Below are 57,671 nucleotides of genomic sequence, written 5' to 3' on the forward strand. Positions count from 1 at the left end.
GACGAACGGAAGATCACCGACGTCCTCGGCTACTGGAACGCGACGACCGCCCCGTCGCGGGTCCTGACGCTGGTCGACGTCACCTCGTCGATGAACCGCCCGATCGTCAAGGGCGGCCCGGCCCGCCTGGAGGTGCTGCGCAAGACGGCCACCGACGGCCTCGGGCTGTTCACCGACGACAGCGAGCTGGGGCTGTGGGCGTACGCCTCGGGGCTGCCGGGCGGCAAGGACTATCAGCAGGTCGTCCCGGTGTCCCAGCTCAACAAGGGCCAGCGGGCGCGGCTGACGTCGGCCGTGGCGGCCGCGAAGGCCGCGCCGACCGACGTCTGCGGGCTCTACGACACGGTGCTCGCGGCGTACCAGTCGCTCAAGGAGGGCTACAAGGAGGGGCGCTCGAACACCGTCGTGGTCTTCACCGACGGGTCGAACTCCAAGTCCGGGATGAGCCTGGAGACGCTGCAGCTGGAGCTGGAGCGGGCCACCGACCCGACCCGCCCGGTCCGCGTGGTGCTGCTCGGCATCGGCCCCGACGTGCACAAGGAGGAGCTCGACGCGATCGCGGCGACGACGGGCGGGCGGGCCTTCGTGGTTCAGGACCCGGAGCAGATCGGCAACATCTTCCTCCAGGCCCTGATCCGTTCGAGCTAGTCGCGCACCCGGTGGCTGCCGCGGCGGTCCGCCGGCGGGACGGCCGGGATGATCTCCGTCGGGGCGTTGGCCGGATCGTGGGCGGCGCCACCACGGCGGCGCTCACGCCAGCCGCGGAAGATCTCGATGAAGATCGGCAGCGCCGAGATCAGCACGATCAGGAGCACGGCCGGCAGCAGGTACGTGTCGATCTTCTCCGGCGGGATCAGGTCGCTGATCTGCTTGGCCAGCGCCCAGCCGGCGAGGATGATGCCGTCGGTCCACAGGATGCCGCCGACGACGTTCCACAGGAAGAACTGCCGGGCCGGCATGCCGACGACGCCGGCGACCGGGTTGAGGAAGGTGCGCACCACCGGGATGAACCGGGCGAGCACCACGGCCTTGGCCGGGCCGAACTTCGCGAAGTAGTGCTCGGCCTTCTCGACGTACTCCTTCTTGAAGATCCGCGAGTTGGGCCGGTCGAACATCCGCCGCCCGTAGCGGGCGCCCAGGAAGTGCCCGAGCTGGGCGCCGGCGATCGCGCAGATCGGAGCGCCGATGAGCAGCAGCGGCAGGCTCATCTTCGTGTCGAGCAGCTCGCTGGCGGCCGGCGACGAGGCGACGCCGGCCAGGAACAGCAGCGAGTCGCCCGGGAAGAAGAAGCCGACGAGCAGCCCCGTCTCGACGAACATGATCAGCCAGACGCCGATCACGCCGAACGTGCTCAGCAGCCCCTTCGCATCGAGAGGGTTGAGGGCGAGCAGGTCGCCCACGGCGCGCGTCTTTTCTTCCACGGGTCACCAGGGTACGTGAGGGTTTCTGAGAGTCTCCTTACAACCTAGGGTCAACCGGCTCCGATTCGCAGGCCAAGATCGCGAAGACGTGCTGGTGTACGCGCCACGCGGGCGCGCCGGCCGCCAGCAGGTCGAGCGCGGCCAGGCCCAGGCCGTGCTCGCGAAGGGCCAGCCCGCGCTTGCGGCCGAGCCGGCGCTCGCGCAGCGCGGCGAGGCGCGCCGGCTCGGTGTAGTCCGGACCGTAGATGATCCGCAGGTACTCCCGCCCGCGGCACTTGATCGCCGGCTGCACCCGCGGACCCGCGTCCTCGGCGGGCTTGACGACCATGCCCTCGCCGCCACCGCCGGTCAGCTCCAGCCACCATCGCGTCGCCGCCGCGACGCCGTCCGGGTCGGCCGGGTCGACGACGAGCCGGCGGGTCGGCGCGAAGAGGTCCGGGTCGGCCGCCACCAGGCGGTCCACCAGCGCCAGGTGCCACTCGTGGCCGCGGCGGGCGTGGTTCGCGCCCGCGGTGGCCAGCACGTGGAAGGGCGCCACCCGCAGGCCCGCCAGGCCGTCGGTCGGCCAGCAGTACCGCCGGTACACCGCCGCGAACGCGCCGATCGCCGACTCCCGCGCGGTGAAGCGCTCGGCCAGGTCGCCGACGTCGATACCGCGCGCGGCGGCGGCGTCCAGCGCGGCGCGGGCCGCGGGCAGGGCGGCGCCGGCCGCGGCGGCCACGCTCGCGTACTGGTCGCGGATCAGCGGCTCGGCCTTCGCCGACCAGGGCAGCACCTCGGCGTCGAGCAGCAGCCGGTCGGTGGCGAGCTCGTCCCACAGGCCGGCCCGGCCGATCGCCGCGACGACCCGCTCGAGCAGCGGCGCGGAGTTGGCGAAGAAGGGGCGGCCGGTCCGCGTGTACACCACACCCGCGCCGTCGCGGCGCACGTGGAACACCGCCCGCGAGCCCATGTGCTTCTCCTCGCACACGACCCGGGGCACGCCGGCCCGGGCGTAGTCGGCGAGCGCCTCGACCGGATGCTCGAGGTACCCCTCCTGGGCAGAGGTCGACGCGGGCGCCATCGTGGGCGGGAGCCACACCAGCCACGCCGGGTCGACCGCGAACCGGCTCATGACCTCCAGGGCCGCGGCGGCGTTCTCGGCCGCGACGGTGACCCGACCGGCCGGCGTCTCCAGGCTGCGCCGGCCGATGACGTCGGCGATGTCCATGGCCTCGTCGTCGCTCGTGGCGCCGCCGGCGGGGGCGAGCGGCCGGACCGGCGCGTAGTACTCGCGCTCGGCGGGCACGGAGACGAGCTCCCGCTCCGGGTACCGCAGCGCCGTCAGCGAGCCGCCGAAGACGCACCCGGTGTCGATGCAGATGGTGTTGTTGATCCACTCGGGGTCGGTGGTCGGCGTGTGGCCGTAGACGACCATGGCCCGGCCGCGGTACTCGGTCGCCCACGGGTAGCGCACCGGCAGCCCGTACTCGTCGGTCTCGCCGGTGGTGTCGCCGTACAGCGCGAACGAGCGCACCCGGCCCGAGGCCCGGCCGTGGTAGGCCTCCTTGAGCCCGGCGTGCGCGACGACCAGCCTTCCCTCGTCGAGCACGTAGTGGCTGATGAGGCTGTCCAGGAACTTCGCGACATCGGCCGAAACGTCCGGGTCATCGCCCAACTGCGCCATCGTCTCGGCCAGGCCGTGCGAGAGCGAGACGTTGGCGCCACGCAGCTTGCGGAGCAGCTTCGCCTCGTGGTTGCCGGAGACGCACAGGGCGCTGCCGGCGGCGACCATGCTCATGACCAGGCGCAGCACGCCCGGCGAGTCCGGCCCGCGATCCACGAGGTCGCCGACGAAGACCGCGGTCCGGCCCTGCGGATGTGCGGCGCCGCCCGCCGGATAGCCGAGTCGTACGAGGAGGGTCTCGAGCTCGGCCAGGCAGCCGTGCACGTCGCCGATGATGTCGAACGGGCCGGTGAGGTCGCGGCGGTTGTTGTACAGCGGCTCGTAGGAGATCGACGCCGCGGCGATCTCGTCCGTGCCGCTCAGCACGTGCACCTGCCGGAAGCCCTCGCGGGCGAGGCCGCGCAGCGAGCGGCGCAGGTCGCGGTGCTGCCGGGCGACCACGGGCCGGCCGAAGTCGCGGTCCGGGCGGGTCTGGGTGCGCGCCCAGCACTCCGCCTCCGGCACGTCGAGCACGATGGCGACCGGCAGCACGTCGTGCTCGCGGGCAACAGCGACCAGCGCCTCCCGGGCGTGCCGCTGCACGTTGGTGGCGTCCACGACGGTGAGCCGGCCGGCCCGCAGCCGCTTGCCGGCCACGTAGTGCAGCGCGTCGAACGCGTCGGCGGAGGCCGACTGGTCGTTCTCGTCGTCGGCGACCATGGCCCGGAACGCGTCGGAGGACAGCACCTGCGACGGCGCGAAGTGGCGGCGGGCGAACGTCGACTTGCCCGAGCCGGTCACGCCGACGAGGGTCACGAGGCAGAGCTCGGGGAGCTTCACTTGCGAAACACCGCCATCTGGGTGGGGGAGCCGGCGGCCGGGTCCTCGGTGCCGATGCCGGAGCGGGTGACCGTGTAGCCGTAGCGGGCCGCGACGTCGTCGCACCAGGCGGCGAACTGCGCGCGGTCCCACTCGAAGCGATGGTCGGCGTGGCGCATGCCGCCGTGGGGCAGGCCCGGGTACAGGGCGTTGTACTCGACGTTCGGCGTCGTCACCACCACGGTCGCGGGCGCCGCGTGGCCGAACACGCTCGCCGCGAGTGCGGGCAGCCGCGGCGGGTCGACGTGCTCGACGACCTCCATGAGGACGGCGGCGTCGTAGCCCTTGAGCCGGTCGTCGCGATAGGTCAGCGCGCTCTGCAGCAGGCGGATGCGGGCGCGCTGGCGCTCGGGCAGCCGGTCGAGGTGCAGGCGGCGGGCGGCCATCTCGAGGGCGGCGGAGCTGACGTCGCAGCCGACGATTTCGGTGTACCGCCGGTCGCGGGCCAGCTCGCCCAGGAGCGCGCCGGTCCCGCAGCCCAGGTCGAGCACGCGGCTCGCCCCCGACCTCTGCAGCGCCTCCAGCACTGCGGCCCGGCGGTGGAGGTTGAGGGACTCGGGCTTCCGCTCCGAAATGCCCGACATCTCCGAGAAATCCGACAGGCGGGCGAGCGCGGCCGAGGTGAGCGCCGAACGGTGCGCGAGGTAGCGCTTGGCGATGAGCGCCTTGTGCGGGTGCCCCGCGAGCCAGCCGGTGCCGGCGCGCAGCAGCTTCTCCACCTCGTCCGGGGAGACCCAGTAGTGCTTGGCGTCGTCGAGGACCGGCAGCAGCACGTACACCTGGTTCAGCGCGTCGGCGAGCCGTACGGTGCCGGTGAGGCGCAGGTCGACGTACCGGCTGGGGCCCCACTCCGGCCGCTCGGCGTCCAGCGGGATCGGTGTCGCCTCCACGGTCCAGCCCAGCGGCGCGAACAGCTCTTCCGCGCCGCCCTTGGCCCGCAGCGCCGGGATGCGCAGCTCCAGCGGGATCGCGGTCGCGGCGAGGTCGGGCCGGTCGCGCGAGTCGCCGCGCATGGCCGTGCGCCAGACCCGGCCCAGCGCCGCGGCGAGCAGGCTCGAGGCCGCGTACGGCCGGTCGTTGACGTGCTGGTGCAGCGTGAACGTCTCGTCGCCGCCACGGCCCCGAAGGCGCGCCGGTTCGACCTCCAGCAGCAGCGCGGCGGTGCAGCGCTCCTCGGTGGCCTCCGGATAGAACACGTGCGCCCGGCCGGAGGAGACCTCGAACGTCTGCATGCGATCCGGATGCTTCACCAGCAGGTACCCGAGGTCGGTTGCGGGACGGTGCGTGGTCGTGACGGTCAGCAGCACCCGGTAAGCATGGCGGCGAAAAATGCAACGGCCGACCGAATTATGGCGGACTAGGCTCGACGGTATGGCGGTGGTGGCGACCGCACACTGGCACCGGCTCGAGGACGGGCGGGTGCAGTGCGACGTGTGCCCCCGCAACTGCCGGCTCCACGAGGGGCAGCGCGGTTTCTGCTTCGTCCGGCAGCGCGAGGGCGATGAGATCGTGCTGACCACCTACGGGCGCTCGTCGGGCTTTTGCGTCGACCCGATCGAGAAGAAGCCGCTCAACCACTTTCTGCCCGGCACGCCCGTGCTGTCCTTCGGCACCGCCGGGTGCAACCTCGGCTGCCGGTTCTGCCAGAACTGGGACATCTCCAAGAGCCGCGAGATCGACACGCTGGGCGCGTCCGCGAGCCCGGAGCAGCTCGCCGTCGCGGCCGAGCGAATGGGGTGTCGCTCGATCGCGTTCACCTACAACGACCCGGTGATCTTCATGGAGTACGCCATGGACATCGCCGACGCCTGCCGAGCGCGCGGCATCAAGGCGGTCGCGGTCTCCGCCGGCTACATGAACCCCGCGCCCCGCGAGGAGTTCTACCGGCACATCGACGCGGCCAACATCGACCTCAAGGCGTTCAGCGAGCAGTTCTACCAGAAGATCACGTTCGCCAAGCTCGACAAGGTGCTGGACACGCTTTCGTACCTGCGCGGCACCGACGTCTGGTTCGAGGTCACCACGCTGTTGATCCCCGGACACAACGACGGCGACGACGAGCTGCGCCGGCAGTGCGACTGGCTGATGGAGCACCTCGGCCCCGACGTGCCGCTGCACTTCTCGGCGTTCCACCCCGACTTCAAGATGCGCGACGTGCCGCCCACCCCGCCGGCGACGCTGAGTCGTGCGCGGCGGATCGCGCTCGACGCCGGCCTGCGCTTCGTCTACACCGGCAACGTGCACGACCCCGGCGGCCAGACCACCACCTGCCCGGGCTGCGGCGCGGCGGCGGTCGTGCGCGACTGGTACGACCTGGTGTCGTATGCGATCACCGACGACGGCCGCTGCGAGTCGTGCGGCCATGCGATCCCGGGCGTCTACGACGGCCCGGCCGGGGCCTGGGGAAGGCGGCGGCTGCCGGTGACCATTGCGTGAGGCCACCCGCGGTGGCGGGCAGCTTCTACCCGGCGGACCCGGGCGAGCTGCGCCGATCCGTGCAAATGCTGCTGGATTCGGTACCGCGGGAGGCCGACGGCGCATTCGCATACATCGTTCCGCATGCGGGGTACCAGTGGTCGGGCCCGACGGCCGCGCACGTCTACTCCCGGCTGGCCGGCCGCGAGGTCGAGCGGGTGGTGATCCTCGGCCCCGCGCACCGGGTGCCGCTGCGCGGCGCGGCGGTGCCGACGGTCGCGCGCTGGTCGACGCCGCTCGGCGAGGTCGAGATCGACGTCGAGGGCGCGCGGGACCTGGTGGCGGGCGGCCTGGCCGTCGCCGACGACACGCCGCACGCGCTCGAGCACTCACTCGAGGTACAACTCCCGTTTCTGCAGGTCCTCGGCTTCTCCCGGGTGCTGCCGGTGTGCGTCGGGGTGGCCGGCGCCGACGCCGTCGCGGCGCTGCTGTCGGTCGTCGCGGTGCCCGGCTCGCTCGTGCTGTGCAGCACCGATCTTTCGCACTATCTGACACAGGAGCAGGCGCAGCGGGCCGACGCGGTTACCGCCGACGCGATCGTGCGGCTCGAGCCGGACCGGATCGGCGAGCGCGACGCCTGCGGGCGATACCCGCTGCGCGGGCTGCTCGAGTGGGCGAGCAACCTGCGCCCGACCGCCCGCCTGCTGCACCTGGCGACCTCGGCGGACGAGGGCGGGCCCGCCGACCGGGTGGTCGGATACGCCGCCGTCTCCCTCGCGGTGTGACGCTGAGTAGTCGTTAGCGTCACACCGACGTCATGAACGTCGATTCGGTTGCACACCGTTCGGCTATGAGATAAAGGCTGAAAGGACGACCTCTGTCGAGGCATCCCAAATACGTCTGTCCCAAGGAGGCGCCTGCGGTAGGCGCCGGAACTGGAGACGGGGCATGTCTGCGACGACGACTGCCGGGGCGGCAACTGGCACCGGGTGGGTGCCGATGACGGACGAGCAGCGCGAGCAGTTCGACACGGACGGTTACCTTGTGCTCAAGGGTGTTCTCAGCCCGGACGAGGTGCGCCACTACGCGTCGGTGCTCGACGTCGCGCACGCCACGCACCCGAAGGCCGCGGACGGCTCGCTGCACCTGCTCAGCGCCGTCACCAGCTGCCCGGAGCTGGCCGACCTGATCGACCACCCGGCGACCCTCCCGTTCGTCTGGTCGATGCTCGGCTGGAACGTGCACATCTACCACTCGCACCTCGACGTGCACCCGACGATCCCGGCGGCGAAGCCCGACTGGTGGCACTGGCACCAGGACGGCGGCCGCCAGAACCGCGAGATCGAGACGGACCCGCGCCCGCGGCTGTCGGTCAAGCTCGCCTACTGGCTTTCCGACGTGTCGGAGGAGGGCCGGGGCAACCTGACGCTCATCCCCGGCAGCCACAAGACCAACTGGCTGCCCGGTCCGCCGAAGCGCGACGTGCCGTGGCCGGCGCCGGACGGCGCGAAGCAGGTCAAGGTGGAGGCCGGCGACGTGGTCTTCTTCGACCGCCGCATCTGGCACGCCCGCTCGGACAACTACTCCGAGATCACCCGCCGCTGCGTCTTCCTCGGGTACACGTACCGCTGGATCGCCATCCGCGACGAGGTGGCGGCCTTGCCGTCCAAGCCGTGGTGGCCGAAGCTCAACCAGGTCCAGCAGCAACTGCTCGGCGGCATCGGCGTCGGCGACGGTGACCACCACTGGGGCCACTACCCCGAGTCGACCCCGCTCTACGTCGCCCTGCGCGACCGCGGCCTGCTCGACCCGAGCTACCCGCCCCTGATCCCCTGATTCACCGCTATCCCCTGATCTCTGCAATGCCCGCCCGGTTCCGACCCGTCTAAGGGTCAGGGCCGGGCGGGTTCGGTTTTGGGGGTCGATTGACGTTCGAGGAGTTCGTCGAGGCGCGGCTGCAGGCGCTGCTGCGCTACGCGGTCATGCTCGCCGGCGATCCGCACACGGCGCAGGACCTCGTCCAGGAGACGATGATCCGGGCGCAGCTCAAGTGGCGCCAGATCGCCGCCGCCGACATGCCCGAGCGCTACGTCAAGCGCATGCTCACCAATGTCTACTTCGACCTGCACCGCGGCTCCTGGCTGCGCCGGGTCGTGCTGCGCGGCGTGGACCTCGAGGCCACCATGGAGCCGCGCGCGGTCGGTGACCACGCCGACGGGCTGGCCGAACGCGACCAGGTGTGGGTCTGGCTGGGCCGGCTGCCCCGCCAGCAGCGCGCCGCGCTGGTGCTGCGCTACTACGAGGGCCTCACCGACGGCGAGATCGCCGAGGTCCTCGGGCGCCCGGTCGGCACCGTCCGCTCCTGGATCTCCCGCGCCCTGGCCACCCTGCGGGCGCAGGTAGGGCCGGCCCTGACGAAGGGCGCGGCGCCGTGATGGACCAACTGCTGCGCGACACCTTTGCCCGGCACGAGAACCTCGTCCCGATCGCTCCGCCCGGGCTGCACGCCGCGATCCTCACCGGCGCCCGGCGCCGGCGGGCCCGCCGCCGCTGGGCCTGGACGGGCCTGTTCACCGGCGTGATCGTCGCGGTCGCGCTGCTCGCCGTGCCGGTAGCGGCCCGCCCGGACGGCACGCGCCCGCAGGCCGCCACCTCGAGCGCACCGATACACCTGCTTCTGGTCGGCATCGACCGGGCCGGCGACGAGCCGCCCGCGCAGGTGCGCGCCGACAGCCTGGTGCTTGTGCACATCGACCCGGGCGCGCGCGCCGCCTATGCGATCGTCGTGCCGCCCGACTTCCCGCTCGACCTGCCGGGCCTGGGCCCGCAGCGAGCCGACGGCGCCTACCTCGTCGGGGGTTACAAGCCCGCCGCCGAGGCGATCAGCCGGCTGGCCGGGGTGCGTCTCGACGGCGGCGCGGTCGTCGACCTCGCCGCGATGGAGTCGATCACCGACGCGGCCGGCGGCCTCGACCTCTGCGTCGAGCGGCGTGTCCAGTCGCGCCACCTCGCCTACGACGACAACGGCAACCTCGGCGAGCCCGGCCCCGGCCGCGCGCCCGTGGTCTACGAGCCCGGCTGCCACCATTTCGACTCCCGCGAGGCCGTCGACTACCTGCGCATCGCCGCCGGCAGCGGCGACCAGCGGGCCGTGCGCGCCTACCTGGCCGCCCTCGCCGCCGCGGCGTCCGATCCGGCCCGGCTGCCGGCGCTGCTCACCGCGGCCGGGCAGGGGCTCGAGCTGCACCTGGGCGCGGGCGCGCTCGGGTCGCTCACGGGCCTCGCCCACGCACTGCGCGCCGTCGACCCGCAGCGGGTGACGGCGATCAGGCTGCCGACCGGCGTACCGCCGGGCGACGGGCTCTACGCCGCCCTGCAAACCGGCAGGGTCGGGGAGTGGCTGGCCGCGCACCCCCAGTACGAGGTCTGAGGGTTAGTACTCGTCGTCGAGGTCGACCTCGCGGTCCTGCTCGATCGCGTCGTACTCGGTGGCCTCCCAGGGCCGGGCGTGGGGTGCGTGCGGACGATCCAGCGGGTTCGCCGGCTGCGCCTGCTCGGCCGCGTCCTCCGGCGAGGCCTCCGGGTCGCGGACGTCGGGGTCGAGGCGGTCGTCGAGGGTCAGCAGTTCCTCGTCTGGCTGGGTCATCGCGAGGGCTCCCTGTTCGCTCGTGGTCTCCCGTGGGTCTTCTTCGCGGTACGGGCTCCGATCGGGCCGTGTTCAACCGTACGACTGTTCCGGGCAGTTCGCCTCCGCGCCGCGGCAATTCCAGCCCCGCAGTCCTCCCGGGCACACGCAGGTCACCCGCCGTCGAGGGACACACGCCGCTGCGAGATAATCCGTATCAGGGACAGCGCGGTCCGCGTGGAGTCCGCGACTGTCGGCTCCAAAAAAAACCGCACGATCCAATAGTCAAGGAGCGCCGTCATGCCCATCGCCTCGTCCGATGTCTACGCCGAGATGCTCGACCGCGCCAAGGCCGGCGCGTTCGCCTACCCGGCGATCAACGTCTCGTCGTCGCAGACGCTCAACGCGGCGATCCGCGGTTTCGCCGAGGCCGAGAGCGACGGCATCATCCAGGTCTCGACGGGCGGCGCGGAGTACCTCTCCGGCCCGACCGTCAAGGACATGATCACGGGCTCGGTCGCGCTGGCCGCCTTCGCGCACGAGGTCGCGAAGAAGTACTCGGTCAACATCGCGCTGCACACCGACCACTGCCCGAAGGACAAGCTCGACAAGTTCGTCCGCCCGCTGCTGGCCATCTCGGCCGAGCGCGTCGCCAAGGGCGAGGAGCCGCTGTTCCAGTCGCACATGTGGGACGGCTCGGCGGTGCCGCTGGGCGAGAACCTGCAGATCGCCGAGGACCTGCTGGCGGCGACCGCCGCGGCCAAGGTGGTCCTGGAGATCGAGGTCGGTGTCGTGGGCGGCGAGGAGGACGGCGTCGTCGGCGCGATCGACGAGAAGCTGTACACCACCGTCGAGGACGGCCTGGCGATGGTCGAGGCGCTCGGCCTCGGCGAGAAGGGCCGCTACATGGCCGCCCTGACCTTCGGCAACGTCCACGGTGTGTACAAGCCGGGCAACGTCAAGCTCCGCCCCGAGATCCTCAAGCAGATCCAGGACGCGGTCGGCGCCAAGTACGGCAAGGACAAGCCGCTGTCGCTGGTCTTCCACGGCGGCTCGGGCTCGCTGCTCTCCGAGATCCGCGAGGCGCTCGACTACGGCGTGGTGAAGATGAACATCGACACCGACACGCAGTACGCGTTCACGCGCCCGGTCGCCGCCCACATGTTCAGCAACTACGACGGCGTGCTGAAGGTCGACGGCGAGGTCGGCAACAAGAAGGCGTACGACCCGCGCGCCTGGGGCAAGGCCGCCGAGGCCGGCCTCGCCGGCCGCGTGGTCGAGGCCTGCGAGCACCTTCGCTCGACGGGCACCACGCTGGCCAAGTAACTGTTCCGAACATCCACAACGGCCCGGCATCCCGCCGGGCCGTTGTGCTGTTCGGGCGGGCTTACGCGGTCAGGATCTCGGCCGCCTCCGCGACGTCGTCGGTGAGGTGCACGAGGTCACGCAGGTCGCCGACCGGCGAGGCGGCGAAGAGCGGCTCCAGCAGGCCGCGGACCGGCAGCCGCTCGGTCCAGTGCTCGACGTCGAGGAAGACGAACGGGCCGCTGACGCCGTCGGTGGCGTAGAACGTCTTGGTCGCCGCCTGGAACACCTCCTGGACCGTGCCGGCCATACCGGGCGCGAACACGATGCCGCCGCGGGACAGGCGCAGGATGGTGTCCTCGCGGATGGCGTTGGAGAAGTACTTCGCGATCTTCGCCGCGAACAGGTTGGCCGGCTCGTGGCCGTAGAGCCAGGTCGGGATGGCCAGGCCGCCGCGCCTGGCCCACGTGACCGGGTCGACCTCCGGCTGCTCGGGGTGGTCGGCGAGCACCGCCGAGTCCGGCGCCGGCGGCACCGGGCGGCCGTACCGGTCGCGCACGGCGAGCGCCACCGACGTGTAGGGGTCGTGGTCGTGGAAGTCGGGTGCGGCGGCGAGGGCGTCGATCGCCTCGCGCAGCGTCTCGATCGGGTGCTCGGCCAGGAAGGCGCCGAGGTTGGCCGCCTCCATCACGCCCGGCCCGCCGCCGGTCACGACCAGGCGGTCGGCGCGGGACAGGCGCCAGGCGAGCTCGGCGGCCTTGCGGTACTCCACCGCGCCCCGCTTCGCCGCGTGCCCGCCCATGATGCCGACGGCCGCGGCCGGCCCGCGCGCGGCGATCCAGCCCGCGGTCACGTTGGCCAGGGCGTTGTCGATCCCGGAGTCGTGCATGCGCTGCGCGACCGCCTCGCGGATCTCCGGCGTGGCGCCGCCCGTGGCCCGGAAGTGCCGGTACACGACCGTGTCGAACATGCCCTCGAACCCGTCGGAGGCGAAGCCGGCGGCGAGGTCCTCCGGGCTGTACAGCTGCGAAGGATGCGTCGGGTAGGGGATCCCGGCGAACTCGGGCACCACGACCGCGCGCCGCAGCATCAGGTCGACGACGTGCTCCAGCGTCGCGAAGTGGCAGCCGATGAAGAGCGAGTCGGCGACGTCGATCACCGACAGGTCCACGGCGGTGAGGTCGAGGCCCTGCACGATCTTGCCGGCGAGGGTGCCCTGACTGAGGTGGAAGCGCAGTTCCTCGGCGGACTCGATCTCGTCCGGCGAGTGGTCGTGCAGCGCTACGACGTCCGGAGGTGGGGGTGTTGGCACGGGGTCATCCTGCCAAACCCCCACAAAGGGCGATGGCCCGATCCGGAGGACCGAGCCATCGCTAACCGGGTCCTGGGGAGGCTCCGGACTTTCATTTGTAGTACGCCTGCTGGTCGCGCATAACCCCCGTGCGCGGGACGCGGGCTCAACCGTTCAGTCAGGCCGTGTTCGGGGCATATTCGACTCTGCGGCAATATTCCACTCTGGTGTAATTGCGGCATGCCGAACCTGCTGCCCGAGCCCGCGCCCACCCAGCTGCCCGCCGACCCGCACGCCGCCGAGCTGCTGGCCAAGGCCGACACCGAGGAGGCGGTCAAGGCCGTCGCCGCGGCGTTCCCGGCGTACAGCGCCGCCTGGGCCCGCCTCGCCGAGCTCGCGCTGGCCGACGGCGAGCCGGTCACCGCCTACGCGTACGCCCGCACCGGCTACCACCGCGGCCTCGACCAGCTGCGCCGCAGCGGCTGGCGCGGCGCCGGCCCGATCCCGTGGGCGCACGAGCCCAACCAGGGCTTCCTGCGGGCGCTGCACGCGCTCGGGACCGCGGCCGCGGCGATCGGCGAGTCCGACGAGGCCGAGCGCTGCGCCACCTTCCTCAACGACAGCGACCCGGCCGCCACCAAGGCCCTCGGCTAGCGCTGTATCGAGGGCTGAGCCGGCGCGGCCCAGCCGCTACAGCCCTTCGGACACGGCCGCGGCGACCTTGAGCCAGGCGTCGCGGCTCGCGGCGGACAGCCCCGGGTAGCGGATCGGCTCGCCCGAGTCGATGAACCGCTCGTAGGGCACGATCAGCACGGTTCGCGTGCGGGCGGCGAAGTGCCGGGTGATCGCCGGTACGTCCACGTGCCGCCGGCTGGGCGGCATCGACACGACGGTCACGGCCTGGCGCACCAGCCGCTGCCGCCCGTGCTGCTCGAGATGGTCGAGCATGCGCGAGGCGGTCTCCGCCGAGTCGTTGCGCGCCGACATCGTGACGACGAGCTGGTCGGTCGCGTCGATCGCGGCCTGCCAGTTCTCGGCGCGCACGTTGTTGCCCGTGTCGACCACGATCAGCTTGTAGAACCGGCTGACGACGTCGCGGATCTCCCCGAACGCGTCCGCGGTCAGCATCTCGCCGGCGGTCGCCGACTCGTCCGACGCGAGCACGTCGAACATGCCTTCGCCCTGCGCCCGCACGTACTGCGACAGGTCGCCGACCCGCCCCTGCGCCCCTTGGAAGTTCTCCAGGTCGTGCAGCAGGTCGCGCACGGTGCGCGTGTGGAAGTCCTGCTGCGCCCGCATGCCGAGCGTGCCCTGGGTCTCGTTGTTGTCCCAGGCCAGCACGTACCCGCCGCGCTTCTGCCCGAAGGTCATCGCCAGCAGCAGCACGGCGACGGTCTTGCCGGCCCCACCCTTGGGGTTGACGACGGTGACCTGCCGCAGCCCGCCGAAGTTCCGGCGGACCATCTCGACTTCCTGCCGGAACTCCATCTCCCGCCGCCCCGGCGGCAGCGCGACGAGCCCCATGGTCGACTTGGACAGCGCCCCGCGCACGCCACGGGAGGCGACGGGATCGACCGGCTTGGCCTGCCGCCGCCGCGCGAACTCCTCGGCGGTCGGCGTGACCCCGTCGTGCCAGTGGTCCTGCGGCATCGGCGGCAGCGGCGGAATGACAACCCCCGGCGCACCTTGCCCATTGGCCGGGTACACGGGCAGCCCATCCGGCGTGTACCCCACCGGCGGCCCATAGGGCGGCTGCCCAGGTTGCCCCGGATACCCCGGTTGTCCGGGCGGCGGCATGTACCCCGGCTGCGGAGGCTGCCCAGCGTCAGCCGGGAACGGCACCTGCCCCGGCGGCGGCATCGGAGGCATCCCAGGAGGCGGCCCCACAGGCGGTGCACCAGGCGGCGGCCCCATCGGCGGCGGCCCGACGATCGGCGCACCCGGCGGCGGCCCCACTGGCGGCGCTCCTGGAGGCGGTCCCATTTGTGGCGCGTCAGGTGGCGGCCCTACTGGCGGCATAGGTCCACCGGACGGATAAAACGGCATTTGTCCGGCATTCGGTCCGGATGGCTGGAACGGCATCACGGGCGCCGGCGCACCAGACATGGGGGCGCCGGGCATCGGCGGACCTGGGACGGGGCCGTGCATAGGGCCAGGCGGCGGCCCGGGAACCGGCGGCACAGGAGAACCGGGCGCCGGCAGGGTGGGCAGCGGCGGCACCGGCGTAGGCCCGTGTACCGAGTCCTCATGCAACGGCGAAAGCGGATCCGGCCCAGGTAGCCCAGAGGCCGGCGGCGCGGAGAACGGACTCGGCGGTCCCGAGATCGGCCCGGGCGGTCCCGAAACGGGCGGCCCGGCGAACGGGCTCGGCGGTCCGGACGCCGGCGGCGCCGAGAAAGGGCTGGGCGGTCCCGAAGCCGGCGGCGCGGAGAAGGGGCTCGGCGGTCCCGAAGCCGGCGCCCCAGGCATCGGCGGTCCGGAGTAAGGCGCGCCAGGCAGCGGCGGGGCGGACGAAGGAGCTCCGGGGAGTGGCGCGCCGAAGGAAGGCGGTCCCGAGACCGGAGTGCGCGGGGACGGCACCGCGGGAGGCTCGCCATAAGGGCCGCCGATCGGGATCCCGCCCTGGACCGGAATGCCGCCACCGCCCGAAACCGGGATCGCGCCCGCGCCTTGGACCGGGACGCCGGCCGGGCCGGGCACCGGCTCGCCGCCCGCCGGGGCGTGCGGGACCGGGCGGCCGTGCTGTGGCCCCGAAGGGTCGGCGGGCACGGGCGGCCATGCCGTCGGCGGCGTCGGTGGCTCCACGCTGCCCGGCGGCTGCGACCACGGCGAACCGACATGCTGATCGGGGCCGTCGCCGGGCGCTGCCGGGCGATCACCCCGGCGGTCGACGTTCTCGTCCGGCGGCCAGACCATGTCGTTCACGCTGGATTCCCTCCCCGCGGTGCCCTACCACCGTAAGCGACGAGGCCAGCCGCGGCGAGCCGGTGTTCCGAGGGCCCTATGGCACGTAGACGGCCCAGGCGGCGCGTTCCATCCACCAGGATCGCTTGTGGGTCAGGGTGCCCTCCACGCCGTCGTCGACGAAGGGGACCTCGGCCCGCGGGGAGATGGCCACGGCGCGGCCGTGTGCGCGGCGGACCTGGATCTCCACCCGCGGGCGGCGGAAGAGGCCACGCGAGGCGACCGGGAGCGCCACGGCCACGTCCAGCACGCCGTCGTCCATCGCGGGGTTGGTCACCAGCGGCAGGCCGTCCACGGTGGCGTACCGCGAGGCGTTCGCCACCACCGACATGAGGACCGGCTCGGTGCCGTCGGCGAGGACGGCGTCGTCGACCTCGACGCGGGCCAGGTAGGTGGCGGTGGTGCCGGCCGCGTCCACGCCGCCGAGCAGGGCGCCGTCCAGCGTGACCGAGCCGCCGTCGTTGCGCAGCAGGTCGAGGCGGCGGACCTTGCCGCCCAGCACGGCCGCGGCGACCTCGGCGGGCACGCGCGGCAGGCCCAGCCGGGTGGCGAGGTCGGTCGCGTCGGGGCCGAGCGGCAGGATGCCGATGGGGGGCAGGTCGGGGATGGTGCGGTCGCCGGCGAGGTCGTCGGGGCGCTTGCTCGCCGCCGGGGCGTACATCCGCACCAGCCGGCGCATCACGGCCCGCAGCTGGGCGTCGGCGGCCGTCGCGACGATCACGCGGGACTCGGGCAGCGCGCGCAGTGCCTCGTCGATCTCCTTGTCGTCGTGGGCGACGACGGTCCGGACATCGGCACTTGAGGTGCGCAATGCGTCGCGGCAGGCGAGAATGGGGGTGCGCGTGCCGCACGCGCCGCCGTCGCAGCCGCATTGCGAGTCCTCGCCGAGCGTGAGCAGCACGATGTCGACCACCGTCGTCAGCCTGCCTTTCCGAAGGTTGTTAGCCTGGCACCCTGGGCGAACGCGGGTCGCCCGACCTTGGAGGGCGAGCAGACATGCCAGCGATCGTGCTCATCGGCGCACAGTGGGGCGACGAGGGCAAGGGCAAGGTTACCGACATGATTGGCGGCGACGTCGACTACGTCGTGCGCTACTCCGGCGGCAATAACGCGGGTCACACCGTGGTGACGCCGGACGGGCAGAAGTTCGCACTGCATCTCATGCCGTCCGGGGCTCTGTGGCCCAACGCGGCGATCGTGATCGGCAATGGCGTCGTCGTCGACCCCAAGGTGCTGCTGACCGAGATCGACGGTCTGGCCGAGCGGGGCGTCGATGTGTCCCGCCTGATGATATCGAGTGACGCGCACCTCATCATGCCGCACCACCGGGCGCTGGACCGGGTGGTCGAGCGCTACCTCGGCTCGTCGCGCATCGGCACGACCGGGCGCGGCATCGGGCCGGCCTATGGCGACAAGGTCGCGCGCATGGGCATCCGCGTGCAGGACCTGCTCGACCCGGGCATCCTGCGCAAGAAGCTCGAGATCGTGCTGCGCGAGCGCAACCAGGTGTTGTTCAAGGTGTACAACCGCAAGGAGATCGACGTCGACGCGGTGGTGGAGGAGTACCTCACCTACGCCGAGCGCATCCGGCCGTACATCACCGACACCCGCCAGGAGCTGTGGAAGGGCCTGGAGCAGGGCCGCACGGTGCTGCTCGAGGGCGCCCAGGCCACGATGCTCGACATGGACCACGGCACCTACCCGTTCGTGACGTCCTCCAACCCGACCGCGGGCGGTGCCTGCGTCGGCGCCGGCATCCCGCCGACCGCGATCACGCAGGTCATCGGCGTGACCAAGGCCTACACCACGCGGGTCGGCTCGGGGCCGTTCCCGACCGAGCTGTTCGACGAGAACGGCGTGCACCTGCGCAAGATCGGCCGGGAGTACGGCACGACGACCGGGCGCGAGCGGCGCACCGGTTGGTACGACGCGGTCGTCGCCAAGTACGCCACCCGGCTCAACGGCATCACCGACCTGGTGGTGACCAAGCTCGACGTGCTCTCCGGCCTGGAGAAGGTGCCGATCTGCGTCGCCTACGAGGTCGACGGCAAGCGCACCGACGACATGCCGATGACGCAGACGGAGTTCCACCACGCCACGCCGGTGTACGAGGAGCTGCCGGGCTGGTGGGAGGACATCTCACAGGCCCGCTCGTTCGACGAGCTGCCGGCCAACGCGCAGCGCTACATCGAGCGGATCGAGGAGCTCGCCGGCACCCGCGTGTCCATCGTGGGAGTGGGACCGGGCCGGGATGAAAACGTGGTCCGGCACGCCCTGATCTAGGCTGCTCCAGTGCGCGTTCTTCTCATCGGTACCGGCGCCCGCGAGCACGCGATCGCCGCCGCCCTGGCCGCCGACCCGGCCGTGACCGCCCTCGTCTGCGCGCCCGGCAACCCGGGCATGGCAGCGTTGGGCGCGCTCGCCGACGTCGACGCCCTGGACCCGGGGGCGGTCGCCGCGCTCGCGGTCGAGCAGGGCGCCGACCTGGTCGTGGTCGGGCCGGAGGCGCCGCTGGTGGCCGGTGTCGCCGACGCGGTGCGGGCGAAGGGCATACCGTGCTTCGGCCCGTCGCAGGCGGCGGCGCAGCTGGAGGGCTCGAAGGCGTTCGCCAAGGACGTGATGCGCGCGGCCGGCGTGCCGACCGCGCGCTCGTTCGTGTGCACCACGCCGGAGGAGCTCGCCGCGGCGCTGGACGAGTTCGGCCCGCCGTACGTGGTCAAGGACGACGGGCTCGCGGCCGGCAAGGGCGTGGTGGTCACCGAGGACCGCGACGCCGCGCTCGTGCACGGCGCCGCCTGCGGGCGGGTCGTGGTCGAGGAGTACCTGGCCGGCCCCGAGGTGTCGCTGTTCGTGGTGACCGACGGCGTCTCCGCGGTGCCGCTGCAGCCAGCACAGGATTTCAAGCGCATCTTCGACGGCGATCGCGGGCCGAACACCGGCGGCATGGGCGCCTACTCGCCGCTGCCCTGGGCCCCGCCGGACCTCGTCGAGCAGGTCATGGCGAGCGTGGTCCAGCCGACGCTGGCCGAGATGCGCCGACGGGACGCCCCGTTCGGCGGCGTGCTGTACGTCGGCCTCGCCCTCACCGCCGACGGCCCGAAGGTCATCGAGTTCAACTGCCGCTTCGGCGACCCGGAGACCGAGGCCGTGCTGGCCCGGCTCGAGACCCCGCTGGCCGGCGTCCTGCACGCCGCCGCGGTCGGCCGGCTCGCCGAGGACCCGCCGCTCGCCTGGCGCTCCGGCGCCGCGGTCTGCGTGGTCATGGCGAGCGCCGGCTATCCGGAGTCGGCCCGCAAGGGCGACGTGATCGCCGGCGCCGACGGTGTGCCGGGCGTGCTGCACGCCGGCACCGCCCGCCGCGAGGACGGCGCCCTCGTCACCGCCGGCGGCCGGGTGCTGGCCTGCACGGCGCTCGGCGCGACGCTCGGCGAGGCCCGCGACGCCGCCTACGCGCTGGTGCGCGGCATCGGCTTCGAGGGCGCGCAGTTCCGCACCGACATCGCCCGCGCCGCCATCGACGGAAATATCTCGCTGCCGTAGGCAACCCCGCCGTCGCGGCCGTCCGTTTTCCCGATGTACCCACCGGGGAGGGCGCGCATGACGGACGAGCAGTCCTATCGCGAGTATGTCGCGGGCAACCTCGACCGCCTGCGCCGCACGGCGTTCCTGCTGTGCGGCGACTGGCACACGGCCGACGACCTGACCTCGACGGTCCTGGTCAAGCTCTACCGCCACTGGAAGCGGGCGCAGCAGTTCGAGAACCTCGGCGCCTACGTGCGCCGCATGCTCCTGCGCGCGTGGCTCGACGAGCGCCGGCGCCCGTGGCACCGCCGCGAGACGAGCACCGACGTGCTGCCGGACCCGGCCGGAACGGACGCCACGAGCGCGTCCGACACCGACCGGCGCCTGTCCGTGCTCTCCCTCCTGGGTGCGCTGCCGCCCCGCCGCCGGGCCGTGCTGGTCCTGCGGTACTTCTGCGACCTCTCCGTAGAAGAGGTCGCCGAGGCCATGGGCTGCAGCGAAGGCACCGTCAAGAGCCAGACCGCCCGCGCGTTGGAGTCGCTGCGGGCGAACCTCGGCAAGGAGGAACCGCTGTGGACCTGATGCAGGCCATGCAGGCCGCGACCGAAGACCCGCCACCGACGACCATCGACGTCGACCAGCTCATCACCCGCGAGCGGCGTCGCAGCCGCACCATCGACCGGACCCTCGGCGCCGCGATCGCCGCCGGGCTGGTCGTCGCCGCCCTCGCCGTGCCGCGTTACGGCAACGACACGAGATCCGGTGAGGGGCCGCCACCGGCCGTGGTCGCGGCGCCGCAGACGGCCGCGACGCCGGGCCGGGTCCGCAGCCAGCCCCCGGACGTGATCGGCGGCAACAGCCCGTTCGTCGGGGTGTCGGGCCCGGAGGACCTGCTGCCGCCGTGCCAGATGCCGACGATCCCCGCCCCGTCGGGCCCCGGGCGCACGATGAGCCCGCCGCCGAAGACCCCGGGCGTCAAGCCCTGCGAGGTCCTCGTCCCGCGGCTGCAGAACGCGCTGAACGATGTGCTGCGCCGCGAGCTGCCGGGTATGACGGTGACCAACCTCGACGGCACCGCGCTGCCGCCGAACTTCCGCCGCAACTGGTACTCCGCGGACTACTACAGGACCCAGCTGGCGGTCGGCACCAACGGCGGCGTCATGTACGTCGAGATGAACCCCGGCGACCCGGCGGATGCGGGCAACGAGGAGTTCCACGACTACCCCGACCTCGGCGGCCTCAGCGTGCGGGTCACGCACGCGGACGGCACCCAGGTCTTCGTCTCCACCGGCAAGAACCCGGGCGTGACCAAGGAGCAGGCGCTCGCCGTCGCCCGGGACACGACGCTGACGCTCTTCTGAGGACCCGTCAAGCGGTCACCGCGCACCCGCACGGGTCGCGGTGACCGCGGTGATGGCGCGCCCGCGGACCTGGGCGACGGTGAAGCGCCAGTCCTGCACCGCGACCGTGTCGCCGGGCGCGGAGGGCAGCCGGCCGAGGCGGGCGAGCACCAGCCCGGCGACGGTGGTGAACGGCGCGTCCGGCGAGAGCTCCAGCCCGATGCGGACGTCCGCGAGGTCGTGCACCGGGAACGTGCCCGGCAGCAGCACGCTGCCGTCGGCGTTGTGCCGCACCGGCGGGCCGGTCATCGACCCGAACACCTCCTCGACCACGTCGGCGAGCGTGACGATGCCGTCGACGGCCCCGCGCTCGTCCACGACCAGCGCAAACTCCTGGCGTTCGGCCTTGAACTGCTGCAGGGCGCCGGCCAGCGGCAGCGACTCCGGCAGCAGCAGCGCGGGGCGCATCACGTCGCGGACCGTGCCGCCGGACGCGGTGACGAGGTCGGCCCAGTGCACGATGCCGGCCGCGCTGTCGAGGTCGCCGCTGTCCACGACCGGCGCCCGGGCGTGGCCGGTCGCGGCGAGCGCGGCGGCTGCCTCCGCAACGGTCGCGTTCGAGGGAAGAGCAAAAACCATCGGCCTCGGTACCAGCACAGCCCGCACGGTCCGCGCCGCGATCTCGACGGCGCCGGAGATGATCTCGCGCTGCTGGCGGGTGAAGGCGGGCTGGGTGGCGACGAGGTCGCGCAGCTCGTCCGGGCCGATCTCGTCCTGCCGGCGGTGCGGGTCGGCGCCCGCCGCACGGACCACGAGGTCGCTCGCCGCCGACAGCACCCAGTTGGCCGGGCGCAGCAGCATCGACAGCAGCCGGATCGGGCGGGCGGCCAGCATGGCCCAGCCCTCCGCGCGCTGCATGGCGATCCGCTTGGGCGCGAGCTCGCCGAGCACGAGGGTGACGAAGGTGAGCGCGAGGGTGACCGCCACGACGGAGATCGGACCGGCCGCGCCGCCGAGGAAGCCCAGCAGCGGCTCGACCGGCTCGCTCAGCGACACCGCAGCGGTGGCCGAGGCCAGAAACCCGGCCAGCGTGATGCCGATCTGGATGGTGGACAGGAAGCGGTTCGGGTCACGGGCGAGGCCGGCCAGGGCGCGGCCGGCGCCGTCGCGCCGTTCGAGCCGGCGCAGCTGGCCCTCACGCAGGGAGATGAGCGCCATCTCGCTGCCGGCGAACGCCGCATTGAGCAGGGTGAGGACGAGGACGAGGGCGAGTTCGAACCACAGACTGTCCATCGGACGACCAAGGCTAGCCGTCCTAGCTGGGAAAGAGCTGACGGCGAACGACCTTGCCGGTGGCGTTGCGTGGCAGGGCCGTCACGAAGTACACGTCGCGGGGGACCGAGAAGCGGGCCAGCCGATGGCGCACGTACTCGCGCACGGCGTCGGCGTCGACCCGCTCGCCGGGGTGCAGCGCGATCCAGGCGGCGAGCCGCTGGCCGAACTCCTCGTCCAACACGCCGGCCACGGCCACCTCGCGCACCTGGGGCAGCTCGGCGATGACGTCCTCGACCGCGGCCGGGTACACGTTCTCGCCGCCCGAGATGACCATGTCGTCCTCGCGGCCGTCGACGAAGAGCAGCCCGTCGGCGGAGAGGTGGCCGACGTCGCCGGTGGCGATGAGGTCGCCGTGGTACTCCCGGCCGGTGCCGTTGGTGTAGCCCTCGAAGAGCATGTCGTTGCCGACGAAGATCCGCCCGACCTCGTTGGGCGGCAGCTTTGCGCCGCGGTCGGAGAGGATCGCCACGCGCGTGCCGTGCGGCGGGCGCCCCGCCGTGCCCGGCGCCGAGCGCAGCTCCTTCGGCACGGCGATCGAGGCCCACGACGCCTCCGTCGAGCCGTACAGGTTGTAGAGCACGTCGCCGTACGCATCCATGAAGCGCGTGGCCAGCGGGCCGGTCAGCGCCGAGCCCGAGACAGCCACCACCTTCAGCGTCGGCGCGGCGACGGCGCCGGGCGCCTCGAGCATGCGTTGCAGCATCACCGGTACCGCGAACAGCGACGTGCAGCCGTGCGCGTTCACGGCCGCCAGCGTGCTCGCCGGCGCGAACCGGCGGGTCAGCACGATCGTGCCGCGCAGCGCCAGGCACAGCTGCAGCGCGGCGAGCCCCCAGGTATGGAACAGCGGCGCTGCGACGAACATGCGCTCGCCGGCGTTGAGCGGGATGCGCGACACGACTGAGGCGAGCGGGGCGAGCCCGGCCGGGTTCCTGCGCCGGGCGCCCTTCGGTGCACCGGTCGTGCCGCTGGTCAGCACCACGATCGAGCCGGGCTCCGCCGGCGGGTCGAGGTCGGCCGACGGCGAGCGGACGATCAGCCCGTCGATGCGCTCGGTGGACAGCCGCGGCAGGTTCGGCGGCACGGCGGCGAGCATGCCCAGGAACGTGTCGTCGTGCAGCAGCAGCGAAAGGCTCTGGTCGTGCGCGACGGCCTCGATCTGCGCGTTGCCGAGGCCGGTGTTGACGAGGACCGCCTGCGCGCCGAGGGCGACGACCGCCATCAGCGACTCGATCATGGCGGCCGAGTTCTCGCAGAGCAGCCCGACGCGGTCGCCGGGGCGCACGCCGTGCCCGGCGCGCAGCGCATTAGCGAGCCGGCGCACCCGCAGGTCGAGCTCGCCATAGGTGACCGTGCGGTGCTCGTCGTGGATGGCCACCCGGCCAGGGTCGCGGGCGGCGGCCGAGCGCATCTCGCCGAAGACGCCGAAGCCCCAGCGGCGCAGGGCGTTGACCTGGCGGAGGACGCGGGTGGGGCTGGCGGGGTTGAGGACCTTGCGGCGGGCGAGCGTGCGAAGTACGAATCCGGCGTCCATGGCGGGGGACTCCTTGGGGTTTGGAACATTTCGGCCGTGCCGGCACGATATGCCCGGCACGGCCGACTTGCCAGTTTTAGCGGATGTACGTTCCCGAGATCGCGCGGGAGATCACCAGGCGCTGGATCTCGCTGGTGCCCTCGAAGATCGTGTAGATCTTGGCGTCGCGGTACCACCGCTCGACGGGGTGCTCGCGCAGGAACCCGGCGCCGCCGAGGATCTGCACGGCCTTCTCGGTGACCGCCACGGCCACCTCGCCGGCCTTGAGCTTGCTCATCGAGCCCTCGCCGGCCTCGAACGTGCGGTTGTTGCGCCCCATCCAGGCGGCGCGCCAGACGAGCAGGCGGGCGGCGTCGATCTCCATGCGCATGTCGGCCAGGGCGAACGCGATGGCCTGGTTCTCGATGATCGGCCGGCCGAACTGCACCCGGCCCTTGGCGTACTCCAGCGCGTACTCGTACGCGGCGCGCGCCACGCCGAGCGCCTGCGCGCCGACGGCCGGGCGGGACAGCTCGAACGTGCGCATCGCCGCCTGCCCCTGCGCCTTGCGGCCCTCGCGGGCGCGGGCGATGCGGGCGTCGAGCGCCTCCTTGCCGCCGAGCAGGCACGAGCCGGGCACGCGCACGTCGTCGAGGAACACGTCGGCGGTGTGCGAGGCGCGCAGGCCGAGCTTCTTGAGCTTCTTGGCGCCGTTGAGCCCGGGCGTGCCCGGCGGCACGATGAACGCGGCCTGGCCCCGCGAGCCGAGCTCGGGTTCGACGCTCGCGGTCACCACGTGGACGTTGGCGATGCCGCCGTTGGTCGCGTAGGCCTTCTGGCCCGACAGCACCCACTCGTCGTTCGCCTCGTCGTAGCGGGCGCGGGTGCGCATCGAGGCGACGTCGGAGCCCGCCTCGGGCTCGGTGGTGCAGAACGCGGCCACCTTGGGGTCGGCGGCGTCGCCGAAGCACTGCGGCACCCACTCGACCATCTGGTCCGGAGTACCACTTCCATAAATGGCGGCGACGGCGAGGCTGGTGCCGAAGATAGCCATGCCGATGCCGGCATCGCCCCAGAACAGCTCCTCGTTGGCGAGGCACAGCGCGAGGCCGGAGGGGTCGGCCCAGGCGTTGGCGAGGAACTCGAAGCCGTAGAGCCCGATCTTCGCCGCCTCCTGGATCACCGGCCAGGGAGTCTCCTCGCGGGCGTCCCACTCCGCGGCGGCCGGGCGCACGACGTCGGCCGCGAAGCCGTGCACCCAGTCGCGGAGGTCCCGCTGTTCCTCGTTCAGGTCGAGCGAGAACTCGGGCATGGATCAGGCCTTGGGGATGTCGAAGAGGTTCGCGATGTTGGCGGCCAGGGCCAGGTCGCCCTTGGCCTTGAGCTTGCCCGTCATGAACATCATCATGGGGTTGCCGACACCGGAGACGACCTTGAGGAAGTCGACCGGGCCGACGGTGATCGAGAGCTTGGCGTCCTGGTCGGGGCTCGGCGACAGCACGCACTTGCCGTCGGCGATGACCAGCTCGTAGGAGTCGACGCCGCCGTCCGCCGCGCCGGTGATGTTCCAGTGGATGACGGCGTTGGTCGAGCCGGCGCGGTCGGGCCGGAACAGCTCGGGGAACCGGGAGAAGATCGTGTCCAGGATCGTCTTACGCTGCGGGCTGTTCATGATTTCGGCCAGCTGCGAGTCCGGCGCGCCCTTCACGAGCTGCGCGAACTGCTTGGGGTCGACGCTGTTGAAGTCGCCCAGGGCGTCGAGAACGGACATGGGTGTGCCCTCCGTTGGAATTAAGCTACTCGTGCGTAACCTTACGCACGAGTAGGTAAGGTGGCAAGGTGTTGAAACGGCTTCCGCGCGTGGTGCGCGAGCAGCAGATGCTCGACGCCGCGGTCAAGGTCTTCTCCGACCGGGGGTTCCACGCGGCGTCGATGGACGAGATCGCGGAGGTCGCCGGCATCTCCAAGCCGATGGTGTACGCCTACCTCGGCACGAAGGAGGAGCTCTTCCTGGCCTGCCTGCAGCGCGAGGCCACCCGACTGATGGAGGCCGTCGCTGCCGGGGTGCGCCCCACCGCCCGCCCCGACGAGCAGCTGTGGAACGGGCTGCGCGCGTTCTTCGCCTTCGTCGGCGCGCACCGCGACGGCTGGCGGGTCCTCTACCGGCAGGCCCGTAGCGAGCCGCACTTCGCCGGCGAGCTCGCCGGCATGCGCTCCCGGATCGTGGAGGTCGTCGCCGGCCTGCTCGAGGACGCCTGCTCCAAGGGCGAGGCCCGGGTGCCGGCCCGCCCGGACGACTTCCTGGCCATGGCCTACGCCTACGTCGGCGCCGCCGAGTCGCTCGCCGACTGGCTGGCCGACCACGAGGAGGAAGACCACGAGCAGACCGCCACCCGGATGATGAACTTCGTCTGGGTCGGCGCCGAAGCGCTGCTGCAGGGCCGCGTCTGGCGCGCCGCCGACGCCCAGGACGGGGCCTAGACCGGGTAGCCCACCTGGGGGACCTGCGAGAGCCCGACGGCGAAGATGACGGTGAGCAGCACCAGCGCGCCCACGACGGTGGCGGTCTGCAGAGCTGTTCGCTGTTTCTGCGGCGCATAGGCGAGGCCGACGGCGACGATCGCGCCCGTGACCAGGCCTCCGACGTGTGCCTGCCACGAGATGTAGCTGGAGAAGCCGAACGTGATCACCAGGTTGATGACCAGCACGGGCACGATGCCGGCGACGCTCAGCTTCAGGCGGCGCAGCACCACGATGAGCGCGGCGAACAGGCCGAAGATCGCGCCCGAGGCGCCGGCGCTCGGGGTGTTGGGCGCGCCGAGGATGAACGCCAGCACGCTGCCGCCGAGCCCGGACAGCAGGTAGAGGGCCAGGAACCGCCACCGGCCCAGCGCCGCCTCGAGCGGCCGGCCGACCACCCACAGCGCCCACATGTTGGTGGCCAGGTGCAGGATGCCGAAGTGCAGGAACATCGAGGTGAACAGGCGGTAGTACTCGCCGTCGGCCACGCTCGGCCCGGCCACCCGGAAGCCCTGGCCGTTGTCGGTGGCGAAATACGGCACGAGGGCGCCCCAGCGGTGCAGCGGGGTGAGCCCGCCGATCAGCCCGCCGAGGCCACCGCCGCCGAGGCCCTGCGCGGCGTCGCGGCCAGCGCTGATCAGGGCGATGACGAATACCAGCACGTTGATGACGATCAGCGTGATCGTCACCGTGCCCTCGGCGCCCGCGCGGGTGCCGCCGAACGCCGTGCGGACCTGGCGCTGCGTCTTGGTCCCCGAGCGGACGCAGTCCGGGCACTGGAAGCCGACCGATGCCTCGTTCATGCAACTGGGGCAGATCGGCCGGTCACACCGGGTGCACCGGACATACGTCTCGCGGTCGGGGTGCCGGTAACAGACAGGAACCACGTTCGCCGGCGGCTGAGTCATGCGACAAGGTTAGCCAGTCACGACCGTGGTTCCGCCGCCGCGGATCACCCGGCGATCTCCGCGGCGGTCGCGCCGCGCTATCAGGCGGTGCGCTCGATGTCCACCCGCTCGATCACGATGTCGTCCACCGGGCGGTCCATGCGGGCCGTGCGGGCGGCCGCGATCTGGTCGACGACCTTGCGGGAGTCGTCGTCGGCGACCTCGCCGAAGATCGTGTGCTTGCCGTTGAGGTGCGGGGTGGGCCCGACCGTGATGAAGAACTGCGAGCCGTTGGTGCCCTGGCCGAAGCGGATGCCGGCGTTGGCCATGGCGAGCAGGTACGGCCGGTTGAAGGCCAGCTCGGGGTGGATCTCGTCGTCGAAGTTGTAGCCCGGGCCGCCCGTGCCGGTGCCCGTCGGGTCACCGCCCTGGATCATGAAGCCCGAAATGACTCGGTGGAAGATGACGCCGTCGTAGTACGGACCCTTGCCGGCCTCGCCCGTGCGCGGGTCGGTGTAGTCCCTGGTGCCCTCGGCGAGCTCCACGAAGTTGCGCACCGTCTTGGGCGCGTGGTTGGGGAACAGCTCGAGCCGGATGGGCCCGACGTTGGTGTGCAGCGTCGCGAACAGTTGCTCGGCCACCAGTTCTCCCTTTCCTTGGTGACATTCCGTCATCACCGTATCCGACGGGGATTCTGCCGGATCCGGGTGTACGGGACGCCGGTTCGTTGCAGGATGGCCGGAGCGGACCTGCTCCTGAGGTTCTCCCTGGTCGGATCGGGGTAACCGGGGATGGACGGGTTTACGCGCCTCGGGAGGTGGAGCAAGTGTTTCGACGTCGTCAGGTGCTGTCGCACAGCCGGCTCATGCGGGACGAGCTCGGTGAGAGCCTGGACCACCTGCGGATGGCCGCGGCCCACGCCGCCGATGGCGCCTCGGGCGCCTTGGCGCCGCGCGTGGACGCCGCTCGCAAGGCCATGCAGCCCCGCCTGGAGAACGGCATGAACCGCGCCAAGGGCGGCATGGACACGGTCATGATCGTGGCCCGGGAGCGCTCGCAGACGGCCGGCCGGAAGGCCGCGAAGATGGGGCGCAAGGGGAAGATGAAGAAGAGTGAGATGGGGTCGCGCCGCTGGCCGATGGCCCTTGGCGGGCTGGTGCTGGCGAGCGTCGCGATCGGCGCCGCGAGTTCGATGCTGCGCCGCCGCCGCGACCAGCAGGCGTGGGACGAGTACGGCTCGACCCGCACCCCGGCTGAAGGCGGCTCGGTGCTGGGCACCGCGAAGTCCACGATGGACGCCGGCATCGACAAGGCGAAGACGATGGGGGAGGCGGCCAAGGACCGCGCCTCGGACCTGATCGGCCACAAGAGCACGAACCCCGGGCCGGCCGGCAGCGGGGAGTACGACAAGCATCCGATGCCGAACACCGCGTCGAAGAACGGCCGCTCGTAGCGCGCGATCGCGTAGGCGGGCCGTCCCCGGTCACGGGGGACGGCCCACCTATGTGCAAGGGATCTCTACAGCCAGCCGCTCTTGCGGAAGCCCCAGAACAGCGCGGCCGAGCCGCCGACCATCAGGGTCATGACGCCCGGATAGCCGAAGACCCAGTGCGTCTCGGGCATGAAGTCGAAGTTCATGCCGTAGATGCCGGCGATCGACGTGACCAACGCGGCGATGGCGGCCCAGGCGGCGATCTTGCGCATGTCGTTGTTCTGCTCGACGCTGGTCTGCGCCAGCCGCGCGGCGAGCACCGAGTTGATGACGTCGTCGAGGTACAGCACCTGCTCGATGGCTCGCGCGAGGTTGTCGCCGACGTCGCGGAAGTACCGCCGGATCTCGTCCGGCACCTCCGAGAGCTGCCCGCTCACCAGCGCGCTCACCGGCCGCTGCAACGGCAGGACCGCCCGCTTGAACTCCATCAGCTCCCGCTTGAGCTGGTAGATGCGCTGGATGCGGTCGGCGCCGCGCTTGCCGCCCCGCCCCCGCTGCGGCGCGAACACCTGGTCCTCGACCGCGGCGATGTCCTCCTCGATCTCGGTGGCCACCTCGACCAGCGCGTCGACGACGCTGTCGGCCACCGCGTAGGCGACGGCCCACGGCCCGCGCTCGAGCACCTCCGGGCGCCGCTCGAGGCCGGAGCGGACAGGTGCGAGCCGGGTCGCATCGCCGTGCCGGACGGTGATGATGAAGTGCTCGCCGATGAACATCAGCACGTCGCCGGTCTCGACCACCTCGCTGGTGTCGGTCAGCTCGTCGTGCTCCACGTACCGCGCCGTGCGCATGGTCAGGAAGATCATCTCGCCGTAGCGCTCGACCTTCGGCCGCTGCCGCGACTGGACCGCGTCCTCGACGGCGAGCTCGTGCAGTTCGAACGTCTCGGCGATCGCCGACATCTCGGCCGCCTGCGGCTCCTTCAGCCCGATCCACACGAACCCGCGGTGGCGGCGAGCGGCGTGCAGGGCCTCGGCGTAATGGCGCTCGCCGGGCTGCCGGACGCCGTCGATGTACAGCGCGCAGTCCACGATGGCGCTCTGATCGGGCGGCCGGGTCGAGGACTTGGGATGCGGTGCGTTGGTGTTGAGCATCCGGGACATCGCCCGCACGGGTCGGGACAGCGCGCGTTGCAGGGGGCGGGCGTAATGCTGCTCTTCGTCGGCCATCTCGACCTCCCTGGGTGAACGAGGTCGGCCCGCCCAGCGCCTTTGCCGCGCGGACCGCGTTGAAGGACCGCACTGAAGTAACGGCACAAAAGTTGGCACCGGGCGGACCGACCGCAGGTGGGGGGTGGGGGCGCGGTCGGCCCACCCGGTGCCGTTGGGGGGCGGGGGGTGATGCCTGCAGCGCGATTCGCAAAGCGCGCCGGGCTGGATTTTGATCCATCCGATACCGCCTGGGGAACCACTCCCACCATCACGGTTTGGTGTCAGCTTGCTCGGAATGTTGCCCGGCGTTACTCAACCGGGACTAGCGGTCCGACCTAACTGGCCTTGCGGACCGCCTCGATCGCGGCGGCCAGGCGCTCCACGCCCTCGTCGACCTGGTCGGTGAGGACCGCCGAATACGCCAGGCGCACCGAGTTGCGTCCGCCCTCGAGCAGGAAGTCGCTGCCCTTGACCACGGCGACGCCGAAGTCCCGTGCCGCCACCGTCTCCAGCAGCGTGGTGTCGACGTCCTCGGGCAGCTCGACCCACAGGAAGTAGCCGCCGTCGGGCTCGACGAACGTCGCGTCGGGCACGTGCTTGCGCAGCCCCTCCGCCAGCAGCCGGGCCCGCTCGCCCAGCGTCGCCGACACCGCGGCGATCGAGCGGTCGATGTCGCCGCTGACGCAGAACTGATGCGTGATGGCCTCGGCGACCATGCTCGGCGAGATGTACACCGTCGTGGCCCGCTTGGCGATCCCGCCGATCGTCTCCTTCGGACCGACGAGGTAGCCGACCCGCAGGCCGGGCGCGATGGTCTTGGTGAACGAGCTCGCGTGCACCACGACGCCGGCGGTGTCCTGCGACAGCATCGTCGGCAGCTTCTCGCCCCGGAAGCGGATGTCCGCGTACGGGTCGTCCTCGAAGATCGTGAAGCCGTACTGCCCGGCGAGGGCCAGCAGCGCGGAGCGCTTCTCGGCCGACAGCGTGACGCCGGCCGGGTTCTGGAAGTTCGGGATGATGTGCGCGAGCACGGGGCGCACACCGCTCTCCAGCAGCGCGCGCAGCTCCTCGACGTCCAGGCCGTCGGCCTCCACCGTGACCGGGTGCACGGTCGCGCCGAGGTTGCGCAGGTTCAGCAGCGTGCGGTCGTACGTCGGCTTCTCGACGATCACCGCGTCGCCCGGCTTGACCAGGTGCTCGAACAGCAGCGCATCGGCCTGCATCGAGCCGTTGGTCACGATGACCTGGTCGGCTTCCACCCCGTGCTTCGCGGCGATCCACGAGCGCAGCGGGAGGTAGCCCACGGACGTGCCGTAGGCGGTGATGCCGGCCGGGTCGGCCTCGAAGGCGCGGACGGCGGCGGCCTTGAGCCCGTCGACGTCGATGATGTCGAGACTGGGCGCGCCACGGGCGAATGAAATCAGCTGCATGGTGGCAGCCTACGCACGCCCGCGGCCGCCGTTCAGCCGAGTTCCTCGCCCTCCACCTGGGTGGATGGGCGCTCTTGCGGGTGATTTTCCGGTGCGCCGCCGCCGCTGACGGCGAATCGCCGCCGCGACGTCAGTTCTTCAGAAGCATCACGCCGGAATCGATGTCTGAACCCAGACACGAATGATGTCGCGCACAGAGATGACGCCGAGCACGTCGTCGCCGTCGAGCACGACCAGATGGCGGAAGCCGCCGCGGACCATCGCCGCCGCCGCATCCTCGATCGTCCATGTCGGGCTGGCGTAGACGACTTCCCAGGTGATGTGGTCGGCGGTCCGCTCGGCGTCGGGGTCGAGGTCGGTGCCGAGTGCGTTGAGGATGTCCCGCTCGGTGATGATGCCGACGCCGGCGCCGTCTGGATCGACGACGATCGCGGAGCCGACCTTGCGCCGTGACATGAGCTGCGCGGCCTGGCGCAGCGTGTGGTCCGGACCGAGCTGGACCACTGCCGTGGACATGGCTTCGTGAACCTGCATGGCACATCAACTCCTTGCTTCCTTGCAAGGCACGGTAACGACAATCCTCCCGCCCAGGAGCCGAACTCTCAAGACCCGCTCACCTGCGAGGTCGAGGGAGATACAGTTGCGCAACGTGCGGTTTCTCAATGACCAGACGCCCGGGCACGAACTCACCTACGACGATGTCTTCATGGTGCCGAGCCGCTCGGCGGTGGAGTCACGGATGCAGGTGGACCTGACCACGCGCGACGGCAGCGGCACCACGATCCCGATCGTCGTGTCCAACATGACCGCCGTGGCCGGTCGGCGCATGGCCGAGACGGTCGCCCGCCGCGGGAGCCTTGCGATCATCCCGCAGGACATCCCGATGGACGTCGTCGCCGAGGCGATCTCCTGGGTGAAACGCCGGCACCTCGTCTTCGACACCCCGATCACGCTCGGCCCGACCGAGACCGTCTCGCTTGCGCTGGACCTGTTGCCCAAGCGCGCGCACGGCGCCGTGATCGTCGTCGAGGACGGCCGCCCGATCGGCGTGGTGACCGAGGGCGACTGCGCCGACGTCGACCGCTTCAGCCAGCTCGGCAGCGTCATGTCGCGCCGACTGCTCACGCTGCCCGACGACGCGACGCCCGAGGAGGCCTTCAACCGGCTGGCCGCCGGACACCACCGCCTGGCGCCGGTGATCGACCCGGCCGGTCGGCTGGTCGGCATCCTGACCCGCAACGCCGCGCTGCGCGCCACGCTCTACAAGCCGGCCGTCGACGCGGAGAACCGGCTGCGCATCGGCGCCGCGATCGGCATCACCGGCGACGCGGCCGGCCGTGCGGACAAGCTCATCGCCGCCGGCGTCGACGTGCTCGTGGTCGACACGGCGCACGGACACCAGGAGCGGATGATCAACACGCTGCGCGCGGTGCGGGCGCTGCACCCCTCCGTCCCGGTGGTCGCCGGCAACGTGGTCACCAGCGAGGGCACCGCCGACCTGCTGGCCGCCGGCGCCGACATCGTCAAGGTCGGCGTGGGCCCGGGCGCGATGTGCACCACCCGGATGATGACCGGCGTCGGGCGTCCGCAGTTCTCCGCCGTGATCGAATGCGCCGCCGAGGCGAGCCGCCACGGCCGGCACGTGTGGGCCGACGGCGGGGTCCGCCACCCGCGCGACGTCGCCCTGGCGCTGGCCGCCGGCGCGTCCAACGTGATGATCGGCTCGTGGCTCGCCGGCACGCACGAGTCGCCCGGCGATCCGCGCCGCGACCAGGACGGCCGGCTCTACAAGGAGAACTTCGGCATGGCCTCGGCCCGGGCGGTGAGCCGCCGCACGGCCGACGACAGCGCCTACGAGCGGGCCCGCAAGGCGCTTTTCGAGGAGGGCATCTCGTCCTCCCGGATGTACCTCGACCCGCGCCGCCCCGGCGTGGAGGACATCCTGGACGAGATCGTGGCCGGCGTGCGCAGCGCGTGCACCTATGCCGGCGCCGCCGACCTGGCCGAGTTCGCCGAGCGGGCAACGGTCGGCGTGCAGAGCGCGGCGGGCTATGCAGAAGGCCAACCGCTGGACGTCAGCTGGTGATCGTCTCGGCGGTCGGATGGTCTCGTCACTCGTAGGTCACGTATGGTGCGTGTCGTGAACCTCGCCCGCGACCCTATCGGCTCGTGACCGCACGGCCGTTGCTGCGCCGCCTACAGGGCTTGGGCGGCGTCTCCCGGTTTGTGGGAGCGGGCCTGCTCGACCAGGTCGTCATCGCCGCCGCCAACTCGGCGAACACGCTCCTGGGCGGCATTCTGTTGCCCAAGGAGCAGTTCGGGGCGCTCGCGCTGGCGCTGGCCGTCGGCTACTTCGCCATGTATCTCAACCGGGCGATCGTCGGCGACGTCCTCCTCGCGCTCGCCTCGCGCTACGACGGCGAGCCGCGGATCCGCCTGGCGCGCAACGGCCTGGCGACGGCGCTGTGCTCCGGTCTCGTCACGACCGTCGTGTTCGTGGTGCTCTGGTCCGCCTGGCCGAATCGCGGCGAGATCGACCTGCGCCAGCTCATCTGGCTGGCGCCGTTCATGGTGCCGATCATGCTGCACGACACGGCGCGCTGCGACTACCTCGCCGACCGCCGCCCCGACAAGGCGCTCGGCATCGACCTGGTCTGGGCCGGCACCCAGGCGGTCATGGTCGCGCTCATGATCGTCACGCACAGCTCCAGCGCCGGCGGCCTGCTGGCCGTCTGGGGGCTCGGCGCGACGGCGGGCATCACCGTGTACCTGATCCGCGAGCGCCGGCTGCCGTGGCAGGGCAGCCCGAAGGCCTGGCTCACCGAGACGCGGCACCTGTCCAGCTGGTTCACCATCACCGCGATCGTCGCCCAGGTGCAGGTGCTGGCGATCAGCTTCGTCGTCGCCGGGCGGCTGTCGAAGGTCGACCTGGGCAACCTGCGCTTCGTGCAGACCGTCCAGCTGCAGCCGGTCCAGAACCTGATCACCGCGATCCAGAGCCTCGTCGTGCCGCGGGCCTCCCGCAACGCCGCCGAGGCCGCCAAGCCCGGCCCGGAGGGCATCGCGGCCGCGGAGGCACTGCGCCGGCAGACCCGGATGCTCGCCACCGCCTTCGCGGTGCTGGGCGCGCTCATGGTTCTGATCGTCTGGCCGGTCGTCTCCTTCGCGCTCGTGCACACCCACAAGTTCGCCGAAGCGGCGCCGCTCGCGCTGCCGATCGCGCTGCAGGGCGCCGTCTACCTGCTGCAGGTGCCGTTCACGGCGGCCATGCGGGGCATGCACCGGGCGCGGATGCTCTTCGTCCAGTACGTCGTGTTCGCCGTCGTCTCCATCAGCGGCCTGACCCTGGGCGCCACCTACGGCGGCCTGCACGGCGCCGCGTGGGGCCTGCTGACCGGCTCCACCACGGGCCTGATCTGCATGATGGTGCTCTACGGCTACGCACTGAAGTGGGTCGGCCCGCCGGCCGGCAGCCCGGTGCCGGCCCCGGCGGCGCCGAAGCCCAGCGGCGCCCCGGTCTGAGCCGCGCCAGCGCCGTCTCGCCGACCGCGGTCCGCCAGGGTTGCCCAGCGCCGGCGCCGTCTCGCCGGGCTACGCGGCCCGGCGGGCCGCGACGTCGCGGTAGATGCCGATGAGCCGCTCGGTGAGCACGTCCGGGGAGAACTGCGACTCGTAGCGGGCCCGCGCCACCGGGGCGAGCGCCGCGGCGCCCTGGTGCGCCTCGGCCAGGCCGGCGGCGAGCGCCTCGGGCTCGGGCTCGACGACCCAGCCGGCGTCGCCGGCGAGGTACGGCATGCCGCCCCGGTCGGTGACCAGCACCGGGCGGCCGCCCGACAGCGCCTCCAGGATGATCGTCGGCAGCACGTCGTGCCAGGTGGATGCGGCGATGACGCAGGCCGCGCGCGCGATCTCGGCGCGCACGGCGGCGTTGTCGACGGGGCCCAGGTAGGTCACGTCGGAGCGCTCGGCGGCGGCCCGCTCGGCGCGCGGGCGCAGGGGGCCGTCGCCGACGATCCGCAGCGGGCCGAGCGAGCCGTCGGGGTGCCGCGACCAGGCGTCCAGCACCAGCTCGAGGCCCTTCTCCGGGGTCAGCCGGCCGGCGTAGAGGAAGCCCTCGCCGGGGCCGGGCGCGGCGCCGGAGTCCGGGATGCCGTTGGGTTTCACGGTGATGCGCTCGGCGGGGATGCCGAAGTCGGCCAGGTGTGCGGCGATCCGGTCGGTCAGCGCGATGAAGTGATCGACCTGCTTCCAGGTGCCGCGGTGGTACGCCAACGTCGCCGCCATCACCGCGGACTGGGCCTTCGAGCCGCGGTAGCACGTGTGCGTGACGGCGGGCAGGGGAAACGCGCGGCCGCGGCACTCCGTGCAGATGTGGCCGTCGCGGAAGTACAGGCCGGGCGCGCACACCTGGCGATAGTTGTGCACGGTGTGCACCACCGCAACGCCATGCTTGTGTGCGGTTTGGACGATCGCCGGGGAGATCAAGGGATATGGGTTGTGTAGGTGTACCAAATCCGGCTTTTCGGTTTTGAGAAGAGCGGCCAGGGCGCGCTGCGAGTCGCCGTTGCGGATCGGCGAGAGCGGCAGGAGCACCTTCTGCGCGGTCGAGAACGTGCCGATCTCGTCCGAGCTGCGCAGGAATGGCAGGACCGTGACACCGGCCGCGCCGAGCTGCGCGATCTCGGCATCGACGATCACGTTCTCACCGGAGGGCTGGCCGGAGGCATACCGGTTGTGCGCGACGACGACCTTCATGATGTGGCAAAGCCTACGGACCGTCGCTTGAGGCAGACTGTACGGGTGCCCGAGCTTCCCGAGGTCGAGGCGCTCGCCGCGTTCCTGCGGGAGCGAGCCGCCGGCCACACCGTCGACCGCATCGAGGTCTCCGCGATCAGCGCGTTGAAGACCTTCGACCCGCCGATCACCGCCGCCGCCGGCCAGCCGATCACCGGCGCCTCCCGGCACGGCAAGTTCCTGGACATCCACGTGGGTGACGGCCTCCATCTCGTCGTGCACCTGGCACGCGCCGGATGGCTGCACTATCGCGACTCGTTCAACGCCAAGACGCCGCTCAAGCCCGGCTCGGGGCCGATCGCGGTGCGCGTGCGCCTCGACGACGAGTCCGGCTTCGACCTGACCGAGGCGGGCACGAAGAAGAGCCTCGCGGCCTACTTCGTGACCGACCCGCGCCTGGTGCCCGGCGTGTCCCGGCTGGGACCGGACGCGCTGTCGGTGAGCGCCGAGGACTTCGCCGCGGCGATGCGCTCCCGGCGCGGCCAGATCAAGGGCGTCCTGACCGATCAGACCATCCTCGCCGGGGTCGGCAACGCGTACTCCGACGAGATCCTCCACGCGGCGAAGATGTCACCCTTCGCACTGACCAACAAGATCACCGACGACGCGATGGTCAGGCTGCACGAGGCCATGCGCACGGTGCTCACCGACGCCGTGAAACGCTCGGTCGGGCAGAAGGCCGCCACGCTGAAGTCCGAGAAGCGCTCGGGGCTGGCCGTGCACGCGCGCACCGGGCTGCCCTGCCCGGTCTGCGGCGACACCGTGCGCGAGGTGTCGTTCGCCGACACTTCGCTGCAGTACTGCCCCACGTGCCAGACGAACGGCAAGCCCTTGGCGGACCGTCGTCTGTCGAAGCTCGTACGCTGAGCCGCGTGCGCCGCGCCTTCCTGGTGGCTTTTGCCGCTTTTTTCCTCATCGGTACTGCATGGGCCTTGGCCCTGCCGGTCAATGGCACCTACGACGAGAAGCAGCACCTGGTGCGCGCCTACGCGGTGTGGACCGGCCAGTGGCTGCCGCACGAGCGGGCCAAGGACGCGAGCGGGTTCGAGACGAACGCGTTCGCCGGGCCGCGCAGCCTGCTGCCCGACAACGCCGACTGCACCTGGATCGACAAGCCGGAGTACCACCCGGCGTCGTGCCTGGTGACCAACGGTGATCACACCGAGACGCTCGTGCCCAGCGCCGCCGCGCGCTACAGCCCGGTGTACTACGCGCTGGTCGGGCTGCCGCTGCGGATCAGCCCAGACGGCACCGGCCTGATCTGGGCGCGGCTGCTCTCGGCGGCCCTGTCCGCGGCGCTACTGGCCTGGGCGGTGGCGATCGGGTTCGCCGGGTCGCACCGCCTCGCCGGGGTCGGCGTCCTGCTCGCGACGACCCCGATGCTCGCCGACCTGGCCGGGTCGATCAACCCGAACGGGCTGGAGATCAGTGCGGCCGTGCTGCTGTTCGCCGCCGCGCTGCAGAAGCGCTGGGCGGCCGCCGGCGTGGCCGCGGCGCTGCTGTTCACCGTGCGCGACCTCGGCCCGTTCTTTGTGCTGGCGGTGCTCGCGCTGTCGCTCTTCGTGACCCGCACCAACCCGCGCGAGCTGCGGCAGCGCGCGTTCCTGGTGCCCGCCGGCATCGGCGCCGCGTTCGCGGTGTTCTGGGCCGCCTTCGCCTCGCGCAGCGGTGTCATCGACCCGGGCCGGCCGGTGCCGCCGACGAGCTCCGGCGCGATCCTGTCCGACATCGTCGACGACCGCGCCGAGTTCTGGGTGCGCCAGATCGTCGGGCAGTTCAACTATGGCGAGACGACGATCTCGCTCGCCGTGATCGGGCTGTGGTACCTCCTGGTCGCCGCCCTGGTCGCCCCCGCGCTCTGGTTCGGCGACCGCCGGCTGCGCCTGGGCATCTTCGCCGCCCTCGCCGGCAGCGCGGCGCTGCTGGTCGCGCTGGAGCTGTACTTCGCGCCGAAGGTCGGCCACTTCGCGCACGGGCGATACGTCATGCCGCTCGGCGTCGGCGTCGTGCTGCTGGCGCCGCTCGCCGACCGCTACGCTCGGTGGTTGTCGGATCGCGGCTGGCTGGAACGACTGGTGTTGGTGTGCGCCGGGCTTGCCGTGCTGATGCAGCTCTATGCCCTGGCCCGGGTCATGACCCGCTTCCAGCGCGGGATCGCCGCGGGCCTCAACCCCTTCGGTGGCGCCTGGACGCCACCGCTGGGCAGCGCGCTGCCGCTGTTGTGCGCTTTGGTGGGTGGTGTGCTACTCGGGGTGATTGTCACGCGGAGTTCTGTCCACCCTACGCCAGTGCACTCGACAGCGAATACGTTGAGCAACTAGTGTCGGCCGGTCGTCATCGGTGGCTCCGGTCACCATGGGACACTTTGCACGAGCTTTCCGGTGTCCGTGAATCAGCAGAATGCGCGGACGTAAAACGCCAACCGGCCGAGCAGAGCAGTGCCGTGACCTCGGGTTGCGGCGCGAGTTTGTGCCACGATGTTCGCATCGTGGTGCGAGAGGACGCACTGAGGTGACCACTAGTCTCCAACGTCCGGCCACTTCGCCGAGCCGGAGAGCGACCTTGGGTGAACTCGACAGCTTCGAGATTCTTCCTAACCATGCGGTGGCCCCCGTCGGGGCCAGCGGCGTGCCGCGCTCGGCCTGGCAGCGCACCAAGCGCGCGGCCCGGTGGCACCGGCCCTACGCGGCAATCCTCCTCCTGCTCGACGCCGGCGCCGTGGCCCTGGCCTCGCTGACCGCCCGCGCCGGCCTCGACCCCGACAAGATCACCGCCGGCTTCCACGGCCAGCCCGGGTTGTTCAACCTGATGGCCTTCGCGGTGATGCCGGCGGCGTGGCTGCTGGTCCTGTGGGGCCACGGCGCCTACGACCGCCGCTACCTGGGCTCGGGCACCGACGAGTTCAAGCGCGTCGTGCGCGGCTCCTGGACGGTCGTGGCGATCGTCGCCTTCGCGGCCTTCGCCTTCAAGGTCGACGTCTCGCGTACCTCGGTCGGCGTCGCGCTCGTCGGCGGCCTCGTCTACGTGCTCGTGCTGCGGTACATCGCCCGAAAGGGCCTCGCGTTCGCGCGCACCAGGTTCCACCTGGCGACGCACCGGATGCTGCTGATCGGCACCCTGCAGGAGGCACTGGAGGTCCACGCGGCGATCGCCCGCGACCCGGCCGCCGGCCTGGTGCCCGTCGGCATCCACCTGATTGAGGGCTACGCGCCGCAGCCGAGCACCGTCACGCCGGTGCCCGTGCACGCCGGCCGCGACATCCTCTCCCTGGTCCGCGAGCTCAACGCCGACACGATCGCGGTCTGCGGCTCGGCCAGCGCCGAGCCGGTGGAGCTGCGCCGACTGGCCTGGCAGCTCGAGGGCACCGGCATCGACCTCGCCGTGGCGCCGCAGCTGACCGACATCGCCGGCCCGCGCGTGCACATCCGCCCGATCGAGGGCATCCCGCTGCTCTACGTCGAGGAGCCCAAGCTCTCCGGCGTGGGCTGGCTGTTCAAGAACGTCCTCGACCGCGTGCTCGCCCTGATCGGCCTGCTGCTCGTCCTGCCGCTGTTCCCGTTCGTGGCGCTGGCCATCAAGCTCTCCGACCCGGGCCCGATCTTCTTCCGCCAGCCGCGCATCGGCCGCGAGGGCAAGATGTTCCGGGTCTGGAAGCTGCGGACGATGTACATCGACGCCGAGGAGCGCCTCGCCACGCTGCACGACCAGAACGAGAGCGACGGGCTGCTCTTCAAGATGAAGAACGACCCCCGCATCTTCAGGGTCGGCAAGTGGCTGCGGGCGACGTCGATCGACGAGCTGCCGCAGATCCTCAACGTGCTCATGGGCGAGATGTCGCTGGTCGGCCCGCGCCCGCTGCCCGCCGAGGACGGCGACTTCCTCGGCGACGTGCGCCGCCGCCTGCTGGTGCGCCCCGGCATCACCGGCCTCTGGCAGGTGTCCGGCCGCAGCGAACTGAGCTGGGACGACGCCGTTCGCCTCGACCTGTACTACGTGGACAACTGGTCGCTGGTGCTCGACCTGCACACGATGTGGCGCACGATCGGCGTCGTCGTCTTCCGCAAGGGCGCCTACTAGCCGCACCATTGCCGCGTGGGTGGCAATCTTGCGGCGGCGTTGGTCGTCGTCGTGCTCGCCGTGGGACTGGCCGGGGCCGTCTACGCGGTGATCCGGCTGCGTGGGCGCCGGGCAATCGCGACCGCGGCGCAGCGGGCGACGTACGACGTGCTGCACATCGCCGAGCTCGCCGCCGAGCCGCTGCGCAACGGTCTCACCGAGGCCGCCGCCGGCAAGGCCATCCGGCACCTGCGCGCGCTCACCGGCGCGGCCGGCATCGCGGTGACCGACGCCAGGCGGGTCCTCGCGTTCGACGGCGCCGGCGAGCACCACCGCGAGCAGGCCGCCTCGGCCGCGGCCCGGTCCGTTGCCGCCGGCCGGCCGACCGTCCTCGGCGGCCGGGAGCTGCCGTGCGACCTCGTCGACTGCCCGATCCGCGGCGCCGTGGTGGTGCCGCTCGGCCAGCGCGAGGGCGCCCTGGTCGCGCTCTCGGACGGCCCGCCGGCGCCTGGCCTGGTGCAGGCCACCGCGGAGACCGCTCGCTGGGTCGGCACCCAGCTCGCCCTGGCCGAGCTCGACACGTCGCGGGCGCGCCTGGCCCGCGCCGAGGTCAGGGCGCTGCGCGCGCAGATCAGCCCGCACTTCATCTACAACGCGCTGACCGCGATCGCGAGCTTCGTGCGCACCGACCCTGAGCTGGCGCGGGAGCTGATCCTGGAGTTCGCCGAGTTCACGCGGTACTCCTTCCGCGCGCACGGCGAGTTCACGACGCTCGCCGAGGAGCTGCGTTCCATCGACCGGTACCTCACCATCGAGCGCGCCCGCTTCGGCGAGCGCCTGCAGGTGCGGCTGCAGATCGCGCCCGAGGTGCTGCCGGTGACGCTGCCGTTCCTCTGCCTGCAGCCGCTGGTCGAGAACGCGGTGCGCCACGGCTTGTCCCGCAAGCCCGGCATGGGCACGATCAGCATCGTCGCCCGCGACGCCGGCGCCGAGTGCCACATCACCGTCGAGGACGACGGCGTCGGCATGGACCCGGCGACGCTGTCCAACCCCGACGACGGCATCGACGCCGGCCAGCACGTCGGCTTGCGCAACGTCGACGATCGGCTACGTTCGGTTTTCGGAGACGGGTTCGGCGTGGTGGTCGAGACCGCACCTGATGCCGGCACCAAGGTGAGCATGCGCGTACCGAAGTTCCACCCGGGAGTGAGGAGCGGCCCGTGACCGGTCCGGAGCAGCATGGGTTCTTGCGGGTACTCGCGGTGGACGACGAGGTGCCGGCGCTGGACGAGCTCGCGTACCTGCTGCGCGCGGACCCGCGCGTCGGGCGCCTGCACACCGCGGGCGACGCGACCGAGGCGCTGCGCGTGCTGCGCGACGCCGATGTCGACGCCGTGTTCCTCGACATCCGCATGCCCGGCCTGGACGGCATGGAGCTCGCCCGCGTGCTCGGCCGTTTCGCCAAGCCGCCGGCGGTGGTGTTCGTGACCGCGTACGACGACCGCGCCGCCGAGGCGTTCGACCTCGGCGTCGCCGACTACGTGCGCAAGCCCGTCCGTCCCGACCGCATCGCCGAGTCGCTGCGCCGCGTGCTCGCCGCCCGCCTGGTACCGGCACACCCCGCCGTCGCCGCGCGCCGCGACCGCCAGGACGACCCGACGATCCCGGTCGAGCTCGCCGGCACCACCCGGATGCTGCCGCGTTCGTCGGTGCGCTGGGTCGAGGCGCAGGGCGACTACGCCCGCCTGCACACCGCGGACGCCTCGCACCTCGTGCGCGTCTCGCTGGCCACGCTCGCCGAGCGCTGGGCCGACGCGGGATTCGTGCGGATCCATCGCTCGTACCTCGTGCAGCTCAAGCTCATCACCGAACTGCGCATGACGAACACCGGTTACGTCGTGCTCATCGACGACCACGAGCTGCCCGTGTCGCGTCGCCACACGCGCGAGCTCAAGGACCGCCTGGTACGCGCGGCGAAATCGTGGACGTGACGGTCTTGTGCGCGGCTCGCTGTGTTTCCCGACAAGTCGGGCGCTCCGCGCCGCGACTTGTCGGATTTATACCCCGTCAGGCGACCTAAGCGGTTTGCTGTGAATGCCATCGCGATGTGACCGGCTATTTCCGAAATTTCCGTCCGGGCGCTCATTTCGGCGCCGGAGGTCTCCACAATCCCTACACATTGCCGACTGAGAGCCTGCACGACGTGCGAATACGCTTCCTGACATGAACGCAACGGGAGAGCGCCGCCGCGTGCTCGTCGTGGACGACGAGCGCATGATCGCCGAGTCGATCGCGGTGCGCCTCCGCGCCGAGGGCTTCTCCGTCGACACCGCACACGACGGCCCGTCCGCGGTCGCATCCGCGCGCATGATCCGCCCCGACCTCGTCGTGCTCGACGTGATGCTCCCCGGCTTCGACGGCCTCGAGGTGTGCCGACGGATCCAGGCCGAGCGCCCCGTTGCGGTGCTGATGCTGACGGCCCGCGACGACGAGACCGACATGCTCGTGGGCCTCGCGGTCGGCGCCGACGACTACCTCACCAAGCCCTTCTCCATGCGCGAGCTGGCCGCGCGCGTCCACGTGCTGCTGCGCCGCCTCGAGCGGCTCGCGCAGGTCCAGCCCGACCCGAACCAGACCCCGATCGTCCTCGGCGACCTCGAGATCAACCGGGCGCAGCGCCGCGTCACCCGGGCCGGCATCGAGGCGCATCTGACCCCGACCGAGTTCGACCTGCTCGTGAACCTGGCCAGCCGCCCGCGCACGGTCCTGCCGCGCGAGCGCCTCCTGGCCGAGGTCTGGGGCTGGGCGGACGCGTCGGGCACCCGCACGGTGGACAGCCACATCAAGGCCCTGCGCCGCAAGCTCGGCGCCGACCTGATCCGCACCGTGCACGGCGTCGGCTACGCCCTGGAGTCCGCATGACGCGATCGCTCAAGAAGGTTATCGACCTCCTCCCTCGCCCTCTCGACCCGCTGCGCTCGATCAAGCTCAAGCTGGCCGTGCTGCTGCTCGCCTCCGCGTGCGCCGGCCTCGGCGTGTTCTGGATCGGCATCGGCTGGATCCCGCCGAACACGACGTACATCGCACTGACTGCCGGCCTGGTTACCTCCCAGGTCCTGGCACACGGTGTGACCCGCCCGCTGCGCGAGATGACCGCCGCCGCTCGAGCCATGTCCCGCGGCGACTACACCACGCGGGTCCGCGCCACCTCCAAGGATGAGGTCGGCGAGCTCGCGGTCGCCTTCAACCAGATGGTCGGCGAGCTGGCCGCCGCCGACCAGCAGCGCCGCGAGCTGATCGCCAACGTCTCCCACGAGCTGCGCACCCCGATCTCCGCCCTGCAGGCGGTCCTGGAGAACATCGTCGACGGCGTCGCCGAGCCCGACCCCGCCACGCTGCGCACGGCTCTCGCTCAGACCGAGCGCCTGGGCCGCCTGGTGATGGAACTGCTGGACATCTCGCGCCTGGACGCCGGCGTCGTGCCGTTGGACCGCGAGCTCTTCCACATCGAGGACCTGCTGCACGAGGTGGTGGCCGAGGCCGAGGTGAAGGCACGGGCCGCCGGGCACAAGGTGGAGTACCTGTCCTGCTCCTTCCCGGAGAACGCCCTGGTCAAGGCCGACCGGGCGCGCCTGCACCACGTGCTGACCAACCTCGTGGACAACGCCACCCGCCACAGCCCGGACGGCGGCACGGTCACTATCCTGGGCCGCCGCGAGCCCGGCCGCGTGATGATCGAGGTCGCCGACGAGGGCTCCGGCATCCCGCACGCCGAGCGCGAGCGCGTCTTCGAGCGCTTCACTCGTGGCGCCCGAGCCTCCGGCGGCGGTACGGGCCTGGGCCTGGCGATCGCCCAATGGCTCACCCAGTTGCACGACGGCACCATCGCCGTCGTCGAGCAGCCCGACGAACTGCCCGGCTGCCGGATTCGCGTGACGCTGCCGGCCTGACCCCCGAGCTACCTCCACCTCACCTCTCTCCGCGACGTTTCCCTCTCCGCGACTCGGCTCTGCCTGGCCGCGCGGATCCGCACGCTCTTTTTCAGGAGTCGTCATGTCCGAGCCCCCGGTCCACCCCGAACATCAAAGGTCCGAACCGGAGACCGAGGCGGCCGAACATCAATGGTCCGAACCAGAGACCAGGAGGCCGGCATCTGCGCCCAGGCCGCCCGCCATGGCCGGCGCGCCCGGACGGCCATCCGGGGAACCGCACCGATTGGGAACGTCGGCTTCAGCGGGGGGATCGCACACGTCCGGGGCGTCGCAGCCGGGCGGAGCGGCGCATCGGCCGGGGGCGCCGTATCCGCCGGGAGCGCCGTATCCGCATCCGCCGGGGGTGCCGCGGCCGGTCGGGGCGGGGTATCCGGCGCCGCCGCCGCCGGGGATGCCCAACCCGGCGGTGATCAGCCCGATCCAGCTGGGGCCGCCGGCGCCGACGGTGTGGCAGCGGGCCTGGCCCCGGCGCGAGGCCGCGGCCGGTCGTGCGGCCCTCTACGGTGCGTTGATCGCCGCGCTCGCCGGTGCGGCTGCCGTGCCGCTCGACCGGCCGGGCATCGGCTGGCCCATCGCGGGGATCGGCATGCTCGTTCCGCTGGTGATGTTGCTGGCTCGGCGCCGTACCGGGAAATCGATCGAAGCCTTCATCTGGTGCGCCGGAGCGCTGGCGCTGCTGTCGGTCGGGTTCTTCCGCGCGGCAGGGTGGCTGTTCGTGCTGTGCGCGCTGACCGCGTTTGGCTGCGTGTCGCTCGCCGTCGGGCTGCACCGGCGCGTGCCGGCCGTGCTGACGGCGCCGTTCACGCTGCTGTTCGCCGCCTTCCGTGCGATGCCGTGGGCCCAGGCCGGCCTCGCCACCGACCGACGCCCGGCCTCCGCCGCGGCGCCCCCGGTCGCCGCACCGGGCCCGGCCGCCGCCGACGGTCCGGGCGGGGCCGCCGCCGACAATCCGGCCAGGGCCGCTGCCGACGGTCCGGCCAGGGCCGCTGTCAGTGGTCCGGGCAGCGCTGCTTCCGACAGTTCGGGCAGGGCCGCTGCCGACGGTCCGGCCAGGGCCGCTGTCAGTGGTCCGGGCAGCGCTGCTTCCGACAGTTCGGGCAGGGCCGCTGTCGACGGTCCGGGCATGGCCGCTGCCGACAGGTCGGGCAAGCTCGCGATCGCCACCGGGCCGGCCGCGCAGCCGGGGGCCCGCCAAGCCGAGGCGGGAGCCAGCAACTCCATGCGATTGCTCGCCTCGATCGGCATCGGCGTGGCGCTGCTGCTCGTGTTCGGGGCGCTGTTCTCCAGTGCCGACGCCGCGTTCGGCCGGGTGATCAGCGCGATCGTCCCGTCGCTGGACGTCGGGACCGTGGCGCGGTGGGTGTTCGTCGGGGTGGTCGCCGGCGGAATCTCGCTCGGCGCGGCGTTCCTCGTGGCCAATCCCTCGACGGTCGGCGAAGGGGAGCCGCGGACAGCGCGGCCGGTGCGGCGCGTGGAGTGGCTGGTGCCCGTGGGTGCGCTGCTCGTGATGTTCGTGCTCTTCGTCGCCGTGCAGCTGGCCGTGCTCTTCGGTGACCGCGACTACGTGATGCGCACCGTCGGGCTGACCTTCGCAGAATACGCCCGCAAGGGGTTCTGGCAGCTGCTCGTCATCACCCTGCTGACGCTCTGCGTCATGGGCGTGACCGCGCGCAAGGCGCCGCGGGGGTCCGGCACGGACCGGTGGCTGTTGTGGATCGTGCTCGGGGCGCTCGCCGCCTGCTCGCTCGTGGTGGTCGGGTCGGCGTTGTGGCGGATGGACGTGTACGAGCAGGCGTACGGCTTCACCCGGCTGCGCGTGTTCGTCAGCGCCTTCGAGCTCTGGCTCGGTGGGCTGTTCGTCCTGGTCATGGCCGCCGGGCTCGGAGGGCTGCGGCGCCGGACGAGCTGGCTGGGGCGCGCGGCCGTCGGGCTGTGGGTGGTGACGCTGCTCGGGCTGGCGGTGCTCAACCCGGACCGGTTCATCGCGGCGCACAACGTGGACCGGGTGGGCGCCAGCAACTCCGACATCTGGTACCTGCGCAACCTCTCCGCCGACGCCGCGCCCGAGCTCGACCGGCTGCCCGAAGGGGCCCGGGAGTGCGCGCTGTCGGAGATCGCCGGCGACCTGGCCCGGGACGAGGACGACTGGCGCGGATGGAACCTGGGGCGGTCCCGGGCGCGTCAGATCGTTCCGGAGCGGATCGAGGTGCACAACTACCCCTGCTACCGGCGGTACTGAAGACGTTGCTGGCAATAAAGGCAAGAAAACAGCGCGGGGCCGACGTTCGGACGGGGGACGTCGGCCCCTTGCTTTTGTTTCGCGTGCGTTGCAAGACTGCCGTCCATGGAGCCGCCAACTCCGCGCGTGCGCGTGGTGCTCGGTGACGTCTCCCGCGCTCGGATCCGGCCCGCCCGCGCTCGCGCGGAGCTGGAGGAGCAGAGCCCGGTCGGCGCGGCGCTGGCCCGTGGGCTCGTGCGGGCGCAGCTGTCCGTGGCCGTGCGGCTCGCCGCCGTGGTCGCGGTCGGGCTGGGCGGGCTGCCGCTGCTGTTCGCCGCGGCGCCGGCCGTCGCGCACGCCCGGCTCTTCGGGGTGTCGCTGCCGTGGCTGCTGCTCGGCGTCGTGGCGTACCCCTTCCTCTACCTGATCGGCGCGGTCTACGTGCATCTGGCCGAGCGCAACGAGCAGGAGTTCGTGGCCCTCGTCGAGGACCGCGGCCAGCACCCGCCGACATGATCTCCTACTCGGTGGCCGCGGTCGTGCTGGTCACCCTGGCCACGGTCGCGATCGGGCTCTACGGGCTGCGCTTCGCCCGTACCACCTCGGACTTCCTGGTCGCCTCGCGCATGGTCAGCCCGACGTGGAACGCCGCGGCGATCAGCGGGGAGTACCTGTCGGCGGCGAGCTTCCTCGGCGTCGCCGGGCTCGTGCTCAAGCACGGCGTCGACCTGCTGTGGTATCCGGTCGGGTTCGCCGCCGGCTACCTGGCGCTGCTGCTCTTCGTGGCCGCGCCGCTACGCCGCTCGGGTGCGTTCACGCTGCCGGACTTCTGCGAGGTGCGGCTGCGCTCCAAGCGGCTGCGCAAGCTCGCGACCGCGTTCGTGATGTTCATCGGCTGGCTCTACCTCGTGCCGCAGCTGCAGGGCGCCGGGCTGACGCTGCAGACGGTGACCGGCGCGCCCTATGCGCTCGGGGCGTTGCTCGTCGGCGTCGTCGTGACGCTCAACGTGGCCCTCGGCGGCATGCGCTCGATCACGTTCGTGCAGGCGTTCCAGTACTGGCTGAAGCTCACCGCCCTCGCCGTGCCGCTCGTGTTCCTGCTGTTGCAGTGGCAGCACGACGGCCGGCCGGACCTCACCGCCCCCGACGGGCCGCGCTTCACCGCCGCGACGACCGTGCAGATCGATCACGAGACCGTCCTGCGCGTGGCCGAGCCGACCGAGGTCGTGGCCCGCGGGACCGTCGACGGCGCGGCGCGGGCCGGCGCCCTGCTGCTCACGCCGGGTGAGCACACGGCCGCTGAGGGTGCCGTCCTGGATTTTCCAGATGCCGCAGCGGTACCCCGAGTGTCGGCCGTCTCCGCCGACTCCCCCGCCGAGTGGCTGCTGCCCGGCGGCACGTCCCAGGAGCTGTTCGCCACCTACTCGCTGATCCTGGCCACCTTTCTCGGCACCATGGGCCTGCCCCACGTGCTGGTCCGCTTCTACACCAACCCCGACGGCGCGGCCGCGCGGCGGACGACGCTCGTCGTGCTGGGCCTGGTCGGGGTCTTCTACCTGACCCCGACGCTCTACGGCGTGCTCGGCCGCGTGTACACCCCGCAGCTGCTCATGACCGGCAACACCGACGCCGTCGTGCTCCTGCTGCCCTCCGCCGTCGTCGGCGGCGGCGTGACCGGCCGGTTGCTCAGTGCGCTGGTCGCCGCCGGCGCGTTCGCCGCGTTCCTGTCCGCCTCCTCCGGCCTGCTGACGAGCGTCGCCGGTGTCCTGTCGACCGACGTGCTCGGCCACGGCTCGGTGCGCGACTTCCGCCGCTCCGCCCTGGTGGCCGGGGTGGTACCACTGCTGCTTGCGCTCCTTGTGTCGAGCCTCGACGTGTCGCAGGTCGTCGGGCTCGCCTTCGCCGTCGCGGCGTCGAGCTTCTGCCCGCTGCTGGTGCTCGGCATCTGGTGGCGCGGCCTCACCGCGATCGGCGCCGCGGCCGGGATCGTCGTCGGGGGCGGCGCGGCGGCGTCCGCGGTGCTGATGACGGTGCTCGGGGGCCCGCTGTCGGGGTGGGCCGGAGTGCTGACGACCCAGCCGGCCGCCTGGAGCGTGCCCCTGGCCTTCCTGGTGATGATTCTGGTTTCGCTGCTGACGAGGCACCGGCTACCCTCGGGTGTCGGAGCGATCATGCTTCGCCTGCACGCGCCCGACGCGCTGCGGATGTAGCTCGCCCGGACCACCCCGGGGAGTGGCAGGGGTGGACACCGTGACCTACGTTCAAAGCGTGACGGATCGCGGGCCGAGTTCGGCCCTCGCGTTGCGGGGGCTCACCAAGCGTTTCGACGACAAGGTCGCGGTCGCGGGCGTCGATCTCGACGTGCCGACCGGATCGTTCTTCGGCCTGCTCGGGCCGAACGGCGCCGGCAAGACGACGTCGCTGTCGATGGCGGTCGGGCTGCTGCGCCCGGACGCCGGCCACGCGTATGTCCTGGGCCACGACGTGTGGTCCGACCCGGTCGAGGCCAAGCGGCGCCTCGGCGCCCTGCCCGACTCGGCGCGCATGTTCGACCGGCTCTCCGGCGCCGAGCTGCTCGCCTACACCGGCCTGCTGCGCGGCCTGCCCGCCGACGTCGTCGACGCGCGCGCCGCCGAGCTGCTCGACGTGCTCGGCCTGGCCGACGCCGGCCGGACGCTGGTCGTCGACTACTCCGCCGGCATGAAGAAGAAGATCGGCCTGGCCTGCGCGATGCTGCACGCGCCGAGGCTGCTCGTGCTGGACGAACCGTTCGAGGCCGTCGACCCGGTCTCCGGCGCGCTGATCCGCGACATCCTCGTCCGCTATGTGCGCAACGGCGGCACGGTGATCTTCTCCAGCCACGTGATGGCCGTGGTCGAGCGCCTGTGCACGCACATCGCGATCCTGGCGGACGGCCAGATCAAGGTTGTCGGCACCACGGAAGAGGTCCGCGGCGGCCGCGAGCTCGAGGACGTCTTCGTCGACGTGGTCGGCGGCCGCGTGGCGACCGGCGCGGAGCTGTCGTGGCTGTGACCGGCGGGGACCAGCCCGGCGCAGACGTTGCGCAGCAGCGCCCGGCGACCGCCGAAATCGTCGCGGTACGACCGCGGGTCTCCTATTTCGTGCGCCTCAAGCTGCGGATCCTCCGCAACACGCTGCGCCCCGGCCGCGCGCACCGCGACGACAAGCCGGCCCGCCGCCTCGGCCGGCACTCGCGGATGATCCTGTTCATCCTCGGCGCCATCTTCGGCCTGTGGCTGGCGCTCATCGGCTTCGGCGCGTTCGCCGGCAGCAGCCTGGCCGACCCGCCCCTGCGCCCGACCGTGGCCGCGTTCGCCGGCACCGCCGTGGTGATGGCCTGGGTGTTCGTGCCACTGCTGTTCTTCGGTGTCGACGAGACCCTCGACCCGGCCCGGTTCGCGCTGCTGCCGGTGCCGCGGCGCACCTTGGTGCTGGGCATGCTCGCCGCCGCCTTCATCGGCATCCCGCCCGTCGTCACGCTGCTCGCCACGCTCGGCTCGGTCTTCGGCGCCGCCGTCAACGGCGGCCTGCCCGCCGCGATCGTCGCGGTGCTCGGCTGCGCGATCGGCATCAGCGTCTGCATCGCCGCGAGCCGAGCGTTCACCAGCGCCTTCGCCCGCATGCTGCGCTCGCGCCGGGTCCGCGACCTGGCCGCGCTGCTGATCGCGCTCATGGGCATCTCGTGCAACCCGGTGTTCCAACTGATCATCGCGCTCGTGCAGCAGGGCGAGTCGCGCCAGGCCACGGTCGTCGGCGAGGTCCTGTCGTGGACCCCGCTGGCCGCGCCCTACGTGGCGTACGTCGACGCGATCAACGGCGACTGGGCGCTCGTCGCCGCCCGCCTGCTCATCGGCGTGGCCGGCGTCGCCGCGCTGCTGTGGTGGTGGCTGCAGACGATCGAGTCGGCGATGGTCGGCAGCGCGGCCGGGGCCGGCGCCCGCCGCTCCATCTCGCCGGACGCCCCCGTGCGCACGCTGATCCCGCGCGTCGTGCGCTTCCTGCCGCCCGGTCGCTTCACCGCCCTGATCTCGCGTGAGATGCGGTACTGGCTGCGCGACCCGCGCCGCCGGGCGAGCCTGATCTCGCTGCTGGCCGCGTCGATCGTCATCCCGTTCGCGTTCACGTTCAGCTTCAACGGCGGCCCGGACCGCAACCCGGGCGTGAGCCAGGGCGCGCTCGTGTACTCGCTGCTGTTCGCCGGCGCGTTCGTCGGCCTGGTGCTGGTCAACCAGTTCGGCAACGACGGCACCGCATACGCGCTGCACATGCTCACCGCCGTCCCCGGCCAGGTGGAGCTGGCCACCCGCGCGCTGGCGGTGGGCATCCTGACGTTCCCGCTGCTGATCGCCGGCACGGTGGCCGCGTCGGTGGTCAGCGGCCACCCCGCACAGATACCCGCCGCCCTGGGCGTCGGGCTGGCGGCGTTCGGCGTCTCGGTCGGCGCCGCCGGCATTACGTCGGTCCTGGCGCCGTACCCGATGCCCGACACCAACAACCCGTTCGCCATGAACACCGGCCGGGGCGGCGTGAAGGGCATGCTGTCCCTGGTCACCATGTTCGCGACGTGGGCCCTGACGGCACCTCTCGGCGTCGCGTACGCGCTGCTGCCGGACGACCTGACCTTCGTGCTGCTGCCGCTCGGCGTCGGCTGGGGTCTGGCCTTCGGCTGGGTCGGCACCCGCCTGGCCGGCAGCCTGCTGCAGCGCCGCGCGCCCGAGGTATTGGCCGCAGTGACCCCGAAGCACGCCTGACAATGGGCTGGTGAGCATCCACGCGTCCGACCCGTTCGCGACCCCCGACGAGCTCAAGTCGCCGGTGCGCCGCCTGCGTGGCCGTCTGCCCTCGCCGGTCACGCTGTGGACCGCGTCCTCCCCGGCGGACCACGGTCTCACGGTCTCCTCGATGGTGATCGTCGACGGCGATCCGGGCGGCGTGCTCGGCCTGATCGACGAGGAGAGCGACCTGTGGGAGGCCGCGTCGGCGAGCGGGCGGTTCGCGGTGAGCCTGCTGGAGGAGGACGATCGCCAACTGGCCGATCGCTTCGCCGGCCTGCTCCCGTCGCCGGGCGGCCTGTTCGCGACGGGTCCCTGGGAGCGCACGGAGTGGGGCCCGGTGCCCGAAGGGCACAGTTGGGCCGGCTGCCGGTTGGTCGGCGCCACGCTGAAGGGCTGGTCGTTGCTGGTCGAGGGCGCGCTCGAGCGGATCGAGCTGGCCGAGCCGGCCGCGCCGCTGGTCCATGAGCGGGGCCGCTACCGGCGCAGTTGAATCGGACTTATGCCCTGTCGGGGTATAAGTCAGATAAGTCGTGGCGCGTCGGCGCCCGACTTATCGCAGCCATACCGCCGGTAAACGGTGTGACGGGTGTCACTGGGCGCATCGCGGGTGCCGTTCGGCGCAAGGGCGGTACCGGTGGCGGGAGAGATCTTTATTGATGCCTGCCGGGTTCTTAGCGTGCGCGGTTACCCGCACCCCCCAATCGCAGGTGGTGATCCCCCATGAGCACCGAGACACCGGCACCCGCGGACACCGGCGAGAACCGTTACGTCGCCGTCGCCCGCACGCCGGAGTTCGACGCGCTGCGCAGCACGCTGCGCCGCTTCGTCTTCCCGGTATCCGTCGCGTTCCTTCTCTGGTACGCGCTCTATGTACTGCTGTCCGCATACGCCCGCGACTTCATGAGCACGAAGGTCGTCGGGCACATCAATATCGCGCTGATCTTCGGGCTGCTGCAGTTCGTGTCCACGTTCCTCATCGCGTGGCTCTACGCGCGGTACGCCGACCGCCGCGTCGACCCGCTCGCGGACGACCTGCGCGCCAAGATCGAGGGATCCGAGGGAGCGACGAGCGATGAATGATCCCGTGTACCTCGCCGCGGTCTCCGTCGGCACCCAGCGCACGCTGACGCTCACGCTGTTCGTCATCCTCGTGGGCGTCACGCTTGCCATCACGATCTGGGCCAGCCGGCAGACCCGCAACGCCGCGGACTTCTACGCCGGCGGGCGCTCGTTCAGCGGCTTCCAGAACGGCATGGCGATCGGCGGCGACTACATGTCGGCGGCGAGCTTCCTCGGCATCGCCGGCATCATCGCGCTGAACGGCTACGACGGCTTCCTGTACAGCATCGGCTTCCTCGTCGCCTGGCTCGTCGCCCTGCTGCTGGTCGCCGAGCTCATGCGCAACTCCGGCCGGTACACGATGGCCGATGTGCTCGCGTTCCGCATGCGGCAGGCGCCGGTGCGCACCGCGGGCAGCATCTCGACGATCATCGTGTCGATCTTCTACCTGCTCGCCCAGATGGTCGGCGCCGGCGCGCTCGTCGCGCTGCTGCTGGGCATCAAGGCCGGGGACACCTTCCTCGGCATGAGCGCGGAGACGGCCAAGATCGTCACGATCGCGCTCATCGGCGTGCTGATGGTCGTGTACGTCACGGTCGGCGGCATGAAGGGCACGACCTACGTGCAGATCGTCAAGGCGTTCATGCTGATGATCGGCGCGCTGGTCCTGACCCTGATGGTGCTGGCGGCGTACAAGTTCAACCTGTCGAGCCTGCTCGGCGAGGCCGCGGCGAAGTCGGGCCGCACGCCGCCGGAGTCGTTCCTGCAGCCGGGCCTGCGCTACGGGCGGGAGTTCGCCGGCAACGCCACCGCGACGCTGACGAGCAAGCTGGACCTGATCTCGCTCGGCCTGGCCCTGGTCCTCGGTACCGCGGGCCTGCCGCACATCCTGATCCGGTTCTACACCGTCCCCAACGCCAAGGCCGCTCGCAAGAGCGTCGTGTGGGCCATCGGCCTCATCGGCGTGTTCTACCTGATGACGCTGGCGCTGGGCTTCGGCGCGGCCGCCCTCGTGGGCCGCTCGGCGATCGTCGCGCAGGACGCGGCCGGCAACACGGCGGCGCCACAGCTGGCACAGGCGCTCGGCAAGCGGTACCTCGGCGGCGACTTCGGCGGATCACTGCTGCTGGCGATCATCGCCGCCGTCGCCTTCGCCACGATCCTCGCGGTCGTCGCCGGCCTGACGCTGGCGTCGTCCTCCTCGCTCGCACATGACCTGTACGCGAACGTGATCCGCCGCGGACAGACCGACGAGCGGCAGGAGGTCGTGGTCGCGCGGTACTCCGCGTTCGTCATCGGCGCCGTGGCCATCGTGCTCGGCATCGTGGCCCGCAACCTCAACGTCGCCTTCCTGGTGGCGCTGGCGTTCGCGATCGCCGCGTCGGCGAACCTGCCGGCGATCCTGTTCTCGCTGTTCTGGAAGCGGTTCAACACCCGCGGCGCGACCTGGGGCATCTACGCCGGCCTCATCTCCGCCGTCGGCGTCGTGCTGCTCAGCCCGATCGCGTGGGGCGGCGTCAGCGACGCGCGCACCCCGGCGACGCTCACCGCGGCGCAGGCCAAGGACTGCGGTGTACCGCAGACCTCCAAGGAAGTCTCCAACGCGACGGCGCTGTTCAGCTGCACCACGGCGGCACCGATCCCGCTGGAGAACCCGGGTCTCATCTCGATCCCGCTCGGCTTCATCTTCGCCGCGATCGGCGCGATGACGAGCAAGGAGCGCGACCCGGACAAGTACAGCGAGCTGGAAGCCCGGTCGCTGACCGGCGCCGGCGCGCACTGACGTAGCACGTTCACCCTGAACAACCATCCAATGGCGTGCCGGGTCCGGGGGCGCCGCTGATCCCCCGGACCCGGTGCGGTGACACGCTAGGCTGTCCGTCATGGTCGTTGCGCAGCGTTACGGCGAGGGACACCGGATCCTGCTGACCGGTGGTGCCGGATTCGTCGGTTCCCACCTTGCCGATGCCCTGATCGCCCGGGGTGTCCACGTCGTGGTCGTGGACAACTTCATCACCGGGAGTAAGGACAACGTGGCGCACCTGCACGATCACCCGAGGTTCACCCTCGTCGAGGCCGACGTCACCGAGCCGCTGCCGGCGCTCGACGCGCTCGCCGGGCGCTTCGACGCGATCATGCACTTCGCGTCGCCGGCCAGCCCGACCGACTTCGAGCAGATTCCCGTCGAGATCCTGCGGGTCGGCTCGCTCGCCACGTTGCAGTTGCTGGAGCGGGCCGTCGCCGACGGTGCGCGGTTCATCATGGCCTCCACGTCGGAGGCATACGGCGACCCGCTGGTGCACCCGCAGCCCGAGTCCTACTGGGGCAACGTCAACCCGATCGGCATCCGCAGCGTGTACGACGAGGCCAAGCGCTTCTCGGAGGCGGCGGTCATGGGCTACCACCGCGGCCGCGGCGCCGACGTCGGCATCGTGCGGATCTTCAACACCTACGGCGAGCGCATGCGCCCCGACGACGGGCGGGCGATCCCGACCTTCGTCTCGCAGGCGCTGCGCGGTGAGGCGATCACCGTGCACGGGACGGGCACGCAGACCCGCTCGATCTGCTACGTCTCAGACCTCGTGCGCGGGATCCTGCTGCTGCTCGACTCCACCGAGACCGGGCCGATCAACTGCGGTACCGAGCACGAAATGACGATGCTCGAGCTCGCCGAGTCGATCGTGCGCCTTTGCGGCAGCTCGTCCCGCGTGGCGCTGGTGTCCCGCACCGCCGACGACCCCGAGCGGCGCCGGCCCGACCTGACGAAGGCGCGTGAGCTGCTCGGATTCGAGCCGATGATCGGGCCCGAGGAAGGCCTGGCGCGCACCGTGGCGTACTTCCGTAGCCGCTGATTCTCTCCCGGGTTCGTGCCGCGCCCGCCGCGGTCGCGTGGCGCGCGGGCGCGGGGTTCGTATGGTGGTGTCATGCCCACCACGCCTTCTCGCGGCCCGTCCCCGGGTCGGGCCCAGGTGCCCGGCGCGCTCGCACCGACGTCGGGTGACCGCGCCCGCGTCTCCGCAGCCAACGCCCCGACCAGCCCGTCCGCGCCCGGCGTGTACGGCCGGCCGTCCTCGCCACCGCCCGACCGGCCGGTGCGCACGCCCGGCAACGGCGGCGAGTACTCGGGGCGCAAGAAGATCCGCCCGCGCTGGGGCCGCATCGCCCTGGTCGCCGGGTGTGCGGTCCTGCTGCTGGCCCTGCTCGCCGGCATCGGCGGCTTCATCTACTACAAGTCGGTCGACAACAACCTCAACCGCGACGACCCGTTCTCGCAGATCACCGGCGGCCGGCCGGCCAAGGTCGCCGACGGCGCGCTGAACATCCTGCTGCTCGGCAGCGACTCCCGCGACCCCGACAACAAGGGCAAGCCCGGTGAGTGGCGCACCGACACGATGATCGTCATGCACATCCCGGCGGATCACCAGCACGCCTACCTGATCTCGATGCCGCGCGACCTCTACGTGCACATCCCCAAGAGCAAGACGACGCAGTACGGCAACACCAACGCCAAGCTCAACGCGTCGTTCTCGTGGGGCGGCACCCCGCTGACCGTGCAGACGATCGAGGAGTACACCAACGTCCGCATGGACCACGTGCTGCTCATCGACTTCGGCGGCTTCAAGCAGGTCATCGACGCGCTCGGCGGCATCGACATGAACATCGAGAAGGACATCACCTCGATCCACCCGCCGAAGCGGCAGTTCAAGAAGGGCATGAACCACCTCAACGGCGACGAGGCGCTGGACTACGCGCGGCAGCGCTACCAGTTCCCCGACGGCGACTTCGCCCGCATGCGCCACCAGCAGGAGATGATGAAGGCCATCCTGGACAAGGCGGTCAGCTCCGGCACGGTGACCAACCCCGCGAAGCTCAACTCGTTCCTCAAGGCCGTCACCAAGGCGATGACCGTCGACAAGGACTTCTCCCTCGCCGACATGGCGCTGCAGTTCCGCAGCCTGCGCAGCGACGACCTCACGTTCATGGTGAGCCCGAACGACGGCAGCAAGAAGATCAACGGCGAGGACGTCGTGGTGCCGGACAAGGAGAAGGCGACCGCCCTCTACGACGCCGTGCGCAACGACAAGATGAACGACTGGATGGCCACCAACGGCCCCAGGCCCTCGACGGCACCGTCGACGAAAACTACTCCCAAGACGAAGTGAGAAAACGGGCAAGCCCGGGCATGTCGCCCCTTCGGCGGGGTTGCATGTCCGGGCTGTCGCATAGATCTCATTGCCGAACAGCTCGTCAGCGAGTAGAAATCGCCTGTTTGACGGCTTTCCGGGGATCACGCGCCGGGCTTGCGGCGCGCAGACTTATCGTCGCGAACGTAGACTCGGATGGATTCCCGCCGAAGTGCGGGCGGGCGGCTCGGGGGCAGTGATGCAGCAGGAGTTCGACGGCAACACGGATGCCTCCGCCGTCGAGCAGAATGGCCCGGAAAGTCCCGAATTCATCGGATCCGCCGCGTCGGGCTCGTCCGCAAAGCCCAAGAAGCCGAGCAAGCCGAAGAAGACCAAGCTGCCCGGGCGCGACCCGATCTGGGCCCGCCTGCTGATCGTGTTCGGCCTGGCGATCGTGCTCGTCTCCGGCACCGCGGTGGCCGCCGTCGACCTGCTCAACAACCGCTACACCGCGAACATCAACCAGAGCACGCTGCTCGGTGAGAACTCGCGCGCCGGCAACCCCGACGAGACGAAACACGGCGACGTCGAGGGCCCGCTCAACTTCCTGCTGCTCGGCTCCGACCTGCGCGCGCTGGACCCGCAGGACGGCCAGCGCTCCGACTCCATCATCATCCTGCACATCCCCGCCACGATGGACCGGGCCTACCTGCTGTCCATCCCGCGCGACCTGCGGGTGAGGATCCCCAAGTTCCCGCCGACCAACTTCGGCGGCGCGTCGCACGACAAGATCAACGCCGCCTTCCAGTTCGGCGGCGGCGGCGAGGGCGGCGTCCAACTGCTCTCCGAGACGCTGCACGACATGCTCGGCATCCAGTTCGACGGCGCCGCGATCGTCAACTTCGACGGCTTCAAGGCCGCGGTCGACCTGCTCGGCGGCGTCGACATGTGCATCGACCAGAAGGTGACCTCGATCCACCTCGGCTGGGACGACAAGGGCAACTACCTCTCGCCCGCCGACGGCGGCCACCCGGCGGTCTACGAGCCGGGCTGCCACCACCTCGAGTCCTACCAGGCGCTCGACCTCGTCCGGCAGCGCAAGAGCCTGCCCAACGGCGACTACGACCGGCAGAAGAACCAGCAGAAGTTCATCCGGGCGATGCTGACCAAGGCCAAGGAGAAGGGCCTCACCACCAACCCGCTCGCGGCCGACCGGTTCATCCGGGCGATCGGCCAGGCGCTCACCGTCGACACCAACGGCGTGTCGCTGGCCGATCTGATGTTCGCGCTGCGCAACGTGAGCCCCGACAACCTGATGGGCCTGCAGGTGCCCTCCGAGCCGCAGGACATCGGCGGGATCTCCTACGTGGTCGCCCTGCCCGAGTCCGAGGCGCTCTACAACGCGGTCCGCGACGACCTGCTGGACTCGTGGTCGGTCGAGAACCCCACCTGGGTCAACCACATGTAGTCACCGCGCCCAGGTAGCCTGGTGCGGTGTTCAGGGGACCTTCCATCCCGACCGTGACGGTCGGCGACATAACGGACGACGCTTACATCCTCGACGTGCGCGAGGCCGATGAGTGGGCCGCCGGCCACGCTCCCGACGCCGTGCACGTGCCGATGATGCAGATTCCGGCGCGCATCGACGAGATTCCCGAGGACCGCGACGTCGTCGTGGTCTGCCGCGTCGGCGGCCGTTCCGCGCAGGTCGTCGCCTTCCTGCAGCAGAACGGCCGGGAGCGCACGATCAATCTCGACGGCGGGATGCAGATGTGGGAGGCCTCCGGCCGACCCATGACGAGCGAGGACGGCGGTGCCCCACGGGTTCTCTGAGCCGCCACCGGACGCGTGGCGGCCCCTGGTCTTCGCGCACCGCGGCTCGTCGCGCCGGCACGCA

The 57,671-nt window shown here is 71.6% G+C and carries 52 protein-coding genes and 1 pseudogene (2 of these 53 only partly in view); 36 read left to right on the forward strand and 17 right to left on the reverse strand.

From position 1 onward, the window contains the following. A protein-coding gene (locus ABD901_RS02735) for a substrate-binding domain-containing protein (protein WP_345120739.1) crosses the window boundary here: on the forward strand, positions 1 to 648 show its end. The gene continues 990 nt to the left of window position 1, outside the view; only the last 648 of its 1,638 coding nucleotides appear in the window; its start codon lies off the left edge, out of view; its stop codon occupies positions 646 to 648. Here ABD901_RS02735 and ABD901_RS02740 read toward each other — a convergent pair. Genes ABD901_RS02740 through ABD901_RS02750 form a run of 3 tightly spaced genes read right to left on the reverse strand, consistent with a single transcriptional unit; the run spans position 645 to position 5,252 of the window. Then, on the reverse strand, positions 645 to 1,421 hold the full coding sequence (locus ABD901_RS02740; protein WP_345120741.1) for a DedA family protein: 777 nt from the start codon (positions 1,419 to 1,421) through the stop codon (positions 645 to 647). The genes ABD901_RS02735 and ABD901_RS02740 overlap by 4 nt on opposite strands. 37 nt (positions 1,422 to 1,458) lie before the next feature. Further along, entirely contained in the window at positions 1,459 to 3,906 is a 2,448-nt protein-coding gene (locus ABD901_RS02745; RefSeq protein WP_345120743.1) for a polynucleotide kinase-phosphatase, read from the reverse strand. After that, complete coding sequence (locus ABD901_RS02750; protein WP_345120746.1) at positions 3,903 to 5,252, reverse strand: 3' terminal RNA ribose 2'-O-methyltransferase Hen1; 1,350 nt, start codon at positions 5,250 to 5,252, stop codon at positions 3,903 to 3,905. Before ABD901_RS02750 ends, ABD901_RS02745 begins: the two co-directional genes overlap by 4 nt. A 64-nt stretch (positions 5,253 to 5,316) precedes the next feature. Here ABD901_RS02750 and amrS point away from each other — a divergent pair, with 64 nt between their 5' ends. The 5 genes from amrS to ABD901_RS02775 all read left to right on the forward strand — a co-directional run bounded on the left by amrS (position 5,317) and on the right by ABD901_RS02775 (position 9,790). After that, positions 5,317 to 6,381: an AmmeMemoRadiSam system radical SAM enzyme gene (amrS, locus tag ABD901_RS02755; protein ID WP_345120748.1), complete on the forward strand. Its 1,065-nt coding sequence runs from the start codon at positions 5,317 to 5,319 to the stop codon at positions 6,379 to 6,381. Then, positions 6,378 to 7,145 (forward strand): AmmeMemoRadiSam system protein B, encoded by a 768-nt coding sequence (gene amrB, locus ABD901_RS02760; RefSeq protein WP_345120750.1) that lies wholly within the window; start codon positions 6,378 to 6,380, stop codon positions 7,143 to 7,145. Before amrS ends, amrB begins: the two co-directional genes overlap by 4 nt. Before the next feature lie 214 nt (positions 7,146 to 7,359). Then, complete coding sequence (locus ABD901_RS02765) at positions 7,360 to 8,196, forward strand: phytanoyl-CoA dioxygenase family protein (RefSeq protein WP_345120752.1); 837 nt, start codon at positions 7,360 to 7,362, stop codon at positions 8,194 to 8,196. A gap of 89 nt (positions 8,197 to 8,285) precedes the next feature. After that, positions 8,286 to 8,795 (forward strand): SigE family RNA polymerase sigma factor, encoded by a 510-nt coding sequence (locus ABD901_RS02770; protein WP_345120754.1) that lies wholly within the window; start codon positions 8,286 to 8,288, stop codon positions 8,793 to 8,795. Next, positions 8,795 to 9,790, forward strand: a complete 996-nt coding sequence (locus ABD901_RS02775) for an LCP family protein (RefSeq protein ID WP_345121150.1) — start codon at positions 8,795 to 8,797, stop codon at positions 9,788 to 9,790. The genes ABD901_RS02770 and ABD901_RS02775 overlap by 1 nt, the downstream gene beginning before the upstream one ends. Before the next feature lie 3 nt (positions 9,791 to 9,793). Here the strand turns inward: ABD901_RS02775 and ABD901_RS02780 are convergent, their stop codons facing one another. Further along, positions 9,794 to 10,006, reverse strand: a complete 213-nt coding sequence (locus ABD901_RS02780) for a hypothetical protein (protein ID WP_345120756.1) — start codon at positions 10,004 to 10,006, stop codon at positions 9,794 to 9,796. A 279-nt stretch (positions 10,007 to 10,285) separates the two neighbouring features. Here ABD901_RS02780 and fbaA point away from each other — a divergent pair, with 279 nt between their 5' ends. Continuing rightward, positions 10,286 to 11,311, forward strand: coding sequence for a class II fructose-bisphosphate aldolase (fbaA, locus tag ABD901_RS02785; protein ID WP_345120758.1), 1,026 nt, complete (start codon positions 10,286 to 10,288; stop codon positions 11,309 to 11,311). A gap of 61 nt (positions 11,312 to 11,372) precedes the next feature. Here the strand turns inward: fbaA and ABD901_RS02790 are convergent, their stop codons facing one another. Next, positions 11,373 to 12,602 (reverse strand): LOG family protein, encoded by a 1,230-nt coding sequence (locus ABD901_RS02790; RefSeq protein WP_345120760.1) that lies wholly within the window; start codon positions 12,600 to 12,602, stop codon positions 11,373 to 11,375. Positions 12,603 to 12,821: 219 nt separating this feature from the next. Between ABD901_RS02790 and ABD901_RS02795 the strand changes: the two genes are divergently transcribed. Further along, positions 12,822 to 13,235, forward strand: a complete 414-nt coding sequence (locus ABD901_RS02795) for a DUF3151 domain-containing protein (RefSeq protein WP_345120762.1) — start codon at positions 12,822 to 12,824, stop codon at positions 13,233 to 13,235. Positions 13,236 to 13,271: 36 nt separating this feature from the next. Here ABD901_RS02795 and ABD901_RS02800 read toward each other — a convergent pair whose 3' ends face one another. Then, positions 13,272 to 15,050, reverse strand: a complete 1,779-nt coding sequence (locus ABD901_RS02800; RefSeq protein WP_380137521.1) for a MinD/ParA family ATP-binding protein — start codon at positions 15,048 to 15,050, stop codon at positions 13,272 to 13,274. 532 nt (positions 15,051 to 15,582) lie between these two features. Beyond that, positions 15,583 to 16,458, reverse strand: a complete 876-nt coding sequence (locus tag ABD901_RS02805; RefSeq protein ID WP_345120765.1) for a diacylglycerol kinase family protein — start codon at positions 16,456 to 16,458, stop codon at positions 15,583 to 15,585. Between the two features lie 83 nt (positions 16,459 to 16,541). On the opposite strand from ABD901_RS02805, the gene ABD901_RS02810 reads away from it, so the two are divergent. From ABD901_RS02810 to ABD901_RS02825, 4 genes are read left to right on the forward strand one after another with little or no spacing between them, the layout of a single operon-like run. Beyond that, a complete protein-coding gene (locus ABD901_RS02810) occupies positions 16,542 to 17,828 on the forward strand; it encodes an adenylosuccinate synthase (RefSeq protein ID WP_345120767.1) in 1,287 nt (428 codons plus the stop codon). Positions 17,829 to 17,837: 9 nt separating this feature from the next. Beyond that, complete coding sequence (gene purD, locus ABD901_RS02815; RefSeq protein ID WP_345120769.1) at positions 17,838 to 19,085, forward strand: phosphoribosylamine--glycine ligase; 1,248 nt, start codon at positions 17,838 to 17,840, stop codon at positions 19,083 to 19,085. Between the two features lie 57 nt (positions 19,086 to 19,142). Beyond that, a complete protein-coding gene (locus ABD901_RS02820) occupies positions 19,143 to 19,649 on the forward strand; it encodes a SigE family RNA polymerase sigma factor (RefSeq protein WP_345120771.1) in 507 nt (168 codons plus the stop codon). Then, positions 19,640 to 20,428, forward strand: coding sequence for a hypothetical protein (locus ABD901_RS02825; protein WP_345120773.1), 789 nt, complete (start codon positions 19,640 to 19,642; stop codon positions 20,426 to 20,428). The genes ABD901_RS02820 and ABD901_RS02825 overlap by 10 nt, the downstream gene beginning before the upstream one ends. Positions 20,429 to 20,443: 15 nt before the next feature. Here the strand turns inward: ABD901_RS02825 and ABD901_RS02830 are convergent, their stop codons facing one another. The 4 genes from ABD901_RS02830 to ABD901_RS02845 all read right to left on the reverse strand — a co-directional run bounded on the left by ABD901_RS02830 (position 20,444) and on the right by ABD901_RS02845 (position 25,026). Next, a complete protein-coding gene (locus tag ABD901_RS02830; protein ID WP_345120775.1) occupies positions 20,444 to 21,700 on the reverse strand; it encodes a hemolysin family protein in 1,257 nt (418 codons plus the stop codon). Between the two features lie 22 nt (positions 21,701 to 21,722). After that, positions 21,723 to 23,276 carry an AMP-binding protein gene (locus ABD901_RS02835; protein WP_345120777.1) on the reverse strand — a complete coding sequence of 518 codons (1,554 nt, stop codon included), beginning with the start codon at positions 23,274 to 23,276 and terminating at the stop codon, positions 21,723 to 21,725. A gap of 76 nt (positions 23,277 to 23,352) precedes the next feature. Then, on the reverse strand, positions 23,353 to 24,567 hold the full coding sequence (locus tag ABD901_RS02840) for an acyl-CoA dehydrogenase family protein (protein WP_345120779.1): 1,215 nt from the start codon (positions 24,565 to 24,567) through the stop codon (positions 23,353 to 23,355). Positions 24,568 to 24,570: 3 nt separating this feature from the next. Further along, positions 24,571 to 25,026, reverse strand: a complete 456-nt coding sequence (locus ABD901_RS02845; protein ID WP_345120781.1) for an SCP2 sterol-binding domain-containing protein — start codon at positions 25,024 to 25,026, stop codon at positions 24,571 to 24,573. Positions 25,027 to 25,133: 107 nt separating this feature from the next. Between ABD901_RS02845 and ABD901_RS02850 the strand changes: the two genes are divergently transcribed. Next, the gene (locus tag ABD901_RS02850) at positions 25,134 to 25,736 is read left to right on the forward strand and encodes a TetR/AcrR family transcriptional regulator (protein WP_345121152.1); all 603 of its coding nucleotides are present in this window, start codon (positions 25,134 to 25,136) and stop codon (positions 25,734 to 25,736) included. On the opposite strand, the gene ABD901_RS02855 is transcribed toward ABD901_RS02850, so the two are convergent. Together ABD901_RS02855 and ABD901_RS02860 are read right to left on the reverse strand one after the other, a co-directional pair. After that, positions 25,733 to 26,683 (reverse strand): rhomboid family intramembrane serine protease, encoded by a 951-nt coding sequence (locus tag ABD901_RS02855; protein ID WP_345120783.1) that lies wholly within the window; start codon positions 26,681 to 26,683, stop codon positions 25,733 to 25,735. The two genes, ABD901_RS02850 and ABD901_RS02855, sit on opposite strands and share 4 nt — an antisense overlap. A gap of 80 nt (positions 26,684 to 26,763) precedes the next feature. Then, complete coding sequence (locus ABD901_RS02860) at positions 26,764 to 27,303, reverse strand: peptidylprolyl isomerase (RefSeq protein ID WP_345120785.1); 540 nt, start codon at positions 27,301 to 27,303, stop codon at positions 26,764 to 26,766. Between the two features lie 185 nt (positions 27,304 to 27,488). Between ABD901_RS02860 and ABD901_RS02865 the strand changes: the two genes are divergently transcribed. Then, entirely contained in the window at positions 27,489 to 28,115 is a 627-nt protein-coding gene (locus ABD901_RS02865) for a hypothetical protein (RefSeq protein WP_345120787.1), read from the forward strand. 65 nt (positions 28,116 to 28,180) lie between these two features. Here the strand turns inward: ABD901_RS02865 and ABD901_RS02870 are convergent, their stop codons facing one another. From ABD901_RS02870 to ABD901_RS02880, 3 genes are all read right to left on the reverse strand, one after another. Then, entirely contained in the window at positions 28,181 to 29,323 is a 1,143-nt protein-coding gene (locus tag ABD901_RS02870) for a magnesium and cobalt transport protein CorA (RefSeq protein ID WP_345120789.1), read from the reverse strand. Between the two features lie 317 nt (positions 29,324 to 29,640). Beyond that, positions 29,641 to 30,735: an aminotransferase-like domain-containing protein gene (locus ABD901_RS02875; protein ID WP_345120791.1), complete on the reverse strand. Its 1,095-nt coding sequence runs from the start codon at positions 30,733 to 30,735 to the stop codon at positions 29,641 to 29,643. 147 nt (positions 30,736 to 30,882) lie between these two features. Continuing rightward, complete coding sequence (locus ABD901_RS02880) at positions 30,883 to 31,269, reverse strand: CBS domain-containing protein (protein ID WP_345120793.1); 387 nt, start codon at positions 31,267 to 31,269, stop codon at positions 30,883 to 30,885. Between the two features lie 115 nt (positions 31,270 to 31,384). On the opposite strand from ABD901_RS02880, the gene ABD901_RS02885 reads away from it, so the two are divergent. Both ABD901_RS02885 and ABD901_RS02890 read left to right on the forward strand, forming a co-directional pair. Next, the gene (locus ABD901_RS02885) at positions 31,385 to 32,821 is read left to right on the forward strand and encodes a GuaB1 family IMP dehydrogenase-related protein (protein WP_345120795.1); all 1,437 of its coding nucleotides are present in this window, start codon (positions 31,385 to 31,387) and stop codon (positions 32,819 to 32,821) included. Between the two features lie 83 nt (positions 32,822 to 32,904). Next, positions 32,905 to 34,257 carry an MATE family efflux transporter gene (locus tag ABD901_RS02890; protein WP_345120797.1) on the forward strand — a complete coding sequence of 451 codons (1,353 nt, stop codon included), beginning with the start codon at positions 32,905 to 32,907 and terminating at the stop codon, positions 34,255 to 34,257. Positions 34,258 to 34,326: 69 nt separating this feature from the next. Here the strand turns inward: ABD901_RS02890 and ABD901_RS02895 are convergent, their stop codons facing one another. Beyond that, positions 34,327 to 35,490, reverse strand: coding sequence for a glycosyltransferase family 4 protein (locus ABD901_RS02895; protein ID WP_345120799.1), 1,164 nt, complete (start codon positions 35,488 to 35,490; stop codon positions 34,327 to 34,329). Between the two features lie 45 nt (positions 35,491 to 35,535). Between ABD901_RS02895 and ABD901_RS02900 the strand changes: the two genes are divergently transcribed. The 20 genes and pseudogenes from ABD901_RS02900 to ABD901_RS02995 all read left to right on the forward strand — a co-directional run. Beyond that, positions 35,536 to 36,396 (forward strand): Fpg/Nei family DNA glycosylase, encoded by an 861-nt coding sequence (locus tag ABD901_RS02900; RefSeq protein WP_345120801.1) that lies wholly within the window; start codon positions 35,536 to 35,538, stop codon positions 36,394 to 36,396. Positions 36,397 to 36,401: 5 nt separating this feature from the next. Then, positions 36,402 to 37,850, forward strand: coding sequence for a DUF2142 domain-containing protein (locus tag ABD901_RS02905; RefSeq protein WP_345120803.1), 1,449 nt, complete (start codon positions 36,402 to 36,404; stop codon positions 37,848 to 37,850). A gap of 241 nt (positions 37,851 to 38,091) precedes the next feature. Continuing rightward, positions 38,092 to 39,606, forward strand: coding sequence for a sugar transferase (locus ABD901_RS02910; protein ID WP_345120805.1), 1,515 nt, complete (start codon positions 38,092 to 38,094; stop codon positions 39,604 to 39,606). Between the two features lie 15 nt (positions 39,607 to 39,621). Next, a complete protein-coding gene (locus ABD901_RS02915; RefSeq protein WP_345120807.1) occupies positions 39,622 to 40,809 on the forward strand; it encodes a sensor histidine kinase in 1,188 nt (395 codons plus the stop codon). Continuing rightward, positions 40,806 to 41,576: a LytR/AlgR family response regulator transcription factor gene (locus tag ABD901_RS02920; RefSeq protein WP_345120809.1), complete on the forward strand. Its 771-nt coding sequence runs from the start codon at positions 40,806 to 40,808 to the stop codon at positions 41,574 to 41,576. The genes ABD901_RS02915 and ABD901_RS02920 overlap by 4 nt, the downstream gene beginning before the upstream one ends. A gap of 232 nt (positions 41,577 to 41,808) precedes the next feature. Beyond that, positions 41,809 to 42,507, forward strand: a complete 699-nt coding sequence (locus ABD901_RS02925) for a response regulator (protein ID WP_345120811.1) — start codon at positions 41,809 to 41,811, stop codon at positions 42,505 to 42,507. Continuing rightward, positions 42,504 to 43,535 (forward strand): sensor histidine kinase, encoded by a 1,032-nt coding sequence (locus ABD901_RS02930; protein ID WP_345120813.1) that lies wholly within the window; start codon positions 42,504 to 42,506, stop codon positions 43,533 to 43,535. The genes ABD901_RS02925 and ABD901_RS02930 overlap by 4 nt, the downstream gene beginning before the upstream one ends. 385 nt (positions 43,536 to 43,920) lie before the next feature. Continuing rightward, entirely contained in the window at positions 43,921 to 45,816 is a 1,896-nt protein-coding gene (locus tag ABD901_RS02935; protein WP_345120815.1) for a DUF4153 domain-containing protein, read from the forward strand. A 105-nt stretch (positions 45,817 to 45,921) separates the two neighbouring features. Then, a complete protein-coding gene (locus ABD901_RS02940; RefSeq protein ID WP_345120817.1) occupies positions 45,922 to 46,311 on the forward strand; it encodes a hypothetical protein in 390 nt (129 codons plus the stop codon). Further along, entirely contained in the window at positions 46,308 to 48,005 is a 1,698-nt protein-coding gene (locus ABD901_RS02945) for a sodium/solute symporter (protein ID WP_345120819.1), read from the forward strand. The genes ABD901_RS02940 and ABD901_RS02945 overlap by 4 nt, the downstream gene beginning before the upstream one ends. A gap of 58 nt (positions 48,006 to 48,063) precedes the next feature. Then, positions 48,064 to 48,828: an ABC transporter ATP-binding protein gene (locus ABD901_RS02950; protein ID WP_345120821.1), complete on the forward strand. Its 765-nt coding sequence runs from the start codon at positions 48,064 to 48,066 to the stop codon at positions 48,826 to 48,828. Beyond that, complete coding sequence (locus tag ABD901_RS02955) at positions 48,819 to 50,567, forward strand: ABC transporter permease family protein (protein ID WP_345120823.1); 1,749 nt, start codon at positions 48,819 to 48,821, stop codon at positions 50,565 to 50,567. Before ABD901_RS02950 ends, ABD901_RS02955 begins: the two co-directional genes overlap by 10 nt. A 10-nt stretch (positions 50,568 to 50,577) precedes the next feature. Next, positions 50,578 to 51,081 (forward strand): flavin reductase family protein, encoded by a 504-nt coding sequence (locus tag ABD901_RS02960; protein WP_345120825.1) that lies wholly within the window; start codon positions 50,578 to 50,580, stop codon positions 51,079 to 51,081. Positions 51,082 to 51,311: 230 nt separating this feature from the next. Beyond that, positions 51,312 to 51,671, forward strand: coding sequence for a DUF485 domain-containing protein (locus ABD901_RS02965; RefSeq protein WP_345120827.1), 360 nt, complete (start codon positions 51,312 to 51,314; stop codon positions 51,669 to 51,671). Next, positions 51,664 to 53,163, forward strand: a pseudogene (locus ABD901_RS02970) (solute symporter family protein); the annotation flags it as partial. The gene ABD901_RS02965 and the pseudogene ABD901_RS02970, both read left to right, overlap by 8 nt. Positions 53,164 to 53,533: 370 nt before the next feature. Further along, positions 53,534 to 54,502 (forward strand): UDP-glucuronic acid decarboxylase family protein, encoded by a 969-nt coding sequence (locus ABD901_RS02975; RefSeq protein ID WP_345120831.1) that lies wholly within the window; start codon positions 53,534 to 53,536, stop codon positions 54,500 to 54,502. 72 nt (positions 54,503 to 54,574) lie between these two features. Further along, a complete protein-coding gene (locus ABD901_RS02980; RefSeq protein WP_345120833.1) occupies positions 54,575 to 55,813 on the forward strand; it encodes an LCP family protein in 1,239 nt (412 codons plus the stop codon). Between the two features lie 220 nt (positions 55,814 to 56,033). Continuing rightward, a complete protein-coding gene (locus ABD901_RS02985; RefSeq protein WP_345120836.1) occupies positions 56,034 to 57,242 on the forward strand; it encodes an LCP family protein in 1,209 nt (402 codons plus the stop codon). A 53-nt stretch (positions 57,243 to 57,295) separates the two neighbouring features. Further along, a complete protein-coding gene (locus tag ABD901_RS02990) occupies positions 57,296 to 57,607 on the forward strand; it encodes a rhodanese-like domain-containing protein (protein WP_345120838.1) in 312 nt (103 codons plus the stop codon). Then, positions 57,588 to 57,671 carry the start of a glycerophosphodiester phosphodiesterase gene (locus ABD901_RS02995; RefSeq protein WP_345120840.1) on the forward strand. 765 nt of this gene lie beyond the right edge of the window, so only the first 84 of its 849 coding nucleotides appear in the window; its start codon is at positions 57,588 to 57,590; the stop codon falls past the right edge of the window. The genes ABD901_RS02990 and ABD901_RS02995 overlap by 20 nt, the downstream gene beginning before the upstream one ends.

It is taken from the genome of Dactylosporangium darangshiense (assembly GCF_039537565.1).
GTDB lineage: Bacteria > Actinomycetota > Actinomycetes > Mycobacteriales > Micromonosporaceae > Dactylosporangium > Dactylosporangium darangshiense.

Bases quoted from the DNA above. Each gene is read 5' to 3' on its own strand.
- amrS (WP_345120748.1), top strand. From the start codon at position 5,317: ATGGCGGTGGTGGCGACCGCACACTGGCACCGGCTCGAGGACGGGCGG.
- ABD901_RS02765 (WP_345120752.1), top strand. From the start codon at position 7,360: ATGACGGACGAGCAGCGCGAGCAGTTCGACACGGACGGTTACCTTGTG.
- ABD901_RS02775 (WP_345121150.1), top strand. From the start codon at position 8,795: ATGGACCAACTGCTGCGCGACACCTTTGCCCGGCACGAGAACCTCGTC.
- ABD901_RS02780 (WP_345120756.1), bottom strand. From the start codon at position 10,006: ATGACCCAGCCAGACGAGGAACTGCTGACCCTCGACGACCGCCTCGAC.
- fbaA (WP_345120758.1), top strand. From the start codon at position 10,286: ATGCCCATCGCCTCGTCCGATGTCTACGCCGAGATGCTCGACCGCGCC.
- ABD901_RS02795 (WP_345120762.1), top strand. From the start codon at position 12,822: ATGCCGAACCTGCTGCCCGAGCCCGCGCCCACCCAGCTGCCCGCCGAC.
- ABD901_RS02800 (WP_380137521.1), bottom strand. From the start codon at position 15,050: ATGCCTGGGGCGCCGGCTTCGGGACCGCCGAGCCCCTTCTCCGCGCCG.
- ABD901_RS02810 (WP_345120767.1), top strand. From the start codon at position 16,542: ATGCCAGCGATCGTGCTCATCGGCGCACAGTGGGGCGACGAGGGCAAG.
- ABD901_RS02820 (WP_345120771.1), top strand. From the start codon at position 19,143: ATGACGGACGAGCAGTCCTATCGCGAGTATGTCGCGGGCAACCTCGAC.
- ABD901_RS02830 (WP_345120775.1), bottom strand. From the start codon at position 21,700: ATGGACAGTCTGTGGTTCGAACTCGCCCTCGTCCTCGTCCTCACCCTG.
- ABD901_RS02835 (WP_345120777.1), bottom strand. From the start codon at position 23,276: ATGGACGCCGGATTCGTACTTCGCACGCTCGCCCGCCGCAAGGTCCTC.
- ABD901_RS02840 (WP_345120779.1), bottom strand. From the start codon at position 24,567: ATGCCCGAGTTCTCGCTCGACCTGAACGAGGAACAGCGGGACCTCCGC.
- ABD901_RS02845 (WP_345120781.1), bottom strand. From the start codon at position 25,026: ATGTCCGTTCTCGACGCCCTGGGCGACTTCAACAGCGTCGACCCCAAG.
- ABD901_RS02850 (WP_345121152.1), top strand. From the start codon at position 25,134: ATGCTCGACGCCGCGGTCAAGGTCTTCTCCGACCGGGGGTTCCACGCG.
- ABD901_RS02855 (WP_345120783.1), bottom strand. From the start codon at position 26,683: ATGACTCAGCCGCCGGCGAACGTGGTTCCTGTCTGTTACCGGCACCCC.
- ABD901_RS02870 (WP_345120789.1), bottom strand. From the start codon at position 29,323: ATGGCCGACGAAGAGCAGCATTACGCCCGCCCCCTGCAACGCGCGCTG.
- ABD901_RS02875 (WP_345120791.1), bottom strand. From the start codon at position 30,735: ATGCAGCTGATTTCATTCGCCCGTGGCGCGCCCAGTCTCGACATCATC.
- ABD901_RS02880 (WP_345120793.1), bottom strand. From the start codon at position 31,269: ATGCAGGTTCACGAAGCCATGTCCACGGCAGTGGTCCAGCTCGGTCCG.
- ABD901_RS02895 (WP_345120799.1), bottom strand. From the start codon at position 35,490: ATGAAGGTCGTCGTCGCGCACAACCGGTATGCCTCCGGCCAGCCCTCC.
- ABD901_RS02925 (WP_345120811.1), top strand. From the start codon at position 41,809: ATGAACGCAACGGGAGAGCGCCGCCGCGTGCTCGTCGTGGACGACGAG.
- ABD901_RS02930 (WP_345120813.1), top strand. From the start codon at position 42,504: ATGACGCGATCGCTCAAGAAGGTTATCGACCTCCTCCCTCGCCCTCTC.
- ABD901_RS02940 (WP_345120817.1), top strand. From the start codon at position 45,922: ATGGAGCCGCCAACTCCGCGCGTGCGCGTGGTGCTCGGTGACGTCTCC.
- ABD901_RS02945 (WP_345120819.1), top strand. From the start codon at position 46,308: ATGATCTCCTACTCGGTGGCCGCGGTCGTGCTGGTCACCCTGGCCACG.
- ABD901_RS02965 (WP_345120827.1), top strand. From the start codon at position 51,312: ATGAGCACCGAGACACCGGCACCCGCGGACACCGGCGAGAACCGTTAC.
- ABD901_RS02975 (WP_345120831.1), top strand. From the start codon at position 53,534: ATGGTCGTTGCGCAGCGTTACGGCGAGGGACACCGGATCCTGCTGACC.
- ABD901_RS02980 (WP_345120833.1), top strand. From the start codon at position 54,575: ATGCCCACCACGCCTTCTCGCGGCCCGTCCCCGGGTCGGGCCCAGGTG.
- ABD901_RS02985 (WP_345120836.1), top strand. From the start codon at position 56,034: ATGCAGCAGGAGTTCGACGGCAACACGGATGCCTCCGCCGTCGAGCAG.